Consider the following 55,566-nt stretch of genomic DNA (forward strand, 5'->3'; position numbering starts at 1 on the left):
TGTTGTTGATGAACTCCGCCGTGACGAACATCGGGGCGGAGTAGGTCATGTCCTTGTCCTTGCACTCCTCCACGGAGTACTTGGGCGGCTCGAACCGGTGATCGCGGAACGACAGGGACATCGTCCCTGAGAAGTCCTCGATGGGACTGATCTCTTCAAAGATCTCTTCGAGGCCCGACTGGGTCGGGACGCTCTTACTTCCGGCCTTCTGGGCCGCCTCGACCCGGGCCTTCCACCTCTCGTTGCCCAGCAGCCAGTCAAAAGAGTTGGTCTGCAGAGCAAGGAGGTCCGGGACTTCGAGCGGCTCCTTGATGCGCGCGAAGGAGACGCGGTTCGGACCGGTTGCGGTATTCGAGGCGTTGCGCGAGGCTGCCAAGAGTGGTCCTTCCGAGGGCTCGCGGCGTAACTGACGACACGCACGCCAGACGATCCAGGTGCGAGACTGGCTCAGAAGACCCCAAAACGGGCCCAGGCAGGGTTGCTCTCACACGAGGATAGTCAAAGGGCAGCGCAAAGGGGCAGTGTAGCCGACCACCACACCGCTCGCAACTCTAGCGCCGCAGTATGCATCACAGTTGCCTTGGAGCATCGCCCCTGAAGGCCCAAGAGTCAAGAGCGGACATGGACTTTTCGGGCTCTGACCTGCAGTGAGGAAGGCCATAGTTTAAGGTTCCTGCCCCTACTCGCTAGTAGACCCTGTAGAAGCCTGCCGAAACAGTCGAGCGACCACCCCTCGGAGGGTGATCGCTCGGCTGGATCGGGGCACGGACGGCGCGGGCTACGAGATCACCGTCAACTCGGAGGCGAGCCACTTGCCGTCGACCTTGAGCATGGTCATCTTCATGCGCAGCGACTCGGGGAGCTTCTTCTCCTTGTCGGTGTTCTTGGCCGTGGAACGGTTGGCGTAGACCAGCACGACGACCTTCTTCGGCGAGGCGTTGATCGCGCCCACCTTGAGGATGGTCGTCGTGGCCACGGCCTGCTGCGAGACCGCCGTCTGGCGAATCTGCTGGGTCAGCTTGTCGTAGTCGGTACGGAGCTTGCCGGTCGTCTGGGCCGAGGCACTCTTGAAGTCGTCCTCAAGCGTCCTGTAGTCGAACGACGACAGGTCCTGCGCCGCGCGCGAGGCCGCGAACGTGGCCTGCCGGGTCGCCTGCTCGGTCGCGCTCCGCTCCTGGACGTTCAGCCCCAGCGCCACCACGCCGGCGGACAGCGCCACGGCCAGCACCGCAAGCACAAGCGTCAGCACCGGCACCTTGGCACGCCGCTTCCGCCCAGACGCGTCCTTCTTCTTGAGAACGACCGGCTCGTCCCCGCCTGAATCGCCCTCAGAGTCATCCTCGGCGCCCGCTACAACGTCTGCGGCCTTGCCGTCCGCATCGTCCTCGGCCGCCTCAGAAGCCGTCTCAGCGCCCTCCGTACGGGACTTGCCCTTCCGCCCGAACCGAGACTTGCGGCCACCCTTGGCCACACCCCCGCCAGCAACACCCTTCTCCGAGCCACCAGACACCTCATCGGCATCCTCAGCCGCGTCCGCATCCGCCTCGCCAACACCACCGGCCTTCGCGCCGGCGTCGACCTTCGTGTCAGTGGCAACCTTGCCCGCGCTGTCGGCCTCGCCTACGTCGGCGGCATCATCCACGTCAGCGGCCTTGCCCGCGCCGGACGACTCGTCGGTATCGATCTCGGCGCCGGTGGCCACCTCGCTCAGGCTGTCGGCCTTCCCCGTGGCATCCGCCTGAGCCGTGCCTCCGACCTCGTCCACGTCGGCATCGGTCGCAGCCACATCCGCGTCGGACGACCCGGCCGCGCCGTTCTTGGCGGCAGAGGCCACCTCGCTCGCCCTGGCGATCTTGCCTGCATCGGCGGCCTTGCCCGTGCCGGACGGCTGGTCCGCGTCGATCTTGGCGCCGGTGGTCGCCTTGTCCGTGGCATCGGCCTGGTCCGCGCTGCCGACCTCCGCGTCGGCGGATTCGGTCGCAGCGACGGCTTCGGCCGCGCCAGCGGCCTTGCTCGCGCCAGCGGCCTTGCTCGCGCCGGCCGACCCGGTCGCAGCGGTCGCCTTAGCCGCATCGCCGCTGGCGGGCTGGTCCACGTCGGCATCGGTCGCAGCCACAGCCGCGTCGGACGACGCGGTCGCGCCGTTCTTGGCGGCGGTGGGCGCCTTGATCGCGTCGGCGGGCTTGCTGGCGGCGGGCGCGGGAGGGGCTTCGTTGGGGGCTTCGGCTTCGGCCATGGCGGCTTCGGCTTCGGCCTCGGCTGCTTCGGCGGCGGCCGCGGCTGCGGCGGCCTCCTGGGCGAGCCTGGCGGCCTCGCGGGCGCGCTCGGCGGCCTCTTCGGCCAGCTTCGCCCGGCGTTCCGCCTCCCGGGCCTTCTCGGCCGGGGTCGCTTTAGCCATTACGGGACCATCTCCAACTTCGACACCAGCCAGCGGTCACCGGACTTGGACAGATCCATCAGGTACCGGTAGGGCCTGGTCACGCCGCCGGGGACCTTGGGGTTGGTGACCATGCCGTTCAGGGAGACCATGACCTCGGCAGAGTCGCCGTCGATGGAGACGACGGCCGCGTCCACCTGGCTGACGGTGGACTTGGTCTGCGCCTTCGTCACCGAGTCGATGAAGACCTTGGACTGGGTCGCGAGCTGGTTCTTCAGGTCGCCGGTCGTGCCGGCGAGCATCCGGTCCAGGTCCTTCTGGGCACTGGCGTGGTCGACGGTCATGAGGTTGACGCCCATCTGGCGGGCGGCCTGGACGGCCTTGGCCCGCTGGTCGGCGTCGCTCTTCTTCTGCAGGACGAGCACGCCGACCCAGCCGACGGCCACGGCCAGCCCGATGACGAGCACGCCAAGGATCAGCGTCGTGAGCCTGGAGGTCTTCATCCGATCCTCACTGTGCCAACGGCCCTAGCAGGAGCCACTTCCACGAGGCCTCTTCTCCCAACTGACGGGATCCCGCGGTCGTGGGCAGGGCATAGCGCTTGCCGTCCGGCCCATAGACCGCGCCGGTCGCTGGATCGTACCCGGCGAGGTCCACTGACTTTGACGGGAACGGGATGAAGATCTGACTCGGGTCCGAGGCTGTGGCCTGGCCGTTCGTCCCGACCGAGGCGTGCTTCTGGTCGGCCTTCGCCTTCGTTCCGGTCGCGCCGCCCTCGGGAAAACCGGCGCCGTCGGTCGCGCCCGGCGGGAGCGCCGGAGGCTTCACCTCCGCCGAGCGGGGCACGTTCCGGGAGCCGCGGACGTCGGTGGGCGAGTTGTTCGGCAGCTTGCAGCCCACGTCCAGGCGCGGTTTCTTGGGCTTGGTGTCGTGCGGCCAGCGGCGCTGGACCTTCTCGTAGCCCCGGACGCACGGCGGCGGCGAGTCGATGTTGAGCGCCAGGCCCATGTGGTGGGTGCCGTCGCCCGGCATGACCGTGAAGTTGCCGGCGACCGCCACCGGATAGAGGATGAACAGCGAGCGCAGCCCGGCCTGGCGAGAGGTGATCACCTGACCTGTGGTGGTCAGGTTCGCGAGGAGGACGGGGAGCGTCGGGGAGAGGTCGTCGATCGTCTTGTCGATCTGGTCGACGGCGCCGGGGGTGGCGTCGATCGTGGCCCGCAGCGCGGGGTCGTCCCGGCGGATCTGCGTGGTCAGCTCGTTCAGGTTGCGGGCGAAGCCCTTGATGTCGGCGCCGTGCGAGCGCTGGGTGTTGAGCACGGTCCGGCTGTTGTCGAGCAGCTGCTTGGTGTCGGGGTAGGCCGCCTCGGCGGTCTTCAGCAGCCGGTCGGTGTCGTCGAGGATCTTCTGCAGGTCCGTGCCGGAACCGGCGAACGCCTTGTCCAGCTCGTCCACGATGGTGCCGAGGTCCTTCGGGTCCACCGACTCCACGAGAGCGTTGACGTTGCGCAGCAGCTCCGCGGTCGACACCGGCAGCCGGGTGAGCTGCCGCGGGATCGTGTACGGGTCGCCCTCGTCGAGGTAGGGCCCGGTGTTCTTGCTCGGCTGCAGGTCGATGTACTGCTCGCCGACCGCGGAACGGTTGGCGACGACGGCCGAGGTGCCGTCGCGCGGGATGCGCTTGCCGCGCTCCAGCTGGAGCTTGACCTTGATGCCGTCCTTGGTGAGCTGGATCGGGCCGACCCGGCCGACGGCCACGCCGCGGTAGGTGACCTCGGCGTTGGTGAAGACGCCGCCGGAGTCGCTGAGGTCGACGTACGCGGTGTACTGGCGGCCCAGCAGGCTGGCGCCGATCTTGAGGTAGTTCACCGCGACGATGCTGACGCCGAGGATCGTGACGATCGCGAACGCGACCAGCTGGATCTTGACGCCTCGTTTGAGGATCACGAGAGGCCCCCCGTCATCAACGCCTCCAGATCGGACGTGCCCATCGAACGGGGCTTTCCGCTCGGCTTCCCGCCGTTCGGCGCGGGAAGGCCGGGCAGGCTCCCGCCGGAGGTGTCACCCGGCATGTTGGGCAGGACGCCCAGCGGCGTCTGCGGGAGCGTCAGGTTGGGGACCTGCAGGAGGCTGCGCATGCCCTGGCCGCTGCTGAGCAGCCCCTCCAGGTCGGTGCCGCCGAGCAGGTTGCGGGCCAGGCTCTCCATGTCGAGGTCGACCGTGAGCCGCACGTTGCCGAAGTCGCCCTTGACCACGTTGCCGAACGTGGTCGAGAACGGGAAGGCCAGCATGGCCTCCAGGGTCTTGGGCAGCGTGTCGCCGGACTTGTTGAGGTTGCGCAGGACCTTGTCGACGTCGCGCAGGTTGGCCAGCAGGTCGTCCTGGGACGCCTTGATCACGCCGGTGGTCCGGCGGCTCAGCTTGTCCAGGGACACGAGCATCTTGGTGAGGTCGGCGCGGTTGCGGTTGAGGATGTCGACCGCCGGCCCGGCCTTCTCGATGGTGTCGGCGATCGTCGCGCGCTCGGCCGACAGCTTGCCGGTCAGGCGGTCGATGCTGTCGATCGCGCGCACGATCGAGCCGCGGTTGCGGTCGAGCGTGCCCACGAACGTGTCGACCCGGTGCAGGACCGATTTGATCGTCGCCTCGCGCCCGCCCATGGCGGCGCTCAGCTCATGGGTGATCGTCGAGACCTGTTCCAGCCCGCCGCCGTTGAGCAGCAGCGACATCGCCGACAGCACCTCTTCGATCTCGGTGCTGCGGGTCGTCCTGGCCAGCGGGATCAGGTCGTTGTTGCCCAGCTGCCCGGTCGGCGCCTCGGGCCGCGGCGGCGACGAGAGCGCCACGAACTTCTCACCCAGCAGGCTCGTCTGGCCGATGGTCGCCACGGAGTTGTCGGGCAGCCTGGTGTCCCGGCGGATCTTCACGGTGACCACCGCGCGCCAGCCGCCCTGGCCGCCCGGCACGCCGAGGGCCGCGTTGCCGTCCCGGCCCGCGAGATCGATCTTCTGGACCTTGCCCACCGAGACGTCGTTGACCTTGACCACCGACTGCGGCACCAGGTCGAGCACGTTCTGGAACTCGATCTTGACCGTGAGCGGGTTGTCGCCCACGTCCGGGCCGCCCGGCAGCGGGATCGAGTCCACGCCACGGAACGAGCAGCCCGACAGGGCCGCCGCTCCGGCGAGGGCCGCCGCGCCGAGCCTGATGTAGCGCCGCCTCATTCGCCACCTCCCGGCAGCAGACCGTTGATGCCCTGCGGCTGGTGGCTGTTCTGGCCACCGGTCCTGGTCTGCTGGTTCTTGGTCTTGGTGCCCCTGGTGCCCGGGCCCTCACCCGGCGGGTAGGCGTCCGGCGGGATCGGCACGGGGTCGTAGTGCGTGGTCAGCGCGGTGATCCAGGACAGGTCCAGGCTCAGCCCGGTCAGCGCCTTGCCGATGCCGTTGTACGGGCGGACGAAGTCCAGGCACTGCTTGGCCGGGGTGCCGACCGAGTACGCCAGCGAGCAGATCCAGTCGGCCAGGTCGTGGAACTGGCGCAGGTCGGCGCGCTGGTGGATGGTGCCGCTGATCGGGTCGTACGCCCGTGCCGTGTTGTTGATCGCCAGCGGCGCGGCCGTCAGCGCCTCGGCGAGGGCGTCCTTCTGCTTGACCAGCGTGCCGGTGATCTGGGCGAGCTGGCGGACGTTCTTCGACACCTCGCCGCGGTTGTCCTTGACGAAGCGCTGGACGTTGCGCAGTGTCGGGCCGAGGGTCTGCAGCGCGGCGCTGAGCTCCTCCTTCTCCCCCGCCAGCTGCCCGGACACCCCGTTGAGGTGGCCGGTGAACTGCCGGATCTGCGCGTCGTTGGCCTTCATCGCGCCGGTGATGACGCGCAGGTTCTCGATCGTCTTGGCGACGTCCTCACGGTCGGCGCTGAGCGTGCTGAGCGCCTTGGAGGTGTCGCTGATCGTCTGGCGGATGTCGGTGCCCTGGCCTTCGAGGGTGTCGGCGCCGACCTGCAGCAGCCGGGACAGCGAGCCCTCCTGGCCGTTCGGGCCGGGCTTGTTGGCGCCCTCGGGCCCGAGGGCCTTGTTGAGGTCGTTCAGGCTGGTGCCGATCTCGTCGACCTCGACCGGCACCTTGGTGCGGTTGACGGTCAGGGTCGACTTGTCCGGCATGACCGGCCCGCCCTTGTAGACGGGGTACAGCTGGACGTAGCGGTCGGCGACGAGCGTCTGGTTGATGATCGCGGCCTCGGCGTTGGCGGGCACCTTGTACTTGGCGTCGTACTTCAGCTCGACCTTGACCGAGTCGCCGACCGGGGTCACCTTCTCGACCCGGCCGACCTTGATGCCGAGGATGCGCACCTCGGCGCCCTTGTAAAGGCCGACGGTCTTGGTGAAGTACGCCGTCATGTGCCGCTGCTCCGGCTCCCGCATGACGAGCGCGAGCGCTGCCACCAGCACCGCGACGGCGAGGATGACGCCGCCGAGCCGGAGGATGGTTCCTGAATTACGCACGGATACCTGCCTGCTCGCTCACGGGAGGAAGGGCAGCGGATTGCCCTTGTCGTTGCCGTTCTGACCGCCGTTCTGACCGCCCTGCGTCCCGTTCTGGCCACCGTTCTGGTTCGGGCCGCGGTTTCCGGCGCCGCCGTTCTGCTTCGGCGGGTCCTGGATGTGGGCGGGGATCGGGATCAGGTTCTGGAGCCAGGCGTCGAACCAGCGGCCGTTACCGGTGACCTCGGCGAACTGCCGCGAGAACGGGGCGAACAGCTCGATCGTGCGGTCCAGGTTCCGCTGGTTCTTCAGCAGGACCTCGGTGACGCCGGAGAGGTTCTTCAGCATCGGCTTCAGCTGCCCCTCGTTCTCCTTGATCAGCGCGTTGATCTGCTGGGACAGGGTGACCGTGTTGACCAGCAGCTGGTGGATGACGGCACGCCTGGCCCGCACGGCCTGCAGAATCTTGTCGCCGTCCTGGATCAGCCTGGTGAAGTCCTGGTTGCGGTCGGCCAGCAGCTGCGACACGTTCTTCGCCCGCCCGGCCAGCTCGTGCAGCTCCTCGTCGCGGGAGGCGATGGTGCTCGACAACCTCCGCAGCCCCTTGAGCGAGGCGCGGATCTCGTCCGGCGAGTTCTGGAACGTGTCGGACAGGACGTCGAACGACTTCGCGACCTGCTGGTAGTCGATCTTCTGGAGCCGCTCGCTCAGCTGGCTGATCGCCGGGACCACCTCGAACGGGGTCGCGGTCCGGTCCAGCGGGATCTGCCTGGACAGCCGGCCGCCGCCGCGCGGGTCGAGCGACAGGTAGTGCGCGCCCAGCACGGTCTTGATCTTGATCTCGGCGCGGGTGAGATCGCCCAGCTTCACGTCGTTGTCGACCCGGAAGGTGACCTTGACGTGGTCGCCGTCGAGGTCGGTCGCGGTGACCTTGCCGACCTTGACGCCGGCGATCCGCACCTCCTCGTTCGGCTTGAGCCCGGCGGCTTCGGCGAACGCCGCGGTGTGCGTGCGCTGCCCGGAGATGAACGGGATGCTGCCGAGGTTCATCGCGAGCACCAGCACGACGATGATGATGGCGAAGCCGCCAAGCGCGATGGGGACCGGGTTGCGCTCCCGGAAGGGGATCCTCATCTACTTGCACCTCGCGTTGTCGTTCACGATCGCCGGTGTCTGGTAGACCGGGCCGCCCGGCAGCCGCACCTTGGCGTCGAGACCGCAGATGTACATGTTGAACCAGCCGCCGTACGAGGAGATGTTGACCAGGTCCTCCAGGCGGCCCGGGGTCCGCTTGAGGGCCAGGTCGAGCTTGTCGTCGTGGCGGTTCAGCGTCGCGGCCAGCGTCCGCAGGCCCGCGATGTCGTTCTTGAGGCCCGGCCGTGCCTCCGCGAGCAGGCCGGCGGTCGTGCCGGACAGGTCGTTCAGCGCCGCGACCGAGTCGAAGATCGCCTTGCGGTCGTCGGCCACCCCGCTGACGAAGCCGCGCAGGTCGCCGATCAGCCGGTTGACCTCGCCGTGGCGCTGGTCGATGGTGCCCAGCACGCTGTTGAGGTTGTCGATGACCTGGCCGATGACCCGGTCGCGGTTGGCCAGCGTGTTGGTCAGCGACGCCACGTGCGACAGCAGGCTGTTGACCGTGCCGGCCTCGCCCTGCAGGGTCTGGACGATCTGGAACGCCAGCTTGTTGACGTCGTCGGGCTCCAGGGCCTTGAACAGCGGCTTGAACCCGTTGAACAGGACGGTCAGGTCCAGCGCCGCCTTGGTCTGCGTGATCGGGATCGTGCCGCCGGGCCGCAGGTAGTCGTTGGCCGCGCCCGGTCCCTCGCTCAGCGCCACGTACCGCTGGCCCATCAGGTTGCGGTAGCGCACCTGCACCTGCGTGGACGTGGGGATGCCCGCCTCGAACACGCCGGACTTCTGGACGCTGAAGGTGACCTCGGCCTTGGTGCCCTGGTGCAGCTTGATCTTCTCGACCTGGCCCACCCGGACGCCGGCCACGCGGACGTCGTCCTTCTCCAGCAGCCCGGCCACGTCGGTGAAGATGGCCTTGTAGCTGCGGGTGTCGCCGAACCGCACGTTGGAGATGGTCATCGCGAGCACGCCGGTGACCAGCGAGGTCAGGACGACGAAGATGCCGAGCTTGATCGCGGCGCTCGTGGTCTTCATTTGACCGTCACCACCGATCCCTGCAGGAGCGGACCGAACAGCAGCTCCGCCACATCCGAGACCTCATCCGCCGGCGTCCGTGTCATCGGGCCGACGATGTTCTTGAGCTTTTCCTTGTCGGTCATGGAACCCGGGTCGACGAAGACCCCCGAGGTCGCCCGGCCGCGGGTGCCGGCGTTGGTGGGGGCGTTGGGCGGATCGGGGTTCTTCCACCAGAGGTCGTCCTCGGTGCCGTCCAGCGCGAGGTAGTCGGGGAAGGGCACCTTGGGGTTGGGCATGTTGTAGCAGCGCGGGCCGCGCTGGTCCCTGGGGTCGGGCAGGTCGAGCGGGTACTTGTACGCCGGCCGCGGCTTGACGATCTCGATCGTCAGGTTGTAGGTCGGCGAGCCCTTGCCGCCGGCGACCCGCTCGTTCTCGGCCTGCAGCTTGCTCATGCCCGCGACCGTGCAGGGGAACGACGGCGAGTAGCGGGCGAACAGCGCGAGCCCGGCGCGGTTCGCGACGTTCACGCCGATGATCTTGGGACCGTTCACCTGCATGAACCGGTCGCCCTTCTCGGCCGTCCCGGTGACCATGGGGATGATGTCCTCGATCGTGGCGCGCTTGTCGGCGATCGTCTTGTTGGTGACGTTGAGGTTGCGCAACGTCTGCAGCAGGTCCGGCGCGGCGGCGCTGTAGACGTCGGCGGTGTCGGCCAGCGCGTCCAGGTCGTACACCAGCGTCGGCAGCTCGGGATTGATCTTCTTCAGCAGCGAGTCGACCTGCTCCAGGTTGCGGCCGAGCTGGTCGCCGCGGCCCTGGAGCGCCGTCGACAGCGCGTTCAGGGTGGCGTTCAGCTTCTCGGGCCGCACCGCCTGCAGCAGCGGCAGCAGGTTTCCGAGCACCTTGTCGATCTCGACCGCGATCTGCGTCCGGTCCTGCTGGATCGTCTGGCCCTTGCGCAGCCCGAGCGGGCCGGCCTCGGCCGGGATAACCAGGTCGACGTACTTCTCGCCGAACAGCGTCTTGGGGATCAGGCGGGCCTGGACGTTGTTGGGGATCAGCTTGGCCTTGTCCGGGTCGAGCGCCAGGTCCAGCACGGCGCCGTCGGCGGACGCCTTCGTCCCCCGGACCTCGCCCACGATCAGGCCGCGGACCTTCACGTCCGAGCGCGGCAGCAGCTGAAGCCCCGCGCGTTCGGCGTCGACCTTCACCTTCACCACCGGTGTGAGCGCCTTGTTGAACAAGGCGACGGTCAACACCAGGAGCAGCGCGATAACGACGACCATGGACAGGCCCAGCAGCTGGTAGCGCACGCGCTGGGACATGCCATTCGGGCTCACGGAATGGGTCATCGAGCAGTCACCCCGCAATCCGTACGGTCGTGGTGGCTCCCCAGATCGCCATGCCCATCAGCAGGTCGGCCACGTTGATGACGACGATGCTGGTGCGCACCGCACGGCCCACCGCGACGCCGACGCCCGCGGGGCCGCCGCTGGCGTTGTAGCCGTAGTAGCAATGGATGAGCATCACGAGCATCGCGAAGACGATTACTTTGCCAAATGACCACAAGATGTCATAGGGCGGAAGGAATAGATTGAAGTAGTGCTCATACGTACCGGTCGACTGCTCGTAGAAGAGCGTGACGACCAGCCGGGTGGCGCCGTACGAGGCCAGCAGGCCCACGATGTAGAGGGGGATCACCGCGAGCATCCCGGCGATGAGGCGGGTCGTCACCAGGAACGGCATCGACGGAACCGCCATGACCTCCAGCGCGTCGATCTCGTCGGAGATCCGCATCGCGCCGAGCTGGGCGGTGAAGCCACAGCCGACCGTCGCCGACAGCGCCAGCGCCGACACCAGCGGCGCGATCTCGCGCGTGTTGAAGTACGACGCCACGAACCCGGTGAACGCGGCCGTGCCGATCTGGTTCAGGGAGTTGTAGCCCTGCAGGCCGACCTGGCTGCCGGTGAAGAACGTCATGAAGCCGACGATCACCACCGAGCCGCCGATGACCGCCAGGCCGCCCGTGCCGAGGCTCACCTCGGCGAGCAGCCGCAGCACCTCGGTGCGGTACCGGCGCAGGACACGGAAGAACCAGGCGAACGCCCGGGCGTAGAACGACAGCTGGTGACCGAAGTCCTCCAGACGGTCGAGAGGGGCGTTGAGCGCCTTGGTGGCGGCCTTCCCCGACTTTCCAGGGGCAGCCATCACATGCCCTTCTGCGGGATGAACTGGAAGTACAGGGCGGAGATCACGAAGTTCTCCAGGAAGAGCAGCATGAACGTGATGACGACGGTCTGGTTGACCGCGTCGCCCACGCCCTTCGGCCCGCCCTTGGCGTTCAGGCCCTTGTAGGCGGCGACGAGGCCCGCCGTGATGCCGAAGACGAACGCCTTGAACTCGGCCTGCAACAGGTCGGGCAGCTGCGCGATCGCGTTGAACGACGCCAGGTAGGCGCCGGGCGTGCCGTCCTGCAGCATGACGTTGAAGACGTAGCCGCCGATCAGCCCGACCACCGAGACCAGGCCGTTCAGGAACAGCGCCACGAAGGCGCAGGCGAGCATGCGGGGCACGACGAGGCGGTGCAGGGGGTTGATCCCCAGCACCTCCATCGCGTCGATCTCTTCACGGATCTTGCGTGAGCCGATGTCGGCGCACATGGCCGAACCCGCGGCGCCCGCGACCAGCAGCGAGGTGACCAGCGGGCTGGCCTCGCGGACGATCGCGACCACCGCGGTCGCGCCGGTGAACGACTGCGCGCCGAGCTGCCGGATGAGGCCGCCCACCTGCAGCGACAGAATGCCGCCGAACGGGATGGCGACCAGCATCGTCGGCACCACGGTCACGCTGACGATGAACCAGGCCTGCTGCACGAACTCGCGCCACTGGAACGGCCACTGGAACATCGCGCGGAAGGTGTCCAGACACAACGCGAAGAAGCGTCCGGGTTCCCTGATCGCGACGTTGGTGGCGCCGTCCCCGATTTTCTGGAGCGTGCCGGAAGAGCCCCTGCCCTTCTTGGTGCCCTCTCGCTGGTCCGCGCCGATACCAGGAGTTGACATCAGTACCTTGCTCCCGGGGGCTGCTGCTGGCCGGCGACCTGCTGATCTCCGATCTGCGGGCCGCCGATCTGGTGGCCGCCGACCGGGCTGCTCATGGCCGCGACGTACCGCGGCCACTCCTCGACCCAGTTACGCCCGAGTTCGTCGATGAACGACCCGGGCGGCGGCGTGACGCCGTGCGCGGCGCACCAGGCGCCGGGCGCGTGCTGCGCGGGACGGATGCGCCCGGTGGTGGGCATCTGCTGTGGCGGGATGGGGGGCAGCTTGCCGACGTCCATGCCCATCTTGGCCTCGGCCTCCAGCTCGGAGACGTCCTTCTCCTCCGACATGCCGATGGGGCCGACGCGGCGAGCGTTGAGGAACTGCCGGACGACCGGCTCCTCACTCGACAGCAGCATCTCGCGCGGGCCGAACATCACGAGCTCGCGACGGAAGAGCAGGCCGATGTTGTCCGGCACCGTGCGGGCCGTGTTGATGTCGTGGGTGACGATGAGGAACGTCTGGTTGAGCTCGGCGTTCAGATCGATCATCGTCTGGTTCAGATAGGCCGTGCGGACCGGGTCCAGGCCGGAGTCCGGCTCGTCGACCAGCAGGATCTCGGGGTCGAGCACGAGGGCGCGGGCCAGGCCCGCGCGCTTCTTCATGCCGCCGGAGATCTCACCGGGGAGCTTGCCCTCGGCGCCGAGCAGGCCGACCAGCTCCAGCTTCTCCATGACGATGCGCTTGACCTCGGACTCGGACTTCTTCGTGTGCTCGCGCAGCGGGAACGCCACGTTGTCGAAGATGTTCATCGAGCCGAAGAGGGCGCCGTCCTGGAAGAGGACGCCGAACAGCTTGCGGGTCTCGTAGAGCTGGCTCTCGGGCAGGTAGGGCAGGTCGCGGTCACCGACCCAGATGTGACCTCGGTTGGGCTTGAGCAGCCCGACCAGGGACTTCAGGAAGACGGATTTGCCCGTGCCCGAGGGCCCCAGGAGAACGGAGATCTCTCCTGCGGGAAGCGTTAGCGACACGTCCTGCCAGATGGTCTGGCTGCCGAAGGCCTTCGTCAGCCCTTCGACGCGAATCTCGACGCCCACTCGTCACCTTTCGTCCAGGCCGGGGAATCCGGAACCCAATGATCGAGTAGCGAACCCAGGGTGTGACGCCGCTCTTGCCCGCGGGGGACGGGGGTGGGGTGGCGGCGAGCTGGAGTTCACGGTGAAGTTGTCGTCACATCTTGTGTCCGCCCCGTTGCTACCGCTCGGTAGCTGTGGCGGGTGCCACTACGTTAGCGGCGATCTGTCGAAATGGAAGGGGTTCAGCCCCAGATCAGCGGCAAAATGCGACGTTGTAAGACAATCGTTACTTACGACGCTGCGAGACTACTGGTCCAACAAGAAGCACCTCAACCGGGGTGTGGCGGTTGCGGCCGGGTGTGGCCGGACTGCGGTGCCGTACTCGGTAGTGGGTGACGCTACGGGCCGTGCGAGGACGCCCACAACTAGCTCTCCAAAGTGAGTTCGAGCGGGTTTTTGTCACGTTCGGACAAGTTCGGGCGTTCCGAACAACCCTCCGGACACCGCCCGATACGAGCCGCCAACGCGAAGAGGCGGCCACCCCATCGGGGTGACCGCCTCTTGGAGAGCGTGGAGCCGTCGCGGCTCCGGAGCTCGGAGAGGCCTTACTTGACGGTGACCGTCGCGCCGGCCTTCTCCAGGGCCTCCTTGGCCTTGTCGGCCGCTTCCTTGTTGACCTTCTCCAGCAGCGGCTTGGGCGCGCCGTCGACCAGGTCCTTGGCCTCCTTGAGGCCGAGGCTCGTGAGACCACGGACCTCCTTGATGACCTGGATCTTCTTGTCGCCGGCGGCCTCGAGGATGACGTCGAACTCGTCCTTGACCTCGGCCTCCTCGACCGGGGCGGCCGGGCCGGCGGCGGCGACGGCGGCGACCGGGGCGGCGGCCTTGACGTCGAAGACTTCCTCGAACTGCTTCACGAACTCCGACAGCTCAAGGAGGGTCATCTCCTTGAAAGCGTCGAGCAGCTCGTCCTGGCTGAGCTTCGCCATGATGTGTTCCTCCGCTATGGCTTAAAACGTGGGGTCTTACGTGGACCGCGGGGTCCTGGTCCGGGTGGACCGTTACTCGGCGGGCGCCTCGTCGGCAGCGGCCTCGGTGGCCGGGGCGTCGTCGGCGGGAGCCGCGGCCGGAGCCTCGGCGGTCTCGCCGGCGGCCTCGCGCTTGGCGCGGAGCGCCTCGGCGAGCTGGGCCGTCTGCGTCGGCAGGGCGGCGAAGACGGCGGCGGCCTTGGCCATGTTGCCCTTCATCGCCCCCGCGAGCTTCGCGAGGAGCACCTCGCGCGACTCGAGGTCTGCGAGCTTGGCGACCTCGGCGGCGTCCATCGACTTGCCGTCGATGTAGCCACCCTTGATCACCAGGTGCTCGTTGGCCTTGGCGAAGTCACGCAGCCCCTTGGCGGCCTCGACCACGTCACCGTTGACGAAGGCGATGGCCGACGGGCCTTCGAGCAGCGACTTGAACTGCTCGTCCAGCCCGGCGCCGTCAGCGGCGATCTTGGTCAGCGTGTTCTTCACCACGGCGAACTTCGCGTTCTCGCCGAGGTTGGAGCGCAGCTCCTTGAGCTGCGCCACCGTGAGCCCGCGGTACTCGGTCAGCACGGCGCCGTTGGAGCTCTCGAACGCGGTCTTGAGCTCGGCGATCGCCGCAGCCTTTTCGGCCTTTGCCATGGGCCTCCTTCCGATTACCTGGGTGGAAGCCGCCGGGGCGAGAGGCTTGAAGAAACAGCGAACGCCCCGGCGTAGGCGCACGGGGCGTCGGGCACGACGCGGAGGTCATGCGGGAAGCTCTCGTCTCACCTACGCGGGCCGCCCGAATGAATCGGGTCCTTCGGTCACCGTGAGGTGACGACCGGCGGTCTTCGGCAATGAACAGAGTACGCGGTCGATCCGCCCGTCACCAAATCGGGACCGCGCCCGTGCGGACGCGGTCCCGTGGAGCCGGAGGCCAGGAGGCCCGGACGCCCAGGTCCGTGCGTCCGGGCGGACGATCAGTTGCCGCCGAGGCCGGGCAGCTTGACCGCGCCGACCTCGGAGGCCGGGGGCGCGGACACCTCGACCGGCTTGCCGTAGTCGCTGAAGAGCATCGTGGTGTTCACGGCGCCCATGCCGGTCTCCACCGTGGTGATGATCTTGCGCGGGAGCGAGTCGTCGCTGACCCAGAGGTCGAAGCCGATCGTCTGGGTGCCGAGCTGCTGGTAGGCCTTCTCCATCTTCTGGCGGGTCTGGGCGTCGAGCTTGCCGAGCGCCTCCGACAGCGCGACCGTGCCCGTGTAGTGCTTGGTCTGAACGCCGCCCACGTTCTCGGTGCCGACCTCGCGGACGTTCTTGGAGCCGGTGAACAGCTTGGTCTGCTCGGCCGGGTTCTGGCGCTGCGCCTGCTGGAGGAGCTCGCCGTAGTTGCCGCCCAGGCCGGACAGGGACATCCGCCCCCACGGCTTGCCGCCGTTCTGCGCCGCCAGGCCCGGCATCCTCATGTACATGGCGTCGCCGACGAGCCGCATCTCCATGCCGCCGCCGGGCATCGACCGGCCGCCCACGGTCGCCGAGTCGATGTTGAGCGTCATGGCCAGCGTCGGCCGCAGCCGCGCCTGCATGACCATGTGCATCTTCATGGCGCCCTGCGACAGCTTGCTGTCGACGGTCATGTCCGCCTTGTAGGTGTCGGCCTGGCCGGTCCTCTCCGCGGCCTTGCCGATCACCTGCGCGGCACTGAGCTGGAGCTTGTTGCCGGTCTCGCCCGCCTTGTCCTTGGCCGCTCCAAGACAGCCGGTGAGCGACAGGGCGAGGCCGGTGGCCACCGCCGTGCCCGCTGCGAAGCGACGAATCATCTGATCTCCTCTGTGGTCGGCCGAAGTCGCCCGGGCGGCGACGACCGGACGGCAATGTTAGACGCCGGGAGGGACGGACGGGTTCAAACATGCATGAAGGGCCGATGACGTACGAGTACGTCATGGCCCTTCATGGCGGTCATGTCCCCTGGTTGGCCAGTTGGCGTCTAGTTGCCGCCTCCCAGCAGCCCGTTGAGGGACAGCTCACCGGTCTGGTCCGCGGGCGGCGGGTTGACCCGGACCGACTTGCCGTAGTCGCTGTAGAGCACGGTCACGGTGCCGGAGTCCTGACCGGAACCGCCCTTGGACTCCAGCTTGCGCGGCAGCCCGTCCTTGTCCGTCCACAGATCAAAGTTGATCTTCTCGTTGGCGGCGCCCTTGGGGAACCAGTTCTGCACCTTCTGGCGCGCCTGCGCGTCGAGCCGGTTGAGCGCGTCCTGCACGGTCACCGTGCCGGTGTAGTGCGTGGTCCGGACACCGTCGACGCTCTCCTGGCCGACCCGGCGCACGTCCTTCGACGCGGTGAACATCTTGGTCTGCTCGGCCGGGCTGACCTTCTCGACCTGGTCGATGAGGCTCTTGACGTCGAAGCCGGTGGTCTGGCCCAGCTTGTTGACGTCGACCTTCACCCAGGGCTTGCCGTTCGCGACGAACCTGGCCAGCTGCGGCACCTTGGCGTAGAGGGTGTCGCCGGTGAAGATGGCCTGCCCCTTGATGCCCGGCACGGCCTGGCCGCCGCGGCTGACCTCATCGAGCTGGGCGCTGAACGTCAGCGTCGGCTTGAGGCGGAACTGCCCGGTGGCGTGGACCTTCCCGCCGCCGTTCTCGGTCACGGTCAGATCGGCCTTGAACGTGTCGGCCTGGCCGGTCTTGTCCGACGTCCGTGTCAGCGCCTGGGCGGCGGTGAGCTTCATGTTGTCGGTGTTGGCGCCATTGTCGGCTCCGTTGCATCCGGAGACGAGCAGCGCGGCACCCACGGCGGTGCCGCCGGCCACCACGGCGAATCGGCGCTTCATGAGGAATGAGCCTCCTTCGTTGCCCTGCCCGATGAGCTCCAGTCTCGTCCGGCGTGCTCCGGGCCACATCCCCCGCTAGTACCAATAGAACCCGGCGTGGTACGACCCCGGACGTACCCCCAGAAGCTCCATCCGGACAGCGGAAGGGGCGCTCCCGGCCGGGAGCGCCCCTCTGTCACTTCGTGATCAGACCATGGGTCCGAAGGCCGTGGATCGGGCCATCAGGCGATCAGGCCTCGTCGAGCTCCGCGGTCAGGTTGCGGACCGCGTTCGGGTCCATCGGGACGCTCGGGCCCATCGAGGTGGTGATGACGGCCTTCTTCACGTACCGGCCCTTGGCGGCCGACGGCTTGAGACGCTGGATCTCGTCGACCGCGGCGGCGTAGTTCTCCACCAGCTGGCGCTGGCTGAAGGACGCCTTGCCGATGATGAAGTGCAGGTTCGCGTGCCGGTCGACCCGGAACTCGATCTTGCCGCCCTTGATGTCGGACACGGCCTTGGCCACGTCCATGGTGACGGTGCCGGTCTTCGGGTTGGGCATCAGGCCACGCGGACCGAGCACGCGGCCCAGGCGGCCGACCTTGCCCATCTGGTCCGGGGTGGCGACGACGGCGTCGAAGTCCAGGAAACCGCCCTGGATCCGCTCGATCATGTCGTCCGAGCCGACGAGGTCGGCGCCGGCCTCACGGGCCTCGTCCGCCTTGGCGCCACCGGCGAAGACCAGCACGCGGGCGGTCTTACCGGTGCCGTGCGGCAGGTTGACGGTGCCGCGCACCATCTGGTCGGCCTTGCGGGGGTCGACGCCCAGCCGCATCGCGACCTCGACGGTCGCGTCGAACTTGGTGACCGAGGTCTCCTTGGCGAGCGCGACGGCCTCGGCCGGGCTGTAGAGCCGGTCCCGGTCGATCTTGTCGGCCGCGTTGCGGTAGCCCTTGCTGTGCTTCATGACTTGCTCCTTGGTGGTAGAGCGGGCCGCGGCGCGCGACCCTCCCACGTCCGCACGGGAGACCCCGTGGGAAGAACTACTTGACCTCGATGCCCATCGACCGCGCGGTGCCGGCGACGATCTTCTCGGCGGCCTCCAGGTCGTTGGCGTTGAGGTCGGGCATCTTGGTGGTGGCGATCTCGCGGATCTGGTCGCGCGTGACCGAGCCGACCTTGGTCTTGTGCGGCTCGCCGCTGCCCTTCTCCACGCCCGCGGCCTTCAGGATGAGCTGCGCGGCCGGCGGGGTCTTGGTGATGAAGGTGAACGAGCGGTCCTCGTAGATGGTGATCTCTACGGGGATGACGTTGCCGCGCTGGGACTCGGTGGCAGCGTTGTACTGCTTGCAGAAGTCCATGATGTTGACGCCGTGCGGACCGAGCGCGGTACCGACCGGCGGAGCCGGGGTCGCCTGGCCGGCCTGCAACTGAACTTTGACAACTGCGGCGATCTTCTTCTTCGGAGGCATGTTTACCCCTATGTCCCGTTTTCTTAGGTTCCGACTCCCGCCATGCGGGCAACATCGCGACCGGGACTCAAACACGATGTAGGAACCACTGATGTCCGCCGCGTCCCCGCGTCTGCGGGGCCAACTCGCGTCCCAAGATCGAGACGAGCACCTTGAGCGGACCATCCCCGCCGGGGCGGGGTCGACAGGCAAGTTTATGCCATGAGGAACGCCCCCGCGTACGCGAGGGCGTTCGTCACAGCGATCAGATCTTGGAGACCTGGTTGAACGAAAGCTCCACCGGCGTTTCCCGCCCGAAGATCGAAACCAAGACCTTCAATTTCTGCTGCTCGGCGTTGATCTCGTTGACCGTGGCGGGCAGGGTGGCGAACGGGCCGTCCATGACGGTGACCGACTCGCCGACCTCGTAGTCGACGGTGGTGGCGACCTTGGCCTGCTCCTTGGCCTTGGCCGGGCTGCCCTCCTCGGGCTCCGGGGCCAGCAGGTTGGCGACCTCGTCCAGGCTCAGCGGGGACGGCTTGTTGGACAGGCCGACGAAGCCGGTGACGCCTGGCGTGTTGCGGACCGCGGCCCACGACTCGTCGGTCAGCTCCATGCGGACCAGGATGTAGCCCGGCAGGACCTTCTCGTTGACCTTCTGCCGCTTGCCGCCCTTGATCTCGGTCACCTCGTGCTGAGGAACCTCGATCTGGAAGATGTAGTCCTCCATGTTGAGGGTCTGGGTCCGGGTCTCGATGTTGGTCTTGACCCGGTTCTCGTAACCCGCGTAGGAGTGCACGACGTACCAGTCGCCCGGCTGCAGCCGCAGCTGCATCTTGAAGTCCGCGTACGGGTCGGCCGGCGGCCCGGCGTCGACCTCAGCCTCAGCCTCGGCCTCGACCTCGGACTCGTCGCCGGACTCGGACTCGTCGCCGGCCTCGACCTCGGACTCGGCCTCATCACCGGTCGCGACCTCGTCGGCTCCGGCCTCGGCCGCCGCGGCGTCGGCGAGCGCGGTCTCCTCGGTCTCGGCGTCCGCCGCGGAGGCCTCGGCGGCCTCGACGTCGGCGGCGGGCTCGGCAGTCGCCTCGTCCGCCGGCGTGGCGAACTCGTCCGCCGGGCCGGCCTCAGCAGCCGCAGCTGACTGGGCCTCTTCGATGGCCTCGTCGTGGGGCTGTGTGGACTCGGACACGGTGACTCTTTCTCTCGAACGATTTCCGGTGATGGAATTGCCGGCGGTGTGGATGACGTGGGCGGCCGGGCCGGTACGGCTCAGCCGAACACCCAGAAGATGCCCTTGGTGAGCGCCCAGTCCAGACCCGCCACGATCCCGATCATGACCAGCACGAACACCAGGCAGACCGTGGTGTAGGTGATGAGTTCCTTGCGCGTGGGCCAGATGACCTTGTGCAGCTCGGCGATGATCTGGCGCACGAAGAGAGCCGGAGACGTCCGCTTACCCGCGGGCTTCCTGCCTTCGTCCTTGGCCGCGGCCTCACCGCTGCTCGTCTCAGTCGCCATTGTGCCGCCGTTCACCTCATAGGTCGTGATCAACCACTATGTGGTCGTAGCGCCTGTCCGCCACCGGCGTGCGTGCCATGACGCACGCCATGATCTGGCCGGGCACGGGTGCGCGCACCGCACCTCGCAGGGCAGGAGGGACTCGAACCCCCAACCGCCGGTTTTGGAGACCGGTGCTCTGCCAATTGAGCCACTGCCCTTCGTTAGTGACGGCTCCACCTTATCGGCCTTTCGAGGACATGGCCGTATGCCGGTGTCGCGCCACTGGGGGGTGAGTCTACGTGGATGAGGGGCCGCTCGTCGAACCAGACGGCCAGAAGATCGACACGAGCTCGGCGCACGGGCGGCGCGACCGGTGGCGCGACCGGTGGCGCGACCGGTGGCGCGACCGGTGGCGCGACCGGTGGCGCGACCGGTGGCGACGTCCGGTCGAGGTCTTCGTGCGGCGACTGCGGAATAGGGACGTGAGCACGGCCGGTCCTCTGTAACGATAGGGACATGAGCACTGACCGTCCTCGCATCTCCCGGCGCATCGCCGCCATCTCCGAGTCCGCCACCCTGGCCGTCGACGCCAAGGCCAAGGCGCTGAAGGCGGCGGGCCGCCCGGTCATCGGTTTCGGCGCGGGCGAGCCTGACTTCCCGACCCCCGGCTACATCGTCGAGGCGGCGGTGACCGCCTGCCGGGTGCCGCGTTTCCACAAGTACACCCCCGCCGGCGGGCTTCCCGAGCTGAAGACCGCCATCGCGGAGAAGACCGAGCGCGACTCCGGCTACCGGGTCGAGGCCGGGCAGGTGCTGGTGACGAACGGCGGCAAGCAGGCGGTGTACGAGGCGTTCGCGGCGCTGCTCGACCCGGGCGACGAGGTGATCGTGCCGACGCCGTACTGGACCACCTATCCCGAGTCGATCAAGCTGGCGGGCGGCGTGCCGGTGGACGTGGTGGCCGACGAGACCACCGGCTACCGGGTGAGCGTGGAGCAGCTGGAGGCGGCGCGCACCGACCGGACGAAGGTGCTGCTGTTCGTCTCGCCCTCCAACCCGACCGGCGCCGTCTACTCGCGCGACGAGATCGAGGCGATCGGCCGCTGGGCGGACGAGCACGGCCTCTGGGTGATCACCGACGAGATCTACGAGCACCTGGTGTACGGGGACGCCGAGTTCCACTCGATGCCGGTCGTGGTGCCCGAGCTGGCCGACCGGACGCTGGTGCTCAACGGCGTGGCCAAGACGTACGCGATGACCGGCTGGCGGGTGGGCTGGATGATCGGCCCCACGGACGTGGTGAAGGCGGCGACCAACCTGCAGTCGCACGCCACGTCCAACGTCTCCAACGTCGCGCAGGCCGCCGCCCTCGCCGCGGTGACCGGCGACCTGGACGCGGTGGCCGAGATGCGCACCGCGTTCGACCGGCGCCGCCAGACGATGGTCCGGATGCTCAACGAGATCCCCGGCGTGGTGTGCCCGGAGCCCGAGGGCGCGTTCTACTGCTACCCCTCGGTCAAGGAACTGCTCGGCAAGGAGATCCGCGGCAAGCGTCCGCAGACCTCGGTGGAGCTCGCCTCTCTGATCCTGGAGGAGGCCGAGGTCGCCCTGGTGCCGGGCGAGGCGTTCGGGACCCCCGGCTACTTCCGGCTTTCGTACGCGCTCGGCGACGACGACCTCGTCGAGGGCGTCTCCCGGGTGGCCAAGCTCCTCAACGAGTCCCGCTGACGGCTTTATACGGCGGAGCGCTCTGGCGGAGGTGTCCGCCGGGGCGCTCTCGGCGTTCTCAGGGCCGGACGCCTTCGGCGATCCGCAGCAGCTGGGCGCGCGCGGCGCCGCCGACCACGACGAGGACTCCCACGCCCGGCCGGTCGAGCCATGCGATCTGCCGGCCCGTGTCCGGCCGGTCGGTCATGATCGCGCGGCGGCCCCGGACGGTGGTGGGCGTCGGAACGGTCGGGAAGGCGGCCAGGCTTTCGGGCCCGGCAAATCCCATTCCGCGGACGAGGCGTACCTCTACTGAGCCCGACGAGCCCTGCCACCGACACGTCGTGGTCGACCGCTGCCCGCTCCGGTGGGTCGCGCAAGGCCCGGCGGCGCTCAGCCCGGACGGCATATAGGTCACCCAGGCGGGGAGCTTGGAGGCGCCGCCTCCAGGGATCGGGCCGCCGCTGCCGCTCGGCGTCGTGCCGGGCACCGTCGGCTGCCTGGTCGATCCCGTCCCGGGCCCGTCCGTCGAGCGGGGAGTCCGTGACGGACCCGGGGCGGGTGTCCTGTCCTGTCCTGGTGGCAGCGCCGCCGCGGTACCGGTGGACGTGGGGGTCCGCGACGCGCTCACCGGGCCCGCGTCCAGGGACCGGTAGGAGGGCACCGCGGCGATCGCCACGACCGCGACGGCGGCCACGCCGACCGTCGTGCGGATCCGGGCCACGCGGCGGCGGTGCCGGTGCCGCACCCGCGCCGCGAGCGAGGCGGGAGCCGACGCCTCGGCGGTGTGCTCCGCCATCGCCTTGCGCAGTTCGCTCTCCAGGTCCATCGCTCATCTCTCCGGGTCCATCGTTGATCCCGCCGGTCCGTCGTTCATCCCGCCGAGCCGGTCGTTCATCTCGCAAGCGGCGCCAGGTCGGTGTCGAGCCGTTCGCGGAGCCTGGCGAGGCCCCGCGACGCCTGGCTCTTGACCGTGCCGACCGAACAGCCGAGCACGCGCGCGGTCTCCGCCTCCGACAGGTCCTCCCAGAAGCGCAGGACGAGCACCGCGCGCTGCCGCGGGCCGAGCCTGCGCAGCTCCTCCATCAACGTCCCGCGCAGTTCCACGGCGTGCACCGGCGAGGCCACCGGCCGGTCCGGCGGCCGGGCCATGTTGATCTCGCGCAGCACCTTCCACCGACGGGATCGGCTGATCGCCAGGTTGACCAGGATGCGCCGCACATAGGGCTCGGGATCGGTCTCGGGATCGAGCCGGCCCCAGTGCCGGTACGCCTTCTCCAGGGCGGCCTGCAGCAGATCCTCCGCGTCCTGGCGGGCGCCGCAGAGCAGTGCGGCGGTCCGCGTCAGGGCGGTTCCGCGCGCCGCCACGAATTCGGTGAACGATTCGTCGTCTCGACGACCCACTGTGCTCCGTCCGGCCGTGAGCAAGGTGCTGGGGGTTTTCGGTTGTCGTGCCGGTGGCGGACGGCCCCCGCGCCAGGGCCGTCCGCCCCGGTGTCTACTTCGCCTGGTGCAGCGCGCCGGTCAGGTCCTGCAAGCCGCCGGACATGACGCGGCTGCCGTTGACGAAGAGCGAGTAGCCGTTCTGGTCGTACAGCAGGACTCCTCCGTTCGCGGGGCTCTGCCAGGCCAGCCCGCCGTTGAGCGAGATCTGCCGGCCGCCCGTCTGGGGAAGCCTGAGGGCCTTGCGCAGCTCGCGTTCGGTGACCCCGGCGGGCACCTTCAGGCGCTCGACGGTAAGCCACTGGCCCGCCGCGCCGGTCCACTTCTGGGTGATCGTGCAGATCTTCCGCGACTTCACCTCGATGAAGGCGCTCTTCGCGGAGGCGAACCGCAGGCCCTTCGGCGCGATGAACGTCTTCTCGATCGAGCCGCCGAGCTGGACGGCGGGCGGCAGCTGGCCGCAGTCGGGCTTCTTCGGCACGCCGGGGACCTTCGGCAGGCTCGGCAGGTTCGGCTTCGGCGCGTCCGTGGGCAGGGTGCTCGGCGCGGGGGACGGCACGCGGCCCGTGCCGGGCGGGCAGGCCGGAAGCGCGGGGACGTCCTTCGGGACGCCGGGGACGTCCTTGGGCACGTTCGGGACGTCCTTAGGGACGGCCGGGACGTCTGCCTTGGGGAGACTCGGGAGGTCCTTGGGCGCCCCGGGGACGTTCTTGGGCACGCCCGGGACGTCCTGAGGTGCGCCGGGGACGTTCGGAAGGTTCGGCTTCGAGGCGTCGGGGGCCTTTGGCGCGTTCGGGACGTTCGGGACGTTCGGCGCCTTGGCGTCGGGCACCTTGGGAAGCTTGTCCTTCGGCAGGCAGGCGGTCGCCGGCGCGGCCGGGAGCGCGTCCCGCACCTTCTGGGCGGCCACCGGAGACTTGGGGGCGCCGCCCGGAAGACCGAGAGAGGACTGCCCCGTGGCCGCCCACGTGACCCCGCCGACCGCGACGGCGCCGGCTGCGGACGCGGCGACCAGGACTGCCTTCGTCGTGAACATTCTGTGTCCCTTCTGACCCTCTGACCTCTTGCGCCCCTCATATACGCGCGACCTCAGACCGGGGTTGCACGGTCACCCGAAGTATTTTGGGAACTTTCGGTGAGGGCGGCCGTACGGCCTGTGCCCATGCCGTCTCTGGTCGTTCCGGGTCATGGGTGATGACCGTCACGGGGGGTCCGCGGGTGTCCGGGGTGCGTCCGGGCACAGGCCAGGCCCAAGATCGGGCAACATTGGTTCATGGAGGCCCGTTCCCGACCCGCATCCCGTGATCTCGCCACGCTGCCCAAGGCTCACCTGCATCTGCACTTCACCGGTTCGATGCGGCACTCGACGCTGGTCGAGCTGGCCGCCGAGCGCGGCGTGCACCTGCCGGACGCCCTGGCCGAGGACTGGCCGCCGCGGCTGCAGGCGACCGACGAACGCGGCTGGTTCCGGTTCCAGCGGCTGTACGACATCGCGCGCTCGGTGCTCCAGACGCCGGACGACCTGCGCCGGCTGCTGCGCGAGACGGCGGAGGACGAGGCCGCCGAGGGGTCGGGCTGGCTGGAGATCCAGGTCGATCCGAGCGGGTACGCGGCGCGTTTCGGCGGGCTGACGCCGACGGTCGAGCTCGTCCTGGACGCCGCGCGCGAGGCCGAGGAGGCCGCCGGGGTGGGGATCGGCGTGGTCATCGCGGCCAACCGGACCCGGCACCCGCTCGACGCCAAGACGCTCGCCCGCCTGGCGGTGCGCTACGCCGACCAGGGCGTCGTCGGGTTCGGGCTGTCCAACGACGAACGCCGGGGCCGCGCGTACGACTTCGACGGCGCGTTCCGCATCGCGCGCCGCGGCGGCCTGCTCGCGGTGCCGCACGGCGGCGAGCTGCTCGGCCCCCAGAGCGTGCGCGAGTGCCTGGAGACTCTGGAGGCCGAACGGATCGGGCACGGCGTGCGGGCCGTCGAGGATCCCCGCCTGCTCGGCAAGATCGTCGATCGTGGCGTCACGCTGGAGGTGTGCCCGGCCTCCAACGTCGGTCTCGGGGTGGCCCGGACGGCCGCCGACGTGCCCGTCCGGGAGTTGTTCGAGGCGGGGGCGCGGCTCGCGCTCGGCGCCGACGACCCGCTGCTGTTCGGCTCGCGGCTCGTCCGGCAGTACGAGCTGGTCCGTACCGCCCACGACTTCACCGATGAGGAGCTGGCCGAGCTCGCCCGCCAGTCGATCCGGGGCTCGGCCGCTCCCGAGGCCGTCCGCAAGCGCCTCCTCGACGACATCGACGGCTGGCTGGCGGGACCTCAGGCCGACGTGGGCGACTGAGCCGCGGCCGGTTCGACCTGAGCCGGGGCCGGTTCGACCTGAGCCGGGGCCGGTTCGCCCCGTTCGGAGGTGGCGTCCGCATCGGACGAAGCCGGCAGGCGGACCGGGATGATCAGCGCGACGACGACCGCGACGGCGAGGACGGCGGCGCCGCTCCAGGTCGCGGCGGTGAGGCCGGCCGTGAACGTGGCGGGGCTCTCGAAGTCGCCGTTGGCGGCGAAGACCGCGCCGAGCACGGCGACACCGAGGACCGTGCCGAGCTGGCGCAGGGCGTTGCTCACGCCGGACGCGACGCCGGTGAACTCCTGCGGCGCGAAGGCGAGGACCAGGCGGGCCTGCGGCGAGAAGAACAGCCCCATGCCGACGCCGGCCAGGACGAACGCGGGAAGCTGCGCCGAGTAGGTGACGTCGACGCTCGTCACCGCGGCGAGCCACGCGATCCCGGCGGTCTGGAACGTCAGCGCGACGACCAGGACGTTGCGCGCGCCGATGCGGGCCATCAGCGGGACGGTCAGCGGGGCCACCAGGACGGGCATCGCCGTCCACGGCAGCGTCCGGACGCCGGCCTCAAGCGGGGACATGCCCTGCACGCTCTGGAGGAACTGCGCGAGCAGGAACACCGCGCCGAACATGCCGAACGACATCACCAGGGCGGTGGCGTTGACCGCGCTGAAGCCGCGTCCGCGAAACAGTGCCAGCGGCAACATGGGATGAGCGGTGCGCGCCTCGTACACGAGGAAGCCCACCAGGACGGCCGCGCCGACGATCAGCGACCCGAGGACGAGGCCGCTCGTCCATCCCCGGCCGTTGCCCTCCACCAGGCCGAGCACGATGCCGAACAGGCCGACGCTGACCATGACGGTGCCGGCCAGGTCCAGCGGCTTGCGCGGGCCGTGGCTCTCGGTGAGGAACGGCCTGGCGAGGGCGAGCAGGACGACGCCGATCGGCACGTTGATCCAGAAGATCCACTGCCAGGTGGCGTACTCGGTGAGCGCGCCGCCGACGACCGGGCCGAGCGCCACCCCGAGCCCGCTCATGGCGCCCCAGGCGGCGAGGGCCTGCCCGCGCTTGGCCGCGGGCACCGCCGCGGCGAGCATGGTGAGGGTGAGCGGCGCGACAATGGCGGCACCCGCGCCCTGGATCGCCCGGGCGGCGATCAGCGTGCCGATGCCGGGGGCCAGCGCCGCGGCGGCGGACGACACGGTGAAGACGGTCATGCCGATCACGAACAGCCGGCGTCGGCCGAACCGGTCGGCGACGGCGGCGCCGGTGAGCAACAGGACGGCGAACGTGAGCGTGTAGGCGTTGACGGTCCATTCGAGGGCTTCGAGGCCGGTGCCGAGATCGGCCCGGATCGAGGGCAGCGCGTTGGTGACGATCAGGTTGTCCAGGGACACCATGAACAGCGCGATGCCGGTCACGATGAACGTTTTCAGGGGGTGGTGCCGCATGACCCTTCTCCTTGGTTAGTTATCAGTCACTAACTTCTTGGGACAAAAAAGGGGGCCGCGGTGCGGGAACGAAGGGCCGGGACGGTCAGACCTTCTCGGACCACTCGCGAAGTGATCGGCCCAGCTCCGCGCCGGGGGTGTAGGGGACGTCGAGCGCGGTCAGGACGTTGAGCAGCATTCCTCTCGCCACGAACAGCAGGACCTCGTCGGCCGGCTCGCCGGTGAGCTCGCCGATGGTGCGCCACAGTTCGGCCCATCGGGTGTTCCCGATCTGGCGGACCTCCTCGTCGTCGAGCGCGGCCGCGTAGAGCTGCAACTGGAACTTGAGGTGGACACCGGAGTCGAGCATCGTCCGGTAGCGCGCCCCCATGGCGACGATCGCCTCCTGGCCGTACTTGCCGCCGGCGGCGTCGCGCATGGCCTCCTCCATGTCGTCGAAGCAACGCTCCACCGCGGCGAGGAAGAGCGCGCGCTTGGACGGGAAGAGACGGAAGAGGTACGGCTGGGACACGCCGACGCGCTTGGCGATCGCGGCGGTGGACGTGCCCTCGTAGCCGCCTCGGCCGAACTCGTGGAGCGCCGCGCGGACGGCGTCCTCGCGCCGTTCGCCGGCGCTCATACGTGGACCCATGCGGGAAAGTTATTGGTCAATCACTAACTTCGTCAAGCACCGCCCGCCACAGGCCCTGGCGTTCCAGATGCGCGATGAGGAGCTCGCCCGCCTGGGTGATGTGCGCCCGCATGGCCTCGCTCGCCGCCTCCGGATCATGCAGGCTCAGCGCCGTCATGATCCGGTCATGGTCCCGGAGGGCCACGGCGGGCCAGTCCGTCAGCCGCCCGTACAGCCCGCGCGGAACGTAGCGCGCGACCGAGCCGAGCGACCAGGCCAGCTTCGGCGAGTCCGCGGCCAGATTGATCGCCCGGTGGAAGGCGTGGTTGTGCTCCTCGACGAGATCCACCCGGCCGGCGCGCACCGCCTGGTCGAGCCCGCGGTGGATCGTGGTGAGCTCGCGGAGCGGTTCCGGCCCGATCAGGCCGGCCGCCCGCGTGGTCAGTTCGGCCGCGATGCTCGCCTGTACCCAGAACAGGTCCTTGACGTCCTGTTTGGACAGCGGCGCTACGACGAACCCGCGTCGCGGCTCCAGTTGTACGAAACCCTCACTGCGCAGGGACTGCAATGCCTCCCGGACCGGCGTCACGCTGATGCCGAAATCCAGCGCGAGCCGCTCCAGCCGGAGGAACTCCCCGGGCCGCACCCGTCCATCCATGATCAGCTCACGGATACGGGCCGCGACCTCGTCGCTCAACTGAGGACGCAGTCCCAGACCCCGTTGGGGTCGTGGAATGGCCACCTCGTGCTCCGCCCCATCAAGACCCTCCCGCGGCACGACCCCGCGGGGGTGAAGAGCCTTGCCTTCATGATGCGCGCGAAACGGCCCATGGGGAACGCACAAGACACCTGCGACCCTGAGAAAACAATTGTTACCGCCGCGCACATCGTGTCAGCAATTGCTCACCAGGAGTCAGAGGCCTCTGATGCCGTCGACGAGCAGCAGCACCCCGAAGACCGCGAATCCCGCCGCCGCGCCGTACCGGATCACCCGTTCGGGCAGGCGCCGGCCCAGCACGCGTCCGACCACGATGGCCAGCGCGTCCGCGGCGACCATGCCGACCGTCGAGCCGAGCCACACGCCGGTCAGCCCGGCCACGCCGCCGTGGTCGGCGGCCAGCGTGACCGTGGCGAGCATCGTCTTGTCGCCGAGCTCGGCCAGGAAGAACGCGCCGCCCACCGCGAGGATCGCCGATCCGGTGGCCCGGCGGGCCTTGGCGCTTTCGTCGTCGTCCAGTTCGTCGCCGCGCAGCGTCCACGCCGCGAAGCCGAAGAACGCCGCCCCCGCCAGGATCGCGATCGGCCCGGTGGGGATCGCGGCGCCCAGCGCGGCGCCGAGCAGCACGCTGGCCAGGTGCACCACCGCTGTGGCGGCCGTGATGCCGACGAGCACCGGAAGCGTCCGGAACCGCGTGGCGAAGGTCATGGCCATGAGCTGGCTCTTGTCGCCCAGCTCCGCAACGAAGATCACAACCAGGCTGATGATGAAGGCCGACACCGTTTCCCTCTCGCTCGGAGGCCGAGCGGAGGGCGGGGCGGTCAGGACGCGCGCGACCTCGGCCCGGCATCACTGCCAGGCCGAAGGTCTCGTCCGCCCGCGTGAACGCGGGCCCGAGTGACCGGGCGGCCGTACGGGCCGCCAGCATGTCGATCACTCGATTGGGACTACTCCCCCTCGGGCGATCACCAGGTTACCTCAGAGGGTGACGCCGACGAAGACCGGCTCGTTGACCAGCTCCACACCGAACGCCTCCCGCACACCGGCCCGGACGTGCCGGGCCAGCGCGAGGAGGTCCTCGGTACGGCCGCCGCCGGGGTTCGTGAGGGCCAGCGTGTGCTTGGTCGAGATCCGCATCGGGCCGAGCGCCTCGCCCTTGACGAAGCCCGCGCGATCGATCAGCCAGGCGGCGGAGGTCTTGGTGCGGCCCCCGCTCTCGGGATAACGGGGGAACGCGGCGTCCGGGCCGAGCCGTTCGGCGACCCGGCGTTCGAGCTCGGCCAGCTGCGCCGCGTCCAGGATCGGGTTGGTGAAGAACGAGCCGGCGCTGCGGGTGTCGGGATCGTCCGGGTCGAGGACCATGCCCTTGCCGCGCCGCAGCTCCAGCACGGCCTCACGGGCCTCCTTGAGCGAGACACGGTCACCGGGCTCCACGCCCAGCCTCCGGGCGAGCTCGGCGTACGCGATCGGCTGGGACTCCTCGGACTGGAGCAGCGCGTACGTCACGTCCAAGACCACGTAGCGGTCCGAGCCCTTGAAGACGCTGTGCCGATAGGTGAACCGGCAGGCCTCACGATCGAGGGTGACGACCTTGCGGGTCTCCCGGTCGTACGCCTGGACCCCGACGATCGTTTCGCTGACGTCCTGCCCGTACGCGCCCACGTTCTGAATCGGCGTGGCACCGACACGGCCGGGAATGCCCGCCAGGCACTCGACCCCGGCGAGCCCGTCCTCGACGCAGCGCGCCACGAACGGATCCCACTCCTCACCCGCCTGCACGCGGACCAGCACCCGGCCGCCCTCAGCCGGAATGACCTCGGTGCCACGGGTGCCGACATGCACGACAGTGCCGGGGAACCCCGCGTCGGCGACCACGAGGTTGCTGCCGCCGCCCAGCACCAGCACCGGCTCGCCGTCCTCATCGGCCCGCCGGACCGCGGCGACCAGCTCGGCCTCCGTCGTCGCCTCGACGAACCGACGCGCCGGACCGCCGAGCCGCAGCGTGGTGTAGCCGGCCAGGTTCACGTCCTCAGCGAACACTGCCACGCGGTCTTCCCCTCCCGTACGTCCACGTCCGGTCCCGCCTTCCGGACGGTCACGTACCGTGCCCTCGCGCCTCCCGTACGCCCCGATCGTAGGGGCCAGCCCTATACCGCCACACCACCGACCGCAGTGGAGCGGCGTCGGCGGCCCTGTTGGTGCCGGGCAACGGGGCGTACCCAGACGGCATCGACCCCGCCGCTAGGCACCCGCCGTATGGCGGGCGGACAGCGTCCTAGCGGCGGGGCGGCGTTCAGTTCAGGCGAGCCGGACGACGGCCTTGGCGCGGGTGAGGACCTTCTGCTCGTCCGACCGGGCGGTCAGCGCGACGATGACCTTGTTGTCGTCGAGCTTCGCCTCCACCTTGCCGCTGATCTGCAGGGTCGCGCCGCCCTCGTCGGGCACCACGACCGGGGCCGAGAACCGCACTCCGTAGTCGACGACCGCGCCCGGGTCGCCGACCCAGTCGGTGACGAACCGGCCGCCCTGGGCCATCGTGTACATGCCGTGCGCGATCACGTCCGGCAGGCCGACCTTCTTGGCGAAGCTCTCGCGCCAGTGGATCGGGTTGAAGTCGCCGGAGGCCCCGGCGTACATGACCAGGTTGAGCCGGTCGATCTGGTAGGTCTGCGCGGGGATCTCGGTGCCGACCTCGACGTCGTCGTACTTCACCTTGGCGGTCATCAGGCCCCCCGCTCCACGATCGTGTTGAAGGTCTTGACGATCAGCTCGCCCTCGACCGTGGTGATGTCGGTCTCGATGTCCATCTTCTCGTTCTTGCCGATCGCCTTGATCAGGGTGATCGTCGACGTGCAGGTCACCACGTCGCCCGCCTGGATCGGACGCAGGTACTCGAACCGCTGCTCGCCGTGCACCACCATCGCGAGGTTCAGCCCGAGGTCCGGGTCCGTCAGCGCGGCACCGCCGAGCGAGACCACGATCGGGAAGGTCGGCGGGGCGATGACGTCCGGGTGCCCCGCCGCCTTGGCCGCCTCCGGGTCGCGGTAGACCGGGTTGCGGTCCCCGATCGCGTCCGCGAACTCGCGGATCTTCACCCGGCTGACCTCGTACGGCTCACTGGGCGGGAACGTCCGCCCGATGAAATCACGGTTGAGTGCCATGCAATCCGTCCCTCCAGGTCCAACGGGCCGTTCGAGCCCGCGTGCCCGCGCCCGGCACGTGCTGTCGTCTCGGACGGACCGTAACAGAACGACGTTCAGCCCGCCCTCGCGGGTGCGCGAAGACGGGCTGAGTACGTCAGAGCAAGCGATGGGAAGACGCCGTCCAACTGGTGCGCCAAGGCCGCGGCGATGCGGTGCGGCCCGGTCTGGACCGACGCCTGTGGCGGCGGGTTGCAGACCGTCGGGTCGCGGGACTGGCTCGACTAGCGGGTCTAGCGGGTCTCGCGGTGCGGACGGTGGGTCCGGCAGTTGGGGCAGTACTTCTTGATCTCGAGGCGGTCCGGGTCGTTGCGCCGGTTCTTCCTCGTGATGTAGTTGCGGTGCTTGCACTCCTGGCAGGCCAGCGTGATCTTCGGCCTAACGTCGGTGGCAGCCACGATGGAGTGCCTTTCTGACTAGGGACTGGGACATGCGTTGCAATCCAGAGCCGTCCGGGCGGACGACCCCTGATCTTGAGCACCGGCCATCCCGCCCGGAGTGGGGACGAGAGGTCGGGTAGTAGCGAGGGCCGGACTTGAACCGGCGACACAGCGATTATGAGCCGCTTGCTCTGCCTGACTGAGCTACCCCGCCGTGATGGTCGGTGTGGACCGGTAGGTCAGGATACCTGATGGCCACAACACCTCGGAAACCGAACAATCCCGGCCCGCTCCGAGCGGACCGGGGGATGCGGACTTCCTTGAGCCCCTTTACGGAATCGAACCGTAGACCTTCTCCTTACCATGGAGACGCTCTGCCGACTGAGCTAAAGGGGCCTGCCGTCTTGGCGACGGGTGTAACCATACACGGCCTGCGCACCGGATACGAAATCAAATCCGGCCGCTCAAGCGCACGGCCTCCGGGAACGCCGGACCGCCACAGGTACGCCCGATTTGCCCAGGGTGACGGGTCATCAGCGCCCCTCCGCCACCGACGATGCCGCGGCCTGAGCAGCGGGCGGCGGCGGGTGGCTAGAAGCGGACCGTACGCGGGTGGCTAGAAGCGGACCAGTACGGCCGTCGCGTCGTCGTAGCGCTTTCCGCGGAGCAGGGTTTCCGTTGCCTCCGCCTCTCTCGTCCGTCTGATCACCTCGCGTGGCCCGGCGTGGTCGAGCAGGTCGAAGAGCTCGGTCCATCCGATGCGGCCGAACCGCTCGACGAGGCGGGCCGCGCCGTCGCTCAGCAGGGCGGCGCGGCGTACGCGGTCGATCGAGAGTTCACCGGCGAGCGCCTCGTACGCGGCCTCCGGCTTGGTGCTCGCCACCCAGAAACCGCCCGGCTGGTTGCGGGCCGCGCGGACGGCCTCGTCGGTGTAGCTCGGCAGTTCGTCCACCCGGCCGTCGCGGACGACCCGTACCTCGTCACCGAGGTCGAGCAGGACCGGCGAGTCCGCCAGCACGAGCCATTCGACCCTGTCGGCCGCGCGGCGGAGCAGGGCGACCGTGCTGGATGGACTGTCGGGATTGTCGAGGTCGCAGGTGGACGCGTGGAGTTCGCGAACGCCCTTGATCGAGTCGGCGAGGAGATCCATCAGTGGCGTTCGGTTCTCCAGCACGAGGCGCGCGCCGAGCTCCGCGCCCAGCCGCCGCACGAGCCAGGCCGGATCGTGCACGCAGCCGCTCTCCACTCCGGGACGCGCGGTGGCCCCGTCGAGCACGGCCACCCATCCGGGTCCCGCGACGACGTAGTCCTCGTTCCCCCGTCCGGGCGTCGCTTCACTCGCGTAACTCACCTGCACGCTGAAGGCCTTCCCCTGACACCGCTCCACGCGGCTAGGTATCGCTGGGCGACACGCGACTCTGCCACTCCTCCCAGAGTTCGGAGTGCAATTTGTAGAGGCCGTATGGCTCGTCCCCCGACGGTTGATCACGCGCATCCGGAGGAACGCGACGCACACCGCGGTGAGCACGAGGAACAGCGTGACGGTGATCCCGCAGAACGCGGTGACGCACGCCGAGGAATCGCCGGCATCGTAGCGTCCGCGGGTACGTTGCGGCGTCTGCCATGGACATACCGGTCACGATTTCGCGGCATCCCGCCGCTGCGGGATCGGTCGCGGCATGACCGAACTCCGCGGCCGGCGTGCTTCCGGCCTCAGAACAGAAGCGCCTTTATGTGAATGCTCAGTGTGCGGTGTTGTAAAGATCAGTGGCGGTGCGGACGAACTGGGCGATGGCGGTGGAACGCGCGCCTTGCCGCCACGCGATCGCGGTGACATAGGGGCTCGCGTCGATCACCGGCCGATAGACCACGTCCGGCCGGGGATTGCGCCCGGCGAGCCAGGCCGGGACCAGTGCCACGGCCTGCCCGAACCCCACCACCTCCAGGAGCTGCTCCGGGTCGTTCACCACGGGACCCGGGACGCACTCGTCCTCCTCGGGCAGGATGTCGCGGCCCTGCAAGTAGGCACGGTGCGCCGGCGATCCCTGCGCGCACCGGGGCATCGGCTCGCCGTGCAGGTCGGCGCAGCTCAGCCGTTCCCGTTCGGCGAGCCGGTGACCTGCGGGAAGGGCGGCGACCCTGGACTCGACCTTGAGCACTTCGAACTCCAGCCGCCACCGGTCGAGCGGTGAGCCGACCAGCGCCACGTCCGCCCGCCCGTCGCGGACCATCGCGGCCTGCTGGCGGTAGCCGCTCACCTTGACCTCCACGGCCGGAACGTCCGGGAGCGCCGTGAAGACCCCGACGATCCGCCGCAACATCTCCGTCGCGGCGCCCGGCTTGGCCGTCACCGCCAAGCCGGGGTGGGCCTGCGCCTGCCGCCGCGCACGTTCACTCACCGCGGACATGACGTCGAGCGCGTCGCGAGCGTCCTCCAGCAGCGACCGCCCCAGGTCCGTCAGCGTGACCTTATGGGTGTCGCGCTGAAACAGGTCGGCACCGAGGCGCCTTTCGAGCTGTTTGACGGCCCTCGACAAGGGCGGCTGCGCGATACCCAGCCGCGCGGCCGCACGAGAAAAGCTGAGCTCTTCCGCGACGGCGACGAAATATCGCAGTTCGCGAACCTCAAACCCGTCCATACCCGGGAGTATAAACAGGGCTTTCGTCGATATATTCGCACCGAGCGCGCGAATATCGGTCAGATTTCCAGCACCACCTTGCCGGGCACACCGCGCTTGCCCTGGAACGCCTCCCGCGCCTCCGCCAGCGGGTGAACGGCACCGACATGCGGTCGTAGCAGGCCCGCCGCCGCCCGCCGCGCGAGCTCGGTGAGCTGGTCACGGTTCGGCTCGACGATGAAGAAGACGGCACGCCCGCCCTCGGGCCGCACCGGCGGCGGCGCCGTGATCGAGACGAGCGTGCCGCCCGGCTTGACGTTCCCCGCCGAACGTTCGAGCAGTTCGCCTCCGATGGTGTCGAAGACCAGATCGACCGGCTCCACGTCCTCGAACCGTTCCCGTTCCAGGTCAACGAACGTCTTCGCGCCCATCTCGGCCGCCACCTCAGCGGCCCGGCCCCTGCCGGTGGCGATGACGTGAGCTCCCGCTTCACGTGCCAACTGCACGGCCAGTGTTCCCGTCCCTCCCCCGGCCCCGTGGATGAGGACGCGCTGACCAGGCCGAAGCTCACCGTGCACGAACAGACCCTGCCAGGCGGTCAGCCCCGCCAAGGGCAGGGCGGCGGCCTGAACGAAACCCAGCTCCTCGGGTATCGGCGCCAGGTTCCGCGCCTCGACCGCCACGTACTCCGCCGCGGCGCCATCCCGGTGCCAGTCGGTCAGCCCGAAGACGCGGTCCCCGACCGCCAGGCCGCTCGTTCCATATCTGACCTCGGACACCACACCGGCCACCTCATGGGCGGGAATGGACGGCGTGCGCTCCCGTCCGGTTCGGTCGGCCCACGTTCCGGGCCACTCCAGCTCGTCCGGGACGAAGCTGGCCGCACGCACCTCGACGATGACGTCGCCGGTGGCCGCGTACGGGAGCGGCGTGTCCTCTAGGACCAGACCATCGCTGCCACCACGCTTGTGAATTCGTATTGCGCGCATGCTCCCTCTCCTGTTTCCAGGGAGACGACGTGCCCCACCCTCGCGTGACAACTCAAATGCGGCCAGATCCTGGCCGCATTCATGCCTAGCCTGAAACCAACAGAGAGGAGCACAATGACCATCGCAGTCACCACTCCGACCGGACATGTCGGATCCCGTGTGGTCCGGTTGCTCTTGCAGGCCGGCGTCCGGCCGCGAGTACTGGTCCGCGACCCCGCCCGTCTGGACGCCGCTACCCGCGAGCGCGTCGACGTACGCCGCGGTGACCTGACCGACGCCGCGTTCGTCCGCGAGGCGACGGTCGGCGTGCGAACGGTTTTCTGGGTCGACCCCACTCCGCATTCGGCCGACAACCCGATCGAGACCTCGGAGAAGACGGCCTCCGGCCTCGTGGATGTCGCCCGCGCCGGTGACATCGGACGGGTCGTCCTACTGAGCAGCGTCGGCGCCGAGAAGCGTCACGGAGCGGGCCACATCGACGGGCTGGCCCGGATAGAGGAACGGCTCGACGCCACCGGCGCCGACATCCTCCACCTACGCTGCAGCTACTTCTTCACTAACCTGATGCAGGACCTGGACAGCCTGGCCCAAGGCGTGCTGATCAGCCCGTTCCCGCCCGACAGGCCCATGCCATGGGTCGACCCGCGCGACATCGGCGACGTGGCCGCCGCACGACTGCTCAACGACGCCTGGAAGGGCCGCGTCGTCCAGGCCGTCCACGGACCCGAAGACCTCAGCTTCGAGCAGGTCGCGAAGATCCTCACCGAGGTCCTGGACCGCCCGATCGAACTCAAGGCCGTCGATCCCGACGATGTCCGCGCCGCACTCCGCTCAGCCGGCCTGAGTCCCACCGCAGTGGAGGGCATAGTCGGAATGTCCGCCGGAACGCGCGACCTGGTCCCCGAGCAGCCACGTGACGTGGTGACCACAACACCCACGACCCTGGCAAGCTGGGCCTACACCCACCTACGCCCGGCCCTGAAAACAACAAACGAAAAACGGCTCCACTGAAGGGCAGCTCAATGAACTCAGGTGGAGAACCCGTCAACGGCACAGTCAAGTCCTGGCACTCGGCGGAGGGCTGGGGAGTCCTCGCCTCTCCTGACGTTCCCGGTGAAGTCTGGGCGCACTTCTCGGCGATTTGGAGCAAAGAGCCGGACACCTTCCGGAGCCTGACCCCCAAGGAACGGGTCGTCTTCACCTGGGAGCAGGCCGAGCAAGACGGTTACGCCTTCAGCGCGACCGAGGTGCGCCGCCCGAAAGACGTCAACGCCTCCACAGTCTGGGGCGCACCACAGCCCAACACGCTGGGCGGCGACGGGGCCTACTCCTCCACCCTGCAGATCTCCTGGGACTCAGAGTGACCCACTGACCAGCCCACGCGTGGGGTGAACGCGGGCGGCCCCCGACCGTTTGGGCTGGTCGGGGGCCGTTCGGCGTGGTGTGGCGGGTGCAGGGTTCGAACCTGCGTAGGCTAAGCCGACGGATTTACAGTCCGCTCCCATTGGCCACTCGGGCAACCCGCCGTGGCGTCGCTCTCGCGACGGCACTGGAAAGAATAGCGGACCCCGGCGGTGCTCGTGACATCGGGCTTCCTCGCCAGGGCGGGCGCCGGCGGCTCATGTCTTCGGCGTGGTCTCGCTACGCTCGGGGGACTACCGGAAGAAGCAGACGAGAATGGTGTCCCATGGCTGACTCATCGTTCGACATCGTGAGCAAGCTGGATCGGCAGGAGGTCGACAACGCCCTGAACCAGGCCGCCAAGGAGGTGGCCAACAGGTTCGACTTCCGGAACGTGGACGCCGGGATCAAGTGGTCCGGGGAGACCATCGAGATCCAGGCCAACACCGAGGAGCGGGCGAACGCCGTCCTGGACGTGCTGAAGGACAAGCTGGTCAAGCGGAGCATATCGCTGAAGGCCATCGACCCCGGCGAGCCGAAGCTCTCGGGGAAGGTCTACAAGCTGAGCGTGGCGCTGAAGGAGGGCATCTCCCAGGAGGACGCCAAGAAGATCGGCAAGATCGTCCGCGAGGAGGGGCCGAAGGGGATCAAGGCCCAGATCCAAGGGGACGAGCTGCGGGTGAGTTCGAAGAAGAAGGACGATCTTCAGGACGTCATCGCGCTGCTGAAGGGCAAGGACCTCGACGTCGCCCTGCAGTTCACGAACTACCGCTAGCGATGAACGAGCGCGCCGGCCGTCTTCCCCCGCAGAAGGCGCCCGGCGCGCCCGCACTTCTTATGACGGGGGAAGGCGCCGAGAGGTTCAGATGAGTTTTCAGCCGGCGAGCGACGAGGTCTCGTCGAAGGGCTGAAGCTCGCGCGCGAGGGCCGCCAGATCCAGGTCGAGCACGCGGGCGAGGGCCGCCACGGTGAAGAACGCGGGGGCCGCGATGGCGCCGCGTTCGATCTTGCGCAGGGTGTCGAGCGAGATACCGGCCTCGGCGGCGACGCCGGCCGCGCTGCGCGGGCCCCGGGCCGCACGCAGGACCTGCCCCAGCGCCTTGCCTCGGTCGCGCTGCTCTTCGGTCAAAGGGGTACGCACCATGGCCGGAGTGTATCGGAGATTTAAATACTGGTATTACTATCTACCGCCATGGTGACTTATCGAAGCCCGCGCGAGTGGGCACGCATGCGCGAGGCGGGCCGGGTCGTGGCACACACGCTGGAGGCGGTCCGGCGCGCGGCCGAGCCCGGCGTCCCGCCCGCCGAGCTCGACGCCGTCGCGGCGAGAACGATCAAGGAGATGGGGGCGCGACCCTCGTTCCTGGGCTATCAGCCCGACTGGGCGCCGACGCCCTACCCGGGCACCGTCTGCCTGTCGGTGAACGACGTGGTCGTGCACGGCCTCCCGAGCCGGCGGCCACTGAACGAGGGCGACGTCCTCTCGATCGACTGCGGCGCGGAGCTCGGCGGCTATCACGGCGACGCGGCGATCACGGTGGCGGTGGGCCGGACCGACGAGGCCGCCCAGGCCTTGATGGACGCCACGCGTATCGCCTTGGAACGCGGGATCGAGGCCGCGCGGCCCGGCGGCCGGATGGGCGACATCGCCCATGCCGTCGAACGCACCGCGCTGGAGGGCGGCTATGGCATGCCCGAGGGATGGGGCGGGCACGGCATCGGAACGGCCATGCACGAGGACCCGCCGGTGCCCAACGCCGGACGTCCCGGCAAGGGCCTCCGCCTGAAAGAGGGGCTCACCATCGCGATCGAGCCGATGTTCCACGAGGGCGGCCGGAACGGCATCCGCGTGCTGCCCGACGGCTGGTCGATCGCCACGGCGGACGGCAGCCGCGCGGCGCACTTCGAGCATTCGGTCGCCATCACCCCGGACGGCCCGATGATCCTCACCCTGCCCTGAAGACGATGACTTGCAGTAGTCAATAACCACTCTTAGTGGTCGCAAGAGTGATCGACAGGCAGAGTGGCGTCCGGGCGTCCGTCAGGCGCCACCCCGGAGCGGCCTGTTCGCCCGGGGCAACCAGCTCATCGAATTCGGGGTAGACCATGCTCAGCACGAGGAAGCTGCTCGCGTCCCTGGCTTTCGGCACGTTCGCCGTCGGTGGCGCGACGGCCGTGGACGCGGCGGTGCAGGCGAGCGCCGCCGACGTGACGTCCACCTCCGTGACCGCGGCGGCCGCCGTCAGGGAGCCCCTCTGCCGGTTCAGGATCCACTCGAAGAACGGCCGCGTCGTCGTGCGCAAGGCCCAGCTGAAGGGCAAGCGCCTCCAGCTCGGCAAGCCGGTCGGGTACTTCAAGGCGAAGGAGGTGACCGCGGGGACCTGCAAGGCGTACCAGGGCTACCACATCATCGGTGGCCGCATGGCCGGCAATCCCAAGCAGACCGTCGCCGGCGCCGTCCCGCAGGCCAACGTGCAGAAGCTCGGCAGGCTCAAGTAGCGGAGCGGAGCCCTCAACCCGTACGAATGCCCGGCGGCCCTGCGGCCGCCGGGCATCGTGCTCAGCGCGGGCGGCCGGCCATGCGCTCCAGGCGCGCGATGCGCTCGGCCGTCGGCGGGTGGGTGGAGAACAGCTTGCCCATGCCACGGCCACGGAACGGGTTGGCGATCATGAGGGAGCTGGTGGAGGCCAGCTCGGGGTCCTGCGGGAGCGGCATCGCCTGCGTCCCGGCCTCGATCTTGTGGAGGGCGCTCGCCAGCGCCAGCGGGTCGCCGGTGAGCTGGGCGCCGGACGCGTCCGCGGCGAACTCGCGGGTCCGGCTGATCGCCATCTGCACCACCGCCGCGGCGATCGGCCCGAGGATCAGCATCAGCAGCGCGCCGAGCAGGCCGGGGCCGTCATCGTCGTCGGAACGGCCGATCGGCAGGAAGATCGCCAGATGGGACAGGTAGGTGATGACGGTCGCGATCGCGGCGGCCACCGAGGAGATGAGGATGTCGCGGTTGTAGACGTGGGACAGTTCGTGTCCGAGCACCGCCCGCAGCTCCCGCTCGTCCAGCATCCGCAGGATGCCGCGCGTGCAGCACACCGCCGCGTTGCGCGGGTTGCGTCCGGTGGCGAACGCGTTGGGCTGCATGGTCTCGGACACGTACAGCCGCGGCATCGGCTGCCGCGCCGAGGTCGCCAGCTCGCGGACCAGCCGGTAGAGCACCGGCGCCTCGACCTCGCCGACCGGATGGGCGCGCATCGAACGCAGCGCGATCCGGTCGCTGAAGAAGTACGCGATGCCGTTGGTGACCAGCGCGATGACGAGCGCGATGAAGAGGCCCGCGTTGCCTCCCAGCACCCAGCCCACCGCGAGCATCAATGCGGACAGCGCAGCGATGAGAGCCGCCGTCTTGACGCCGTTGAACTGCACTTCTGCCCTGCCTCCCCGTTGTTTCCGTCCCCTTTCAAGAACGGTTTGACCTGGGCGAATGTTCCACCTTCGGGACGCGTCAAACCGGCCGCAGGCCCGAGCCCGCAAGGGCTCGCAGGTGAACGGGCGTCCGGCTGAACGGGCGTCCAGGTGAACGGCGTCCGGTCGAACGGGCGTCCGCCGGTCAGCTCACCGAGGTGACCGTCTGCAGGACGAGCTGCGGCGCCACCGACAGGACCACGGCCCCGGCGGCGGTCGCCGCGATGGCGGCGCGCACGGGGAAACCGCCGGGCCCGGCGGCGAGCAGGTACGGGCGGCCCTCGGGCGCGGCGAAGAGCCGGACGGCCCAGACCAGGTAGTAGTACAGGCCGATCACCGTGTTGATCGCCATGACGACCGCCAGCCACGTGACGTCCCCGGCGACCACCGCGCGGAACACCACCACCTTGGCGAAGAGGCCCATCACGCCCGGCGGCAGTCCGGCCAGGCAGATCAGAAAGAACGCGAGGGCCGCGCCGATGGCCGGGCTGCGCCGGGCGAGCCCGCGATAGTCGTCCAAGGTGTCCCATTCGGCTCCGCCGTATTCGGCAAAGCCCTGCTGGGCACGTCCACGGAAGGCGATGACCACGGCGAACGCACCGAGGTTCATGACGGCGTAGAGCGCCACGTACGCCGTCGTGGCGGCGACCGCCTCCGGCAGGCGGTGCGTGCCGACCGCGAGCGGCGCGAGCATGTATCCCGACTGTGCGACCGACGACCAGGCCAGCAGGCGGATCGCGGTGCGCTGCCGCAGGGCCATCAGGTTGCCGAGGGTCATCGTCACCGCGGCGAGCAGCGCCACCACCGGACCCCAGACGTGGGCGTACGCGGGGAAGCCGAGCGCCAGCACGATCGCCAGCCCGGCGAATCCGGCCGCCTTGGAGACCACCGACAGGAACGCCGCGACCGGCAGCGGCGCGCCCTGGTAGACGTCGGGCGCCCAGAAGTGGAACGGCACCGCGGCGACCTTGAAGCCGAATCCCACCAGCACGAGGACGATGCCGACGCCCACGACCGGGTCGTAGTCGCTGGGCAGGCGCTCCAGCGCGGCGGCGATGCGGTCGAGGTGCATCGCGCCGGTCGCCCCGTACACCAGGCTGATCCCGAACAACATCAGCGCGGCCGACACGACCGAGACCAGGAAGAGCTTGAGCGCCGCCTCCGAACCCGTACCGCTGTACCTCTTCAGCGCGACGAGCGCGAACACCGGCAGCGACAACGTCTCCAGCGCCACGACGAGGAGCACCAGGTCACGCGCGGCCACCAGGCTCAGCGCCCCGACGATGGCCGACAGCAGCAGGAAGTGGTACTCCCCCGCGGGCATCTCAGACTCGGCGATCTCACGCAGCGACAGCAGCACGACGACGACGGCCGCGGCCAGCACGACCCCTTGGAACAGAAGCGTGAAGTCGTCCGCCACGTACGAGCACGACCGCGGGCCGTTGCCGCGCAGCTCACCCGGCAGGCAGAACGTGGCGCGACGGTCGCCGAACGCCAGCAGCACGACGCTGAGCAGCGCCACCGCGAGCGCTCCGCCGCTGAGCATCCCGACGACGCGGCGCGGCACGTCGAACGCGTCGGCCAGCAGCACCGCGATCGCGGCCACCGCCACGATCAGCGCCGGCGCGACGGCCGCGTAGTCGATGCTCTGGATCACCTGGCCCATGACATCACCCGGCCCATGATCAGCCACCTCCCAGCAGCGCCCGCACGGGGGCGGTGGTCACTTCCAGCAGGGCCTTGGGCCACAGGCCGACCAGCAGCGTCAGCACGATGAGCGGTGTCCACGCCGCGTACTCGTACACCGAGATCCCGGCGACCTGCCGCGCCGCCACGGCCTCCGACGGCGGCCCGTGCGTGATCTTGGCGAGCATGCGCAGGAAGTAGGCGGCGGTCAGCACCGCGCCGAGCCCGCCGACCGCCATGAACGTCACGAACGTCTCGCGCGGCAGATCGCCGTGCGGCCGGTACGCGCCGAGCAGCGCGAGCATCTCGCCCCAGAACCCGGCCAGGCCCGGCAGCCCGAGGCTCGCGATCGAGGCGAACGTGAGGATCGACGCCAGCCTGGGGGCCTTCGCGAGCATCCCGCCGCCGAGCGCGTCCAGATCGCCGGTGCCGTACCGTTCCTTGACCGCTCCGGCCAGGAAGAACAGCAGTCCGGTGATCAGGCCGTGCGCGATGTTGCCGAACAGCGCCGCGTTCAGCCCGACCGGCGTCAGCGTGGCGATGCCGAGCAGCACGAAGCCCATGTGCCCGACCGACGAGTACGCGATCATCCGTTTGAGGTCGCGCTGGGCCAGGCAGGCGAGCGCGCCGTACACGATCCCGATGACCGCGAGCAGCCCCAGCCACGGCGCCCAGAACTCGGCGCCCTCCGGCACGGCGGGCACCGCGATCCGGACGAAGCCGTACGTGCCCATCTTCAGGAGCACTCCGGCCAGCAGCACCGAGCCGACCGTCGGCGCCTCGGTGTGCGCGTCGGGCAGCCAGGTGTGCAGCGGCCACATCGGTGCCTTGACCGCGAAGCCGAGGCCCATGAGCAGGAACGCCGTCACCTGGATGCCGTGGGCGACCCCGGCGCCCTGCCGCTCGGCGAGCTCGGTCATGTCGAGCGTGCCCGCGTTCACCGCGACGAGCAGCATGCCGACCAGCAGCAGGCCGGAGCCGAGGAGGGTGTAGAGGATGAACTTGTACGCGGCCGCCCGGCGCCCGGCGCCGCCCCACAACGCGATCACCACGTACATGGGGATGAGGACGACCTCGAAGAACACGAAGAAGAGCACGAGGTCGAGCGACACGAAGGTGCCGAGCATCCCCACTTCGAGCAACAACAGCAACGCGGTGAGCAGCCGCCCAGAACCGCCTGCGGGCGGGTGCTTGATCGTGTAGAGGAAGCACAGGAACGTCAGCAGCGCGGTCAGCACGACCAGCGGCAGCGAGATCCCGTCCACGCCGAGGTGGAAGCGCAGCCCGACGGACGGCGCCCATTCCTCGTTGACGCCGAACTGCATCCGCGTCGGGTTTCCGAAGTCGAACGCCGCCAGAGCCACAGCGGCCACCAGCAACGTCACCCCGGAGACCGCGACGCCGTAGCGGCGCACCGCCACGTCACCCGGCAGGAACCGCTCCGCCGGCAGGAGCAGCAGCAGCGCTCCGGCGAGCGGTATCCCCACCATCAGCAGGAGGATCACAGGAAGATCACCACCCCGGCGACGATCACGAGGGTCCCGGCGAGGACGCCGGTGAGGTAGGCCTGCGGGTTGCCGTTCTGCGGCAGCCGCGCCAGCTCGCCGAGCCGCCGCGCCGTGCGCGCGGTGCCGACGACCGCGGCGTCGATCCCCCTGCCGTCGAACGTGACGACGTACCGGGCCAGTGCCCGTACGGGCCGTACGATCACCGCGTCGTACACCTCGTCCACATAGAAGGCCCGCAGGAAGACCGGACGCGCCGGGCCGAGGGCGCGGGCGGGGTCGAGCGCCGGGTCGCGGTTCCAGACGACGAACGCCGCGCCCGCCCCGGCGACCACGAACAGCAGCGCCAGGACCGCCGAGCCGAGGTGCGGCCGCAGGTCGGCCTCGCCGATGCCGAAGAACCCGATGAACGCCGCCGGGACGGCGAGCACGGTCACCGTGCCCACCATCAGGATCGGGGCCTCCGCCGGCTGGTAGGAGCCGCGCCCGCGGTTCTCACCGAAGAACGTCATCAGCCAGAGCCTGGTCGCGTACGCCGCCGTCACCGCGACGGTGAGCAGCAGCCCGAGGTAGACCAGCCAGTCGGCGGCCGACGCCCCGTCGCTCAGGGCGGCGTGCTGCGCGGCCTCGATGACCGCGTCCTTGCTGAACCAGCCGCTGGTGGGCGGGACGCCGACGAGCGCGGCGAGGCCGATCGTCATCGTCCAGAACGTGATCGGCATGCCCTGCCGCAGCCCGCCGTAGTCACGGAGCATGTTGGAGCCGGTGACGACGATGACGCAGCCTGCGGCGAGGAAGAGCAGTGCCTTGAACGCGCCGTGCGTGAGCAGGTGGAAGACCGCGCCGTTCCTGCCGCCCACCGCCAGGCCGCCCGCCATGACGGCGAGCTGGCTGACGGTGGAGTAGGCGAGGACGCGCTTGATGTCGTCCTGCGCGAGCGCCGCCAGAGCCGAGCCCAGCATCGAGATGACCGCGAGGATGCCGAGCACGGTGAGCGCAGCGGGCGCCGCGACGAAGACGTCGTAGACGCGGGCGACGACGTAGATCCCGGCCGCGACCATCGTGGCCGCGTGGATGAGCGCGCTGATCGGCGTCGGGCCCGCCATCGCGTCGGGCAGCCAGGTGTGCAGCGGGAACTGCGCGCTCTTTCCGGCGACCCCGGCGAGCAGCAGCAGCGCCGCGACGGTGACGGTCGTGTGCGGCATCGACGGCGCCTCGTCCAGCACGCGTTCGATCGAGAACGAGCCGGCGCCGATGCCCAGCACGAAGATGCCGAGGAGGAACCCGACGTCGCCGAGCCGGGTCACCAGGAACGCCTTGACCGCCGCCCGCGAGTTGGCCCGCTCCTCCCAGTGGTGGCCGATCAGGAAGTACGAGCAGACGCCCATGACCTCCCAGCCGACGTACAGCAGGAGCAGGTCGCCCGCGAACACGACCAGCAACATCGCCGCGGTGAAGAGCGAGATGAACGCCGCGTACGACGAGTAGCGCGGGTCCTTGCTCATGTAGGCGACGGAATAGACCTGCACCGCCAGCGCCACGCAGCAGACCATGAACGCGACGACCGCGGACAGCCCGTCGATCTGCAGGCCGAGCTCGATCTCGACAGTGCCGGTGGGGACGCGGGTGAGGACAGCGGTGCGGTCGCCGGGGTCACCCCACACGGTCAGGCCGACGATCGCGGCCAGCACGGTCGACACGGCGATCGGCACGCACGCGATGAGTGCCGGGCCGTTCCTGAGGAACGAGCGTTCGGCGACGGTGGCGGCGCCCTGCCACGCCTCCGCGCCCGCCTCCGGGCCGCCGCCCGGCACGGGATCGGGTGCGGGCGCCGTCGTGGCCGGGGCGCCCAGAAGGGCGCTGAGGCGCGGGCCGAGCAACATCCCGGCGAACGCGGCGAGGAACGGCAGCAGGATGACCGCCGAGGCGAGCCCGATCACGTGGCGCTCCCCTCGGCGCGCGCGACCGCCGCGTTCTCCTCGTCCCGGTCGCCGCCGTCCGGGCCGCCTTCGCCAGGGCCGCCGTCGCCCCGGCCGTTGGGGCGGCCGTCCTCGCCGAGGTCGGTGTCGCCGGTCTCTTCGGCGAGCGTCCGCAGCCGGTCGACGTCGATCATCTGGCGGGTGCGGTAGACCAGCAGCACGATCGCCAGGCCCAGCCCGACCTCGGCGGCGGCGATCACGATGGTGAACAACGTCAGCACCTGGCCGCCGTGCAGCCGGTCGCGCCACCAGATGTCGAACGTGACGAGGTTGAGGTTGACGGCGTTGAGCATGAGCTCGACCGACATCAGGACCAGGATGGCGTTGCGGCGCGCGAGCACCCCGTACACGCCGATCGAGAACAGCAGCGCGGCGACCACCAGCGGATAGGCGAGATGCATCAGCCGTCTCCCTCCCCGCGACGGCCGTGTCCCGGGCGTTCCACGCCTCCTGAGCGTCCTGGACGTCCTGGGCCGATGTCCGAACGCGACAGGACGATCGCCCCGACGAGGGAGGCCAGCAGCAGCACCGACAGGACCTCGAACGGCAGCACCCAGGTACGGAACACGCTGGCGCCGAGCTCGTCCGCCGATCCGCCGCCCGGCTTCAACGGCGTGTGCGCGTCGCGGAAGCCCATCACCAGCACGGTCACGAGCACGGCGGCCGTGGCCACCGCGACGCCCGCCGCGATCCACCGGTTGCCGGAGTCGAGGTCCGTGGACTGCCCGATCGGCGCGCGGGTGAGCATGATGCCGAACAGCAGCAGCACCACGATCGCGCCGACGTAGATCAGCACCTGGACCCACGCGACGAACTCCGCCGTGAGGACCAGGTAGCCGCCCGCCAGCGCACCGAACGACACCACAAGCCACAACGCCGCGTGCACCAGCTGCCGGGTGGTGACGACGAGCAGCGCCGACCCGACCGCGACGATCCCCAGAAGCGTGAAAACGACCTCTTGACCGGTCACGTGGCGCCCCCGGGAGCCCGTTTCGGGCGGGCGGCCGCCTTCTCCGCGGCGGCGACCTCCTTGGGCGGCTCCGCAGCCGGGTCGTGGGCCTGGGGCGGCGGCACCGTCCACATCCACTCCCGCAGCCGGTCCTTCTCGTGCGTGAGCTCGTTGATGTCGTACTCGGCGTACTCGAACTCGGGCGACCAGAACAGCGCGTCGAACGGGCACGCCTCGATGCAGATCCCGCAGTACATGCACAGCGCGAAGTCGATCGCGAACCGGTCGAGCACGTTCCGCGTCCGCGCGCGGCCACCGCCCTCGGCCGGCAGCGTCTCCTTGTGCGAGTCGATGTAGATGCACCAGTCGGGGCATTCACGCGCGCACAGCATGCAGACGGTGCAGTTCTCCTCCAGCAACGCGATGACGCCCCGGCTGCGCGGTGCCAGGTCAGGCTGCACTTCCGGGTACTGACGCGTGATCGAGCGCCGGGTCATCGTGCGCAACGTGACCGCCAGCCCTTTGGCCAGTCCGCTTCCTGGTAGCCGTCCCACGCGCCCCATGATTCCGTACGAAGCGCCGCGGGGGAACGCGCGGGGGAACGCAAGGAGGGTCACGTTCGTCCAATCAAACGTGAGCCACGGCGTCAACGGCCCCTACGATCCCGGCGACGACGACCCGCCGGTACGACGGCCGCGCCCGCATGCCGGACGCCCTCACCACCACCCTGGACACCCTCCCTACCCACCTGGAACGCGCCCTCCGTACCCACCTGGGTGGCGTCCTCCGTATCCGATGCCTCCCGTACCGCCGATGGCACCGGTACCGCCCGTTCCATCGCCCCCACCCGACACGCCGAGTGGGATTCTGTGGGCTTTTGTGCCGTTCCTAACGTTCGGTATTGGTACGCCCTTTTCCTTCATGTACGCCGCCGTACGGCGCGGCTCGGCCGGTCTCGGGGCGACAGCGGCCGGATACGGCATCGGGCTCGGCATGGCGCTGATGCTGACGAACGCGGGCGACTTGGCGGCGGGCGCGCTCGGCGGGTTCATGATGGTGATGTTGTGGATCGCGGGCACCGTGCACGCGTTCAGCGTCCGGCCGTCGGTGTTCCCCCGGCCGGGGCCGCACAGCCGGCAGAACGAGTACGCCATCCACGTCGCGAAGTACCGCCGGATGCTCCGCGAGGACGCCCGCAGGATCGTCACCGAGGACCCGGCGCTGGCCCACGAGCTGCGCATCGGCCGCCCCGACCTCCCGCGCACGTACGACGACGGCGGGCTGGTCGACGTCAACCACGCCCCGTCCGACATCCTGGCCACGCTGCCCGGCATCACCACCGAGCAGGTCGAACGGATCGTCCGCCGCCGCGGCGACCAGGGCGGCTTCGTCTCCGCCGAGGAGCTCGCGGTGGACGCCGACCTTCCCCCCGACCTGCTCCCGCACCTGATCGAGTACGCGATCTTCCTGCCCTGACCGCCGCCGTCCCGGCACGAGGACGAGCAAAGGGCTCAGGCGAAGGCGACCTTGAGCACGCCGGTGAGGGCGAGCTGGGCCAGCGACAGCGGCACCAGGTAGGCCCAGGCGAGCTTCTGGAGCTGGTCTTCGCGCATCCGCGGGTAGCTGACGCGCAGCCAGATCACCAGGAACGCGAGCACGAAGACCTTGAGCAGCGTCCAGAGCCAGCCGAGCTCGGTGTCGAGGAACGGGCCCTTCCAGCCGCCGAGGAACAGCACGGTGGTCAGCGCGCAGAGCACGATGATGCCCGCGTACTCGGCGAGGAGGAACAGGGCGAAGCGCAGCCCGCCGTACTCGGTGTACGGGCCGAAGATGATCTCTGAGTCGGCGACCGGCATGTCGAACGGCGGCCGCCGCAGCTCGGCGAGCCCGGCCACGAAGAAGACGACCGCGCCGACCGCCTGCCACGGCAGCCAGTACCAGCGCCACTCCTCGGCGATGCCGCTGAGCGACAGCGTGCCCGCCGCCATCGCCACGGACGAGGCCGCGAAGACCATCGGCAGCTCGTACGACATGAGCTGCGCGGCGACCCGCATGCCGCCGAGCAGCGAGTACTTGTTCGCGCTGGCCCAGCCGGCCATGATCGCGCCGATCACGCCGACGCCCATGACCGCGAGCGCGAAGAACAGGCCCACGCCCAGATCCAGCACGACCTGGCCGTCCGGGCCGACCGGTACGACGATGAGGACCAGCAGGTACGGGACGAGCGCCACGCCCGGGGCCAGCTTGAACACCCAGCGGTCGGCCGCCTGCGGGATCACGTCCTCCTTCTGGGCGAACTTCACCCCGTCCGCGACGAGCTGCGCCCAGCCGTGGAAGCCGCCGGCGTACATCGGCCCCAGCCGGCCCTGCATGTGCGCCATGACCTTGTGCTCGGCCTGCCCGACCAGCAGCGGCAGCACCGCGAACGCGGCCGCGACCAGCGCGAGCTTGACGACGATCTCAAGCATCGGGCGCCGCCTTCCTGGTCGTGCCGGGACCCCAGTCGTCGGGCACCCCGGGCGGGCGCACCCGGCGGCGGCTCGGCGCTCCGTGCCCAGACTCGCCGGGCTCCTTGGCGCCCGGCCACGGCTTGGCGACACGGGCCGCGAGCACGAACTCCTTGCGCAGCGGATGCCCCTCGAACCCGTCAGGCAGCAGCAACGGCAGCGGGTTGGGATGGCCCTCGAAGACCACGCCGAACATCTCCTGCGTCTCGCGTTCGTGCCAGTCGGCCCCCCGGTAGACACCGGTCGCCGTCGGCAGGACCGGCGCCTCGCGCGGGATCCGCGTACGGATCAGCAGATGGTGACGGGACTCCAGCGAGTAGACGTGCGCGACGATCGCGAAGCCCTCGGTCAGCTCGTCGACCCCGGTGAGCCAGTCGAAGAACCCGCACGACAGCTCCTCGCGCGCGAACGTGAGGGCCTCGACCCACACCTGCGGCGGCACGCCCACGGCCAGCCCGCCGAACGTCTCCTCGGTGGTCACCTCGTCGCCGAACCGGTCGGTCCAGGCGGCGGCCAGCTCCGCGCTCACCGCTCCGACCGCCCGATCTCGTCGTCGCCCTCGCCGTCGCCCAGCCCCGGAATGATCGACGGATCGTGACCCCGCCTCCGCTCCGGCGGCTCCACCGCCGGGACCGGCCGCGTCTCGTCGTCGGGGCCGGCGGCGGGCTCATCCGCGACAGGCACCGGCCGCGTCTCATCATCCGGCGCCGCGACCTCAGGCTCAGGCACCGCAGGAACGGGGCGCGTCTCATCGTCAGGCGCCACCGGGACAGGACGCGTCTCGTCGTCCGGCGCCGCGACATCCGGCTCGGGCACCGCGGAGACAGGACGCGTCTCGTCGTCCGGCGCCGCGACCTCAGGCTCAGGCACCGCAGAAACAGGCCGCGTCTCGTCGTCGGGCTCGGGCACCGCAGGAACGGGGTGGGTCTCGTCGTCGGGGTCAGGCGACACCACTGGAACGGGCCGCGTCTCGTCATCCGGCTCGGGCGCCACCGGGACGGGGGGGGTTTTGTCGTCGGGGCCGGATGCCGGTTCGGCGACGGTCGCGACCGGGTGTGTCTCGTCGTGCGGGCCGGGCGTCTCAGGCTCTTCGGCTGGGGTCGATTCGTCGCCGTGGAAGAGATCGTCCGGAACGTGGGGCAGGGGCGGGGGCTGGAGGGGGCGGCGGAGGACGGTGGCCGATAGCGGTCGCGGCGCGGGCGGCGGGGTGACCGGATCGGCGGAGCCGTTGTAGCGCTCGCCGAGCGACTCGTCGGCGATCTTCTCCTGCAGCCGGATGATGCCGTGCAGCAGCGCCTCGGGGCGGGGCGGGCAGCCCGGCACGTAGACGTCCACCGGGATGATCTGGTCGACGCCCTTGGTGACGCAGTAGGAGTCCCAGTACGGGCCGCCGCAGTTGGAGCAGGCGCCGAACGAGATCACGTACTTGGGCTCGGGCATCTGCTCGTACAACCGTCTGACCGCGGGCGCCATCTTGTCGCTGACCGTGCCGGAGACGACCATCAGGTCGGCCTGGCGCGGGCCGGGGGCGAACGGGATGACGCCCAGCCGGATGAAGTCATGGCGGCTCATCGACGTGGCGATGAACTCGATCGCGCAGCAGGCCAACCCGAAGTTGAAGACCCACAACGAATAGCGGCGGCCCCAGTTGAGCACGAACTTGACCGGCTTGGGCGCCAGCCGCGACAGCGGTCCGACGCTCGGCGGGGGCAGATCGACAGTGCTCACATGAGCATTCTTACAGGCCGTCCCGATCTCGCCATCGACTCAGACCCACGAGAGCACGCCCTTCTTGCCCGCGTACGCGAGCCCAGCGGCAAGGAAGCCCAGGAAGACGAACATCTCGCCCAGGGTCGTCATGCCGTAGCCGGGCGCGGAGAAGACCGTCGCCCACGGGAAAAGGAACACCGCGTCGACCGCGAACACGACGTAGAGATAGGCGAACACGTAGTAACGGACGTAGGACTGCGCCCAGTTGTCGCCGACCGGGTCGACACCGCACTCGTAGGTGGTCAGCTTCTCGGCGGTGGGCCGGTGCGGCCGCAGCAGCCGGTTGGCCGCTAGGCCGCCGCCGACGATGCCGCCGCCGACCAGCAACAACACCACCAGTACGACGTACGAGTCGAAATAGTCCGTCACGGTGTCCTTCCAACCTCGCCAAGCGCCTTCCGTCAAGTATCTCCCACGGAAAGATCGGTCACACCGGAGCCCGTGGGCGTAAATGGCCACACACAAAGTCCGACGGGTACTGCACACTAGAGATGCATTTGGGGTCACTTGACCTGGAAGGACGTGACCGGATGAGCAACCCCCCACCGCCCCCGGGATGGGAACCCCCAGGCGGTTCCTCCTGGCCGCCTCCGCCGCCCCCGGGATCGGGTGGACCTCCTGGTCCCGGCGGCCCTGGCGGGCCCGGCGGACCAGGTGGGCCAGGCGGTCCCCCGGGCGGTCCCGGCGGGTTCGGCGCGCCGCCGCCTCCTCCTCCGCCTCCGCATGGGCCCGGCATGCCTCCGGGCGCTTACGGCGGTCCCGGGACACCGCCGCCGTTCTTTCCGCCGCCCGCCGGCCAGCCGCCGCGCGGTTCGAACCGCGGCCTGCTGATCGCGCTGCTCGGCGGGGGCGGGCTGGTGCTCGTCGTCGTGATCGCGCTCGTGCTGGCGTTCACGGTCTTCAAAGAGGACAAGATGACGCCCTCGGAGCGGCTGGCCGCGACGGCGACCTCGGTGTCGACCGCGCGGGCGCTGACGTTGAAGGGCACCTTCTCCGGCGGCGGCGACACGCTGCAGGGTGAGCTGAAGGTCACCAAGGGCGGGCGCGCGGCCGGTCAGGTCTCCTGGGACGGCGACAACGTGACGATGCTGTCGGCCGACGACAAGCTCTTCGTCAAGGCGCCCAAGTCGTACTGGTCCAGCAAGGTCACCTCGACGTCGGCGATGCTCAAGGACGGCGACCAGTGGGGCAGGGTCAGCTCCAGCGACCTGAGCCTGGACGTCGACAAGGACCTCACCCCGGCCGCCCTCGCCCGGGTGCTGCGGACGACCTCCGTCTACAAGTCCACGCTCAAGGAGACCAAGGCCACCGTCCAGGGCCGCAAGGCGCTGCGGATCGGCACCACCTCGGTGACCTTCTACGTGACCGACTCCGAGACTCCCGAGCTGCTGCGCTACGAGAGCTCGTTCCCGCGTGTCCAGATGGACGTCACCGCGCACAGCGCCGCGTCCGCCACCACGACGGTCGGCGAGATGCGCGCGATGATGGGCGAGCTCAAGGACTCGTTCGACAGCGAGGCGCGGGTGACCCTGGTCGACACCAAGAAGGGCCTGTGCACGACCAACAGCTCCGGCTGCCGGGTCCGCGGCCAGTTCCGTCCGTCGTCGGTCGCGTCGGGTCCCACCAAGGTCGAGATCAAGTTCAAGCTGACCGCGGGCTCCACCACGGGCCGCAGCCTCGGCGACTGCACGACCTCGATCAACGTGTCCTCGACCAGTCCGACCTGGGCCGAGTGCCGGGTCACCAGCGGCGCCTGGTCGAGCTGGTCGCGGAGCGGCGAGACGCGTTACTACACGCAGGCGCAATACCGGGTGCAGGGCGCGACCGAGTCCGAGATCCAGGGCCTCCAGAGCGGCCTCGACCGCGAGTGATCCGGCGCCTTCGGGCGTTCGGGTGCCGGACGATGCCCAGTCCTGCTGCGCAGGCGGGTATCGTCCGGCAATCTATGTCTGGCGCCGGTGTGGACGACTATGTCTGGCATCGGTGCGGCTGGCATCGGTCGTCGTGAGCGGAGTTCCACTGCGTGAGCGTTGAAAATGAGGAGTCGTCGGTGACGGATCCTCGTCCTCCCGTCCCGCCCACGCCCCGGGATGCGCTCCCCGCGAAACCGGCCGCCCGTGGCAAGCGGACGCTTGGGCTGCCTGTGCCCCGGATGGTGCTCGCAGGCGGTTCCGCGGCGCTCCTCCTGGTCGTCGCTGCCGTCGCCTACGTGGTCTTTTCCGGGGATGACGGCTCGACCGGCGATTCCCGAGGGAAGAGCAGCATCCCTGTGGGGTGGGCTCAGCAGGCGGCGCGGCAACTGCGGGCGGCACCCGGCCTGCAGTACGACGGCACGCTGTCGGCGGACGGTCAGCCCGTCCGGGTGCGGCTCAGGGTGACCAGGGCCGGGTCGGCCTCCGGCTCGCTGACCGTGGCGGGCGGACGGGCCGATGTGGTCTCGGTCGGCGGCCGGACGTTCGTCAGGGCGAACGCGGCGTTCTGGCGCACCTACGGCGGCGAGAGCTCACACCCGGAGAACTACGCGAACCGGTGGAGCAAGGCTCCGGCCTCGCTGTTCCGGCTGGACGTGGCGGACGTGCTCGGCGCCGGTGCGATCGCGGACCTGCTGGCCAAGACCACCGCCGGGCCCGCGACGGAGACCATCGGCGGCACGGCGGCCTACCGGCTCCGCACGCGGCGCGCCGACTACTTCGTGACCGCGGCCGCACCGCACCGGCTGCTCCGCGTTCACCCGGCGGGTCCGGGCGACCCGCGGTTCTCGGCGACCGCGCTGGCCGACACCGGCCTGCTGCTCGCCGAGCTGCGTCCGCGCGTGGCCGCGCTGGCAGGCGCGGCCGATCCCGGCCTGCGGTTCCGCCCCGGCAAGCTGACCTTCGTCAACTGCGAGGACAACGTCAGCGGCTGCACGGTGCGGGTGCCCGCGTCGCTGACCTCGCCCGACGGCGCCGTGCCGGCCGGCGCGCGGGCGGCGCTGCGCGCGACGATCACCAGCGGTGGGCGGCGGCTCGGCTCCTGCACCGGGTCCGGGCCGGTTCCGGACAACCGTGAGCTGGTGCTGCGCTGTACGGTCGGTGGCCGCGCCTGGCGCGCCTGGATACGCCAGGTCCGCGACACCCCCGGCGCGCACCCGTACGGCGCGACCGCGCGGGTCGTCGGCGAGGCCGTGGCCAGTGCCGATGTCGCCGATCTGCTCAAGAAGATCGAACGCGAACGCTGACGGGTGCGCACGTTCCAACGAAGGGGCCGGTGAATCCGGGCCGAATTCGTGCTGTCTATAGTGCGGGGCGTGAACTCCGTGCCCCCGGGAAGCCTCGGCTCCTCGCCGAATCTTCCGCGGCTCGTCCGGCGACTGCATGTCGACCTGTGCCGCTTGGCCAGCTGCCTGTGTTCTCCCTGAGCCCATGAACCCGGGTTCCCGGTGAACCCGAGGGCCCGCCTAGGTCGTACCTCTGGTTAGGACCTGCCCGAATCCGGTGAGGACGCGTGAACCTCTGGCCGAAGTGATACGTCTTGTGTTACGGGGCCAGACCTCCCTGGAAGAGGGATGTCACATGACGGGCGGAACATCGGCCGCGGCCGATCCCTTGGACCGTGGCCGGACGGCGACCACGCCGGCGACGACCATGCCCATGGCGTCACGGCGGCCGGCCGCCGCCGCGTCGTTCCCCGCAGCCTCCGATTTCCCGGAACGAGCAGTACGTACCGGACATACCATGAAGGTAAGCCTAAGTAGCATCACGGTTCTGGGAGCCTCCCCCGGGACCGGTGCTGCGCGTCGAGGAGGTCTTCCTCTGTGACCAAACAGGTCCAGCAACTCGACCGCGTCATCATCCGCTTCGCCGGTGACTCCGGCGACGGTATGCAACTGACCGGTGATCGCTTCACTCAGGAGACGGCCGCGTTCGGCAACGACTTGTCGACGCTCCCGAACTTCCCCGCCGAGATCCGCGCCCCGGCAGGGACCCTCCCCGGCGTGTCCAGCTTCCAGTTGCACTTCGCCGACCACGACATCCTGACGCCCGGTGACGCGCCCAACGTCCTGGTCGCCATGAACCCCGCCGCCCTCAAGGCCAACGTCGGGGACCTTCCCCGGGGCGCCGACCTCATCGTCAACACCGACGAGTTCACCAAGCGCGCGCTGGCGAAGGTCGGCTATGCCGCCGACCCCGTCGAGGACGGGTCGCTGAGCGAGTACCACGTGCACGCGCTGCCGCTGACGTCGATGACGGTGACCGCCCTCGCCGACTTCGACCTGTCCAAGAAGGACGCGGAACGCGCCAAGAACATGTTCGCCCTCGGGCTGCTGTCGTGGCTCTACCACCGGCCCACCGAGGGAACGATCGCGTTCCTGGAGAAGAAGTTCGCCAAGAAGCCCGAGATCATGAAGGCCAACATCGCGGCCTTCCAGGCGGGCTGGAGCTTCGGCGAGACGACCGAGGCCTTCTCGGTCTCCTACGAGATCAAGCCGGCCGAGCAGAAGCCCGGTCTCTACCGCAACATCACCGGCAACGTCGCGCTCGCCTACGGGCTGGTCGCGGCGGGGGTGCGGAGCGGCCTGCCGATCTACCTCGGCTCCTATCCGATCACCCCGGCCTCCGACATCCTGCACGAGCTGTCCAAGCACAAGCGGTTCGGGGTACGGACGTTCCAGGCCGAGGACGAGATCGCCGCGGTCGGAGCCGCGCTGGGCGCCTCGTTCGGCGGCTCGCTCGGCATCACCACCACGTCCGGGCCGGGCCTGGCGCTCAAGAGCGAGACCATCGGCCTCGCCGTCGCCACCGAGCTCCCGCTGCTGGTGATCGACGTGCAGCGGGCGGGCCCCTCCACCGGCCTGCCGACCAAGACCGAGCAGGCCGACCTGCTGCAGGCCATGCACGGCCGCAACGGCGAGGCGCCGGTGCCGGTGATCGCGCCGCGGTCCCCCTCGGACTGCTTCGACGCGGCGCTGGAGGCGGCCCGGATCGCGGTC

57 protein-coding genes, 4 tRNA genes and 2 pseudogenes (1 of these 63 only partly in view) are annotated in these 55,566 nt (G+C 69.6%); 13 read left to right on the forward strand and 50 right to left on the reverse strand.

Annotation, left to right across the window (positions count from 1 at the left end):
* The 21 genes and pseudogenes from ABD333_RS22260 to ABD333_RS22360 form a co-directional block, all read right to left on the reverse strand.
* Window positions 1-376: pseudogene (locus ABD333_RS22260) on the reverse strand (DNA-directed RNA polymerase subunit beta); the annotation flags it as partial.
* Between the two features lie 402 nt (window positions 377-778).
* Complete coding sequence (locus tag ABD333_RS22265) at window positions 779-2,398, reverse strand: hypothetical protein (RefSeq protein WP_344543765.1); 1,620 nt, start codon at window positions 2,396-2,398, stop codon at window positions 779-781.
* Window positions 2,398-2,880 carry a hypothetical protein gene (locus ABD333_RS22270; protein ID WP_344543767.1) on the reverse strand — a complete coding sequence of 161 codons (483 nt, stop codon included), beginning with the start codon at window positions 2,878-2,880 and terminating at the stop codon, window positions 2,398-2,400. Before ABD333_RS22270 ends, ABD333_RS22265 begins: the two co-directional genes overlap by 1 nt.
* 7 nt (window positions 2,881-2,887) lie before the next feature.
* Window positions 2,888-4,324, reverse strand: a complete 1,437-nt coding sequence (locus tag ABD333_RS22275) for an MCE family protein (RefSeq protein ID WP_344543769.1) — start codon at window positions 4,322-4,324, stop codon at window positions 2,888-2,890.
* Window positions 4,321-5,601, reverse strand: coding sequence for an MCE family protein (locus ABD333_RS22280; RefSeq protein ID WP_344543771.1), 1,281 nt, complete (start codon window positions 5,599-5,601; stop codon window positions 4,321-4,323). Before ABD333_RS22280 ends, ABD333_RS22275 begins: the two co-directional genes overlap by 4 nt.
* Window positions 5,598-6,878, reverse strand: a complete 1,281-nt coding sequence (locus ABD333_RS22285; protein ID WP_344543773.1) for an MCE family protein — start codon at window positions 6,876-6,878, stop codon at window positions 5,598-5,600. Before ABD333_RS22285 ends, ABD333_RS22280 begins: the two co-directional genes overlap by 4 nt.
* An 18-nt stretch (window positions 6,879-6,896) precedes the next feature.
* Window positions 6,897-7,991, reverse strand: coding sequence for an MCE family protein (locus tag ABD333_RS22290; RefSeq protein WP_344543775.1), 1,095 nt, complete (start codon window positions 7,989-7,991; stop codon window positions 6,897-6,899).
* On the reverse strand, window positions 7,992-9,023 hold the full coding sequence (locus tag ABD333_RS22295; protein WP_344543776.1) for an MCE family protein: 1,032 nt from the start codon (window positions 9,021-9,023) through the stop codon (window positions 7,992-7,994).
* Window positions 9,020-10,330: an MCE family protein gene (locus ABD333_RS22300; RefSeq protein WP_344543778.1), complete on the reverse strand. Its 1,311-nt coding sequence runs from the start codon at window positions 10,328-10,330 to the stop codon at window positions 9,020-9,022. The genes ABD333_RS22295 and ABD333_RS22300 overlap by 4 nt, the downstream gene beginning before the upstream one ends.
* 34 nt (window positions 10,331-10,364) lie before the next feature.
* Window positions 10,365-11,213: an MlaE family ABC transporter permease gene (locus tag ABD333_RS22305; protein ID WP_344543779.1), complete on the reverse strand. Its 849-nt coding sequence runs from the start codon at window positions 11,211-11,213 to the stop codon at window positions 10,365-10,367.
* Complete coding sequence (locus ABD333_RS22310) at window positions 11,213-12,067, reverse strand: MlaE family ABC transporter permease (RefSeq protein ID WP_425546927.1); 855 nt, start codon at window positions 12,065-12,067, stop codon at window positions 11,213-11,215. The genes ABD333_RS22305 and ABD333_RS22310 overlap by 1 nt, the downstream gene beginning before the upstream one ends.
* Window positions 12,067-13,143 carry an ABC transporter ATP-binding protein gene (locus tag ABD333_RS22315; protein WP_344543781.1) on the reverse strand — a complete coding sequence of 359 codons (1,077 nt, stop codon included), beginning with the start codon at window positions 13,141-13,143 and terminating at the stop codon, window positions 12,067-12,069. Before ABD333_RS22315 ends, ABD333_RS22310 begins: the two co-directional genes overlap by 1 nt.
* A 584-nt stretch (window positions 13,144-13,727) precedes the next feature.
* A complete protein-coding gene (gene rplL / locus ABD333_RS22320; RefSeq protein WP_344543783.1) occupies window positions 13,728-14,111 on the reverse strand; it encodes a 50S ribosomal protein L7/L12 in 384 nt (127 codons plus the stop codon).
* A gap of 72 nt (window positions 14,112-14,183) precedes the next feature.
* Window positions 14,184-14,789: a 50S ribosomal protein L10 gene (gene rplJ / locus ABD333_RS22325; RefSeq protein WP_344543784.1), complete on the reverse strand. Its 606-nt coding sequence runs from the start codon at window positions 14,787-14,789 to the stop codon at window positions 14,184-14,186.
* Between the two features lie 320 nt (window positions 14,790-15,109).
* Window positions 15,110-15,949 (reverse strand): SCO4651 family lipoprotein, encoded by an 840-nt coding sequence (locus tag ABD333_RS22330; protein ID WP_344543786.1) that lies wholly within the window; start codon window positions 15,947-15,949, stop codon window positions 15,110-15,112.
* A gap of 167 nt (window positions 15,950-16,116) precedes the next feature.
* Window positions 16,117-16,965, reverse strand: a complete 849-nt coding sequence (locus ABD333_RS22335; RefSeq protein WP_344543787.1) for an SCO4651 family lipoprotein — start codon at window positions 16,963-16,965, stop codon at window positions 16,117-16,119.
* Between the two features lie 229 nt (window positions 16,966-17,194).
* Window positions 17,195-17,911, reverse strand: coding sequence for a 50S ribosomal protein L1 (rplA, locus tag ABD333_RS22340; protein WP_344543789.1), 717 nt, complete (start codon window positions 17,909-17,911; stop codon window positions 17,195-17,197).
* Between the two features lie 76 nt (window positions 17,912-17,987).
* Complete coding sequence (gene rplK / locus ABD333_RS22345; protein ID WP_344543790.1) at window positions 17,988-18,416, reverse strand: 50S ribosomal protein L11; 429 nt, start codon at window positions 18,414-18,416, stop codon at window positions 17,988-17,990.
* Window positions 18,417-18,660: 244 nt separating this feature from the next.
* Window positions 18,661-19,587 (reverse strand): transcription termination/antitermination protein NusG, encoded by a 927-nt coding sequence (nusG, locus tag ABD333_RS22350; RefSeq protein WP_344543792.1) that lies wholly within the window; start codon window positions 19,585-19,587, stop codon window positions 18,661-18,663.
* Between the two features lie 80 nt (window positions 19,588-19,667).
* Window positions 19,668-19,916: a preprotein translocase subunit SecE gene (gene secE / locus ABD333_RS22355; protein ID WP_344543794.1), complete on the reverse strand. Its 249-nt coding sequence runs from the start codon at window positions 19,914-19,916 to the stop codon at window positions 19,668-19,670.
* A gap of 127 nt (window positions 19,917-20,043) precedes the next feature.
* Window positions 20,044-20,116, reverse strand: a tRNA-Trp gene (locus ABD333_RS22360).
* An 81-nt stretch (window positions 20,117-20,197) separates the two neighbouring features.
* On the opposite strand from ABD333_RS22360, the gene ABD333_RS22365 reads away from it, so the two are divergent.
* Both ABD333_RS22365 and ABD333_RS22370 read left to right on the forward strand, forming a co-directional pair.
* A complete protein-coding gene (locus tag ABD333_RS22365; RefSeq protein WP_344543795.1) occupies window positions 20,198-20,404 on the forward strand; it encodes a hypothetical protein in 207 nt (68 codons plus the stop codon).
* Window positions 20,405-20,414: 10 nt separating this feature from the next.
* The gene (locus ABD333_RS22370) at window positions 20,415-21,626 is read left to right on the forward strand and encodes a pyridoxal phosphate-dependent aminotransferase (protein WP_344543797.1); all 1,212 of its coding nucleotides are present in this window, start codon (window positions 20,415-20,417) and stop codon (window positions 21,624-21,626) included.
* 58 nt (window positions 21,627-21,684) lie between these two features.
* Here ABD333_RS22370 and ABD333_RS22375 read toward each other — a convergent pair whose 3' ends face one another.
* From ABD333_RS22375 to ABD333_RS22385, 3 genes are all read right to left on the reverse strand, one after another.
* Window positions 21,685-22,434: a hypothetical protein gene (locus ABD333_RS22375; RefSeq protein ID WP_344543798.1), complete on the reverse strand. Its 750-nt coding sequence runs from the start codon at window positions 22,432-22,434 to the stop codon at window positions 21,685-21,687.
* Between the two features lie 65 nt (window positions 22,435-22,499).
* The gene (locus tag ABD333_RS22380; protein ID WP_344543800.1) at window positions 22,500-23,009 is read right to left on the reverse strand and encodes a SigE family RNA polymerase sigma factor; all 510 of its coding nucleotides are present in this window, start codon (window positions 23,007-23,009) and stop codon (window positions 22,500-22,502) included.
* Window positions 23,010-23,103: 94 nt separating this feature from the next.
* Complete coding sequence (locus ABD333_RS22385) at window positions 23,104-24,084, reverse strand: hypothetical protein (RefSeq protein WP_344543801.1); 981 nt, start codon at window positions 24,082-24,084, stop codon at window positions 23,104-23,106.
* Window positions 24,085-24,321: 237 nt separating this feature from the next.
* On the opposite strand from ABD333_RS22385, the gene ABD333_RS22390 reads away from it, so the two are divergent.
* Window positions 24,322-25,377: an adenosine deaminase gene (locus ABD333_RS22390; RefSeq protein WP_344543803.1), complete on the forward strand. Its 1,056-nt coding sequence runs from the start codon at window positions 24,322-24,324 to the stop codon at window positions 25,375-25,377.
* Here ABD333_RS22390 and ABD333_RS22395 read toward each other — a convergent pair.
* From ABD333_RS22395 to ABD333_RS22455, 13 genes are all read right to left on the reverse strand, one after another.
* Entirely contained in the window at window positions 25,356-26,828 is a 1,473-nt protein-coding gene (locus ABD333_RS22395) for a DHA2 family efflux MFS transporter permease subunit (RefSeq protein WP_344543805.1), read from the reverse strand. The genes ABD333_RS22390 and ABD333_RS22395 overlap by 22 nt on opposite strands.
* An 85-nt stretch (window positions 26,829-26,913) precedes the next feature.
* A complete protein-coding gene (locus ABD333_RS22400) occupies window positions 26,914-27,459 on the reverse strand; it encodes a TetR/AcrR family transcriptional regulator (protein ID WP_344543807.1) in 546 nt (181 codons plus the stop codon).
* 16 nt (window positions 27,460-27,475) lie between these two features.
* The gene (locus tag ABD333_RS22405) at window positions 27,476-28,135 is read right to left on the reverse strand and encodes a GntR family transcriptional regulator (protein ID WP_344543808.1); all 660 of its coding nucleotides are present in this window, start codon (window positions 28,133-28,135) and stop codon (window positions 27,476-27,478) included.
* A gap of 216 nt (window positions 28,136-28,351) precedes the next feature.
* Window positions 28,352-28,936, reverse strand: a complete 585-nt coding sequence (locus tag ABD333_RS22410; protein ID WP_344543810.1) for a TMEM165/GDT1 family protein — start codon at window positions 28,934-28,936, stop codon at window positions 28,352-28,354.
* Between the two features lie 198 nt (window positions 28,937-29,134).
* Window positions 29,135-30,202 (reverse strand): UDP-N-acetylmuramate dehydrogenase, encoded by a 1,068-nt coding sequence (locus tag ABD333_RS22415; RefSeq protein ID WP_344543811.1) that lies wholly within the window; start codon window positions 30,200-30,202, stop codon window positions 29,135-29,137.
* A gap of 252 nt (window positions 30,203-30,454) precedes the next feature.
* Window positions 30,455-30,880 carry a MaoC family dehydratase gene (locus tag ABD333_RS22420; RefSeq protein WP_344543813.1) on the reverse strand — a complete coding sequence of 142 codons (426 nt, stop codon included), beginning with the start codon at window positions 30,878-30,880 and terminating at the stop codon, window positions 30,455-30,457.
* Window positions 30,880-31,317: a MaoC family dehydratase N-terminal domain-containing protein gene (locus tag ABD333_RS22425; protein WP_344543814.1), complete on the reverse strand. Its 438-nt coding sequence runs from the start codon at window positions 31,315-31,317 to the stop codon at window positions 30,880-30,882. The genes ABD333_RS22420 and ABD333_RS22425 overlap by 1 nt, the downstream gene beginning before the upstream one ends.
* Before the next feature lie 272 nt (window positions 31,318-31,589).
* Window positions 31,590-31,754, reverse strand: a complete 165-nt coding sequence (gene rpmG / locus ABD333_RS22430) for a 50S ribosomal protein L33 (RefSeq protein ID WP_026404241.1) — start codon at window positions 31,752-31,754, stop codon at window positions 31,590-31,592.
* Between the two features lie 122 nt (window positions 31,755-31,876).
* Window positions 31,877-31,950, reverse strand: a tRNA-Met gene (locus ABD333_RS22435).
* 109 nt (window positions 31,951-32,059) lie between these two features.
* A tRNA-Thr gene (locus ABD333_RS22440) sits at window positions 32,060-32,132 on the reverse strand.
* 220 nt (window positions 32,133-32,352) lie between these two features.
* A complete protein-coding gene (locus ABD333_RS22445) occupies window positions 32,353-33,087 on the reverse strand; it encodes a protein phosphatase 2C domain-containing protein (protein WP_344543816.1) in 735 nt (244 codons plus the stop codon).
* Between the two features lie 391 nt (window positions 33,088-33,478).
* Window positions 33,479-34,375 (reverse strand): LysR family transcriptional regulator, encoded by an 897-nt coding sequence (locus ABD333_RS22450; protein ID WP_344543817.1) that lies wholly within the window; start codon window positions 34,373-34,375, stop codon window positions 33,479-33,481.
* A 59-nt stretch (window positions 34,376-34,434) separates the two neighbouring features.
* The gene (locus ABD333_RS22455) at window positions 34,435-35,343 is read right to left on the reverse strand and encodes an NADP-dependent oxidoreductase (protein WP_344543819.1); all 909 of its coding nucleotides are present in this window, start codon (window positions 35,341-35,343) and stop codon (window positions 34,435-34,437) included.
* 114 nt (window positions 35,344-35,457) lie between these two features.
* Here ABD333_RS22455 and ABD333_RS22460 point away from each other — a divergent pair, with 114 nt between their 5' ends.
* Together ABD333_RS22460 and ABD333_RS22465 are read left to right on the forward strand one after the other, a co-directional pair.
* Window positions 35,458-36,354: an NmrA family NAD(P)-binding protein gene (locus ABD333_RS22460; protein ID WP_344543820.1), complete on the forward strand. Its 897-nt coding sequence runs from the start codon at window positions 35,458-35,460 to the stop codon at window positions 36,352-36,354.
* An 11-nt stretch (window positions 36,355-36,365) separates the two neighbouring features.
* Window positions 36,366-36,707, forward strand: coding sequence for a cold-shock protein (locus ABD333_RS22465; protein ID WP_344543822.1), 342 nt, complete (start codon window positions 36,366-36,368; stop codon window positions 36,705-36,707).
* An 80-nt stretch (window positions 36,708-36,787) separates the two neighbouring features.
* On the opposite strand, the gene ABD333_RS22470 is transcribed toward ABD333_RS22465, so the two are convergent.
* Window positions 36,788-36,869 (reverse strand) — tRNA-Tyr (locus ABD333_RS22470).
* A gap of 161 nt (window positions 36,870-37,030) precedes the next feature.
* Between ABD333_RS22470 and ABD333_RS22475 the strand changes: the two genes are divergently transcribed.
* On the forward strand, window positions 37,031-37,519 hold the full coding sequence (locus tag ABD333_RS22475; protein WP_344543823.1) for a YajQ family cyclic di-GMP-binding protein: 489 nt from the start codon (window positions 37,031-37,033) through the stop codon (window positions 37,517-37,519).
* A 99-nt stretch (window positions 37,520-37,618) separates the two neighbouring features.
* Here the strand turns inward: ABD333_RS22475 and ABD333_RS22480 are convergent, their stop codons facing one another.
* Window positions 37,619-37,888, reverse strand: coding sequence for a helix-turn-helix domain-containing protein (locus tag ABD333_RS22480; RefSeq protein ID WP_344543825.1), 270 nt, complete (start codon window positions 37,886-37,888; stop codon window positions 37,619-37,621).
* Window positions 37,889-37,936: 48 nt separating this feature from the next.
* Between ABD333_RS22480 and map the strand changes: the two genes are divergently transcribed.
* A complete protein-coding gene (map, locus tag ABD333_RS22485) occupies window positions 37,937-38,704 on the forward strand; it encodes a type I methionyl aminopeptidase (RefSeq protein ID WP_344543827.1) in 768 nt (255 codons plus the stop codon).
* Between the two features lie 146 nt (window positions 38,705-38,850).
* Window positions 38,851-39,243: a hypothetical protein gene (locus ABD333_RS22490; RefSeq protein ID WP_344543828.1), complete on the forward strand. Its 393-nt coding sequence runs from the start codon at window positions 38,851-38,853 to the stop codon at window positions 39,241-39,243.
* A 61-nt stretch (window positions 39,244-39,304) separates the two neighbouring features.
* Here the strand turns inward: ABD333_RS22490 and htpX are convergent, their stop codons facing one another.
* From htpX to ABD333_RS22525, 7 genes and pseudogenes are all read right to left on the reverse strand, one after another.
* A complete protein-coding gene (htpX, locus tag ABD333_RS22495; protein WP_344543830.1) occupies window positions 39,305-40,162 on the reverse strand; it encodes a zinc metalloprotease HtpX in 858 nt (285 codons plus the stop codon).
* A 184-nt stretch (window positions 40,163-40,346) separates the two neighbouring features.
* Complete coding sequence (locus ABD333_RS22500) at window positions 40,347-41,867, reverse strand: NADH-quinone oxidoreductase subunit N (RefSeq protein WP_344543831.1); 1,521 nt, start codon at window positions 41,865-41,867, stop codon at window positions 40,347-40,349.
* Window positions 41,868-41,886: 19 nt separating this feature from the next.
* Window positions 41,887-43,392 (reverse strand): complex I subunit 4 family protein, encoded by a 1,506-nt coding sequence (locus tag ABD333_RS22505; RefSeq protein WP_344543833.1) that lies wholly within the window; start codon window positions 43,390-43,392, stop codon window positions 41,887-41,889.
* The gene (locus ABD333_RS22510) at window positions 43,389-45,332 is read right to left on the reverse strand and encodes an NADH-quinone oxidoreductase subunit 5 family protein (protein ID WP_344543834.1); all 1,944 of its coding nucleotides are present in this window, start codon (window positions 45,330-45,332) and stop codon (window positions 43,389-43,391) included. The genes ABD333_RS22505 and ABD333_RS22510 overlap by 4 nt, the downstream gene beginning before the upstream one ends.
* A 137-nt stretch (window positions 45,333-45,469) precedes the next feature.
* Window positions 45,470-45,772: pseudogene (gene nuoK / locus ABD333_RS22515) on the reverse strand (NADH-quinone oxidoreductase subunit NuoK); the annotation flags it as partial.
* Window positions 45,772-46,341 carry an NADH-quinone oxidoreductase subunit J family protein gene (locus ABD333_RS22520; RefSeq protein ID WP_344543836.1) on the reverse strand — a complete coding sequence of 190 codons (570 nt, stop codon included), beginning with the start codon at window positions 46,339-46,341 and terminating at the stop codon, window positions 45,772-45,774. The pseudogene nuoK and the gene ABD333_RS22520, both read right to left, overlap by 1 nt.
* Window positions 46,338-46,874 (reverse strand): NuoI/complex I 23 kDa subunit family protein, encoded by a 537-nt coding sequence (locus ABD333_RS22525; RefSeq protein WP_344543837.1) that lies wholly within the window; start codon window positions 46,872-46,874, stop codon window positions 46,338-46,340. Before ABD333_RS22525 ends, ABD333_RS22520 begins: the two co-directional genes overlap by 4 nt.
* Window positions 46,875-47,241: 367 nt before the next feature.
* On the opposite strand from ABD333_RS22525, the gene ABD333_RS22530 reads away from it, so the two are divergent.
* Window positions 47,242-47,796 (forward strand): ComEA family DNA-binding protein, encoded by a 555-nt coding sequence (locus ABD333_RS22530; protein WP_344543839.1) that lies wholly within the window; start codon window positions 47,242-47,244, stop codon window positions 47,794-47,796.
* 35 nt (window positions 47,797-47,831) lie between these two features.
* Here ABD333_RS22530 and nuoH read toward each other — a convergent pair whose 3' ends face one another.
* Genes nuoH through ABD333_RS22550 form a run of 4 tightly spaced genes read right to left on the reverse strand, consistent with a single transcriptional unit; the run spans window position 47,832 to window position 50,966 of the window.
* Window positions 47,832-48,788: an NADH-quinone oxidoreductase subunit NuoH gene (nuoH, locus tag ABD333_RS22535; RefSeq protein WP_344543841.1), complete on the reverse strand. Its 957-nt coding sequence runs from the start codon at window positions 48,786-48,788 to the stop codon at window positions 47,832-47,834.
* Window positions 48,781-49,356 carry an NADH-quinone oxidoreductase subunit C gene (locus tag ABD333_RS22540; RefSeq protein WP_344543843.1) on the reverse strand — a complete coding sequence of 192 codons (576 nt, stop codon included), beginning with the start codon at window positions 49,354-49,356 and terminating at the stop codon, window positions 48,781-48,783. The genes nuoH and ABD333_RS22540 overlap by 8 nt, the downstream gene beginning before the upstream one ends.
* Window positions 49,353-50,555: an NADH-quinone oxidoreductase subunit B gene (locus ABD333_RS47550; protein WP_425546928.1), complete on the reverse strand. Its 1,203-nt coding sequence runs from the start codon at window positions 50,553-50,555 to the stop codon at window positions 49,353-49,355. The genes ABD333_RS22540 and ABD333_RS47550 overlap by 4 nt, the downstream gene beginning before the upstream one ends.
* 39 nt (window positions 50,556-50,594) lie before the next feature.
* Window positions 50,595-50,966 carry an NADH-quinone oxidoreductase subunit A gene (locus ABD333_RS22550; protein ID WP_344543845.1) on the reverse strand — a complete coding sequence of 124 codons (372 nt, stop codon included), beginning with the start codon at window positions 50,964-50,966 and terminating at the stop codon, window positions 50,595-50,597.
* A 365-nt stretch (window positions 50,967-51,331) separates the two neighbouring features.
* Between ABD333_RS22550 and ABD333_RS22555 the strand changes: the two genes are divergently transcribed.
* From ABD333_RS22555 to ABD333_RS22565, 4 genes are all read left to right on the forward strand, one after another.
* Complete coding sequence (locus ABD333_RS22555; protein ID WP_344543847.1) at window positions 51,332-52,468, forward strand: hypothetical protein; 1,137 nt, start codon at window positions 51,332-51,334, stop codon at window positions 52,466-52,468.
* A 281-nt stretch (window positions 52,469-52,749) separates the two neighbouring features.
* Window positions 52,750-53,814: a hypothetical protein gene (locus ABD333_RS22560; protein ID WP_344543849.1), complete on the forward strand. Its 1,065-nt coding sequence runs from the start codon at window positions 52,750-52,752 to the stop codon at window positions 53,812-53,814.
* Between the two features lie 78 nt (window positions 53,815-53,892).
* Entirely contained in the window at window positions 53,893-53,994 is a 102-nt protein-coding gene (locus ABD333_RS47555) for a putative leader peptide (protein ID WP_425546932.1), read from the forward strand.
* A 396-nt stretch (window positions 53,995-54,390) separates the two neighbouring features.
* Window positions 54,391-55,566: the 5' portion of a 2-oxoacid:acceptor oxidoreductase subunit alpha gene (locus ABD333_RS22565; protein ID WP_344543851.1), read on the forward strand. 666 nt of this gene lie beyond the right edge of the window; 1,176 of the gene's 1,842 nt are visible here — the first part of the coding sequence; it begins with the start codon at window positions 54,391-54,393; its stop codon lies off the right edge, out of view.

The sequence above is a fragment of the Actinomadura fulvescens genome (genome assembly GCF_039533225.1).
GTDB classification, from domain to species: domain Bacteria; phylum Actinomycetota; class Actinomycetes; order Streptosporangiales; family Streptosporangiaceae; genus Spirillospora; species Spirillospora fulvescens.

Excerpts from the sequence above, each read along its gene's own strand:
- ABD333_RS22265 (WP_344543765.1), bottom strand. The coding sequence starts at position 2,398 with ATGGCTAAAGCGACCCCGGCCGAGAAGGCCCGGGAGGCGGAACGCCGG.
- ABD333_RS22270 (WP_344543767.1), bottom strand. The coding sequence starts at position 2,880 with ATGAAGACCTCCAGGCTCACGACGCTGATCCTTGGCGTGCTCGTCATC.
- ABD333_RS22280 (WP_344543771.1), bottom strand. The coding sequence starts at position 5,601 with ATGAGGCGGCGCTACATCAGGCTCGGCGCGGCGGCCCTCGCCGGAGCG.
- ABD333_RS22290 (WP_344543775.1), bottom strand. The coding sequence starts at position 7,991 with ATGAGGATCCCCTTCCGGGAGCGCAACCCGGTCCCCATCGCGCTTGGC.
- ABD333_RS22295 (WP_344543776.1), bottom strand. The coding sequence starts at position 9,023 with ATGAAGACCACGAGCGCCGCGATCAAGCTCGGCATCTTCGTCGTCCTG.
- ABD333_RS22300 (WP_344543778.1), bottom strand. The coding sequence starts at position 10,330 with ATGTCCCAGCGCGTGCGCTACCAGCTGCTGGGCCTGTCCATGGTCGTC.
- ABD333_RS22305 (WP_344543779.1), bottom strand. The coding sequence starts at position 11,213 with ATGGCTGCCCCTGGAAAGTCGGGGAAGGCCGCCACCAAGGCGCTCAAC.
- ABD333_RS22310 (WP_425546927.1), bottom strand. The coding sequence starts at position 12,067 with ATGTCAACTCCTGGTATCGGCGCGGACCAGCGAGAGGGCACCAAGAAG.
- rplL (WP_344543783.1), bottom strand. The coding sequence starts at position 14,111 with ATGGCGAAGCTCAGCCAGGACGAGCTGCTCGACGCTTTCAAGGAGATG.
- rplJ (WP_344543784.1), bottom strand. The coding sequence starts at position 14,789 with ATGGCAAAGGCCGAAAAGGCTGCGGCGATCGCCGAGCTCAAGACCGCG.
- ABD333_RS22330 (WP_344543786.1), bottom strand. The coding sequence starts at position 15,949 with ATGATTCGTCGCTTCGCAGCGGGCACGGCGGTGGCCACCGGCCTCGCC.
- ABD333_RS22335 (WP_344543787.1), bottom strand. The coding sequence starts at position 16,965 with ATGAAGCGCCGATTCGCCGTGGTGGCCGGCGGCACCGCCGTGGGTGCC.
- rplA (WP_344543789.1), bottom strand. The coding sequence starts at position 17,911 with ATGAAGCACAGCAAGGGCTACCGCAACGCGGCCGACAAGATCGACCGG.
- rplK (WP_344543790.1), bottom strand. The coding sequence starts at position 18,416 with ATGCCTCCGAAGAAGAAGATCGCCGCAGTTGTCAAAGTTCAGTTGCAG.
- secE (WP_344543794.1), bottom strand. The coding sequence starts at position 19,916 with ATGGCGACTGAGACGAGCAGCGGTGAGGCCGCGGCCAAGGACGAAGGC.
- ABD333_RS22370 (WP_344543797.1), top strand. The coding sequence starts at position 20,415 with ATGAGCACTGACCGTCCTCGCATCTCCCGGCGCATCGCCGCCATCTCC.
- ABD333_RS22375 (WP_344543798.1), bottom strand. The coding sequence starts at position 22,434 with ATGGACCTGGAGAGCGAACTGCGCAAGGCGATGGCGGAGCACACCGCC.
- ABD333_RS22385 (WP_344543801.1), bottom strand. The coding sequence starts at position 24,084 with ATGTTCACGACGAAGGCAGTCCTGGTCGCCGCGTCCGCAGCCGGCGCC.
- ABD333_RS22390 (WP_344543803.1), top strand. The coding sequence starts at position 24,322 with ATGGAGGCCCGTTCCCGACCCGCATCCCGTGATCTCGCCACGCTGCCC.
- ABD333_RS22395 (WP_344543805.1), bottom strand. The coding sequence starts at position 26,828 with ATGCGGCACCACCCCCTGAAAACGTTCATCGTGACCGGCATCGCGCTG.
- ABD333_RS22400 (WP_344543807.1), bottom strand. The coding sequence starts at position 27,459 with ATGGGTCCACGTATGAGCGCCGGCGAACGGCGCGAGGACGCCGTCCGC.
- ABD333_RS22420 (WP_344543813.1), bottom strand. The coding sequence starts at position 30,880 with ATGACCGCCAAGGTGAAGTACGACGACGTCGAGGTCGGCACCGAGATC.
- ABD333_RS22425 (WP_344543814.1), bottom strand. The coding sequence starts at position 31,317 with ATGGCACTCAACCGTGATTTCATCGGGCGGACGTTCCCGCCCAGTGAG.
- ABD333_RS22450 (WP_344543817.1), bottom strand. The coding sequence starts at position 34,375 with ATGGACGGGTTTGAGGTTCGCGAACTGCGATATTTCGTCGCCGTCGCG.
- ABD333_RS22455 (WP_344543819.1), bottom strand. The coding sequence starts at position 35,343 with ATGCGCGCAATACGAATTCACAAGCGTGGTGGCAGCGATGGTCTGGTC.
- ABD333_RS22460 (WP_344543820.1), top strand. The coding sequence starts at position 35,458 with ATGACCATCGCAGTCACCACTCCGACCGGACATGTCGGATCCCGTGTG.
- ABD333_RS22465 (WP_344543822.1), top strand. The coding sequence starts at position 36,366 with ATGAACTCAGGTGGAGAACCCGTCAACGGCACAGTCAAGTCCTGGCAC.
- ABD333_RS22475 (WP_344543823.1), top strand. The coding sequence starts at position 37,031 with ATGGCTGACTCATCGTTCGACATCGTGAGCAAGCTGGATCGGCAGGAG.
- ABD333_RS22480 (WP_344543825.1), bottom strand. The coding sequence starts at position 37,888 with ATGGTGCGTACCCCTTTGACCGAAGAGCAGCGCGACCGAGGCAAGGCG.
- map (WP_344543827.1), top strand. The coding sequence starts at position 37,937 with ATGGTGACTTATCGAAGCCCGCGCGAGTGGGCACGCATGCGCGAGGCG.
- ABD333_RS22490 (WP_344543828.1), top strand. The coding sequence starts at position 38,851 with ATGCTCAGCACGAGGAAGCTGCTCGCGTCCCTGGCTTTCGGCACGTTC.
- ABD333_RS22500 (WP_344543831.1), bottom strand. The coding sequence starts at position 41,867 with ATGGGCCAGGTGATCCAGAGCATCGACTACGCGGCCGTCGCGCCGGCG.
- ABD333_RS22530 (WP_344543839.1), top strand. The coding sequence starts at position 47,242 with ATGTACGCCGCCGTACGGCGCGGCTCGGCCGGTCTCGGGGCGACAGCG.
- nuoH (WP_344543841.1), bottom strand. The coding sequence starts at position 48,788 with ATGCTTGAGATCGTCGTCAAGCTCGCGCTGGTCGCGGCCGCGTTCGCG.
- ABD333_RS22555 (WP_344543847.1), top strand. The coding sequence starts at position 51,332 with ATGCCTCCGGGCGCTTACGGCGGTCCCGGGACACCGCCGCCGTTCTTT.
- ABD333_RS22560 (WP_344543849.1), top strand. The coding sequence starts at position 52,750 with ATGGTGCTCGCAGGCGGTTCCGCGGCGCTCCTCCTGGTCGTCGCTGCC.